55 protein-coding genes and 2 pseudogenes (1 of these 57 running past the window's edge) are annotated in these 57,671 nt (G+C 43.9%); 30 read left to right on the top strand and 27 right to left on the bottom strand.

The genetic code is table 11. The annotated features are described in order from the left end of the window. Positions 1 to 63 carry the beginning of a LysE family translocator gene (locus AB6D07_RS04965; protein WP_017102592.1) on the bottom strand. It extends 588 nt beyond the left edge of the window, so the window shows 63 of its 651 coding nt (coding positions 1–63); its start codon is at positions 61 to 63; the stop codon falls past the left edge of the window. A 370-nt stretch (positions 64 to 433) separates the two neighbouring features. Here AB6D07_RS04965 and AB6D07_RS04960 point away from each other — a divergent pair, with 370 nt between their 5' ends. Both AB6D07_RS04960 and AB6D07_RS04955 read left to right on the top strand, forming a co-directional pair. After that, a complete protein-coding gene (locus tag AB6D07_RS04960) occupies positions 434 to 1,465 on the top strand; it encodes a PotD/PotF family extracellular solute-binding protein (protein WP_017099357.1) in 1,032 nt (343 codons plus the stop codon). 3 nt (positions 1,466 to 1,468) lie between these two features. Continuing rightward, the gene (locus tag AB6D07_RS04955) at positions 1,469 to 3,901 is read left to right on the top strand and encodes a bifunctional diguanylate cyclase/phosphodiesterase (protein WP_017102590.1); all 2,433 of its coding nucleotides are present in this window, start codon (positions 1,469 to 1,471) and stop codon (positions 3,899 to 3,901) included. Between the two features lie 53 nt (positions 3,902 to 3,954). Here the strand turns inward: AB6D07_RS04955 and AB6D07_RS04950 are convergent, their stop codons facing one another. Together AB6D07_RS04950 and AB6D07_RS04945 are read right to left on the bottom strand one after the other, a co-directional pair. Further along, positions 3,955 to 4,980 (bottom strand): diguanylate cyclase domain-containing protein, encoded by a 1,026-nt coding sequence (locus AB6D07_RS04950; protein WP_017102589.1) that lies wholly within the window; start codon positions 4,978 to 4,980, stop codon positions 3,955 to 3,957. 9 nt (positions 4,981 to 4,989) lie between these two features. Beyond that, the gene (locus AB6D07_RS04945; RefSeq protein WP_012600765.1) at positions 4,990 to 5,457 is read right to left on the bottom strand and encodes a hypothetical protein; all 468 of its coding nucleotides are present in this window, start codon (positions 5,455 to 5,457) and stop codon (positions 4,990 to 4,992) included. Positions 5,458 to 5,824: 367 nt separating this feature from the next. On the opposite strand from AB6D07_RS04945, the gene AB6D07_RS04940 reads away from it, so the two are divergent. From AB6D07_RS04940 to AB6D07_RS04915, 6 genes are all read left to right on the top strand, one after another. Further along, entirely contained in the window at positions 5,825 to 6,220 is a 396-nt protein-coding gene (locus tag AB6D07_RS04940; protein ID WP_012600766.1) for a cytochrome c, read from the top strand. A 15-nt stretch (positions 6,221 to 6,235) separates the two neighbouring features. Next, positions 6,236 to 7,660 (top strand): cytochrome-c oxidase, cbb3-type subunit I, encoded by a 1,425-nt coding sequence (ccoN, locus tag AB6D07_RS04935; RefSeq protein WP_017102588.1) that lies wholly within the window; start codon positions 6,236 to 6,238, stop codon positions 7,658 to 7,660. Beyond that, complete coding sequence (locus AB6D07_RS04930; protein WP_009844942.1) at positions 7,661 to 8,275, top strand: cbb3-type cytochrome c oxidase subunit II; 615 nt, start codon at positions 7,661 to 7,663, stop codon at positions 8,273 to 8,275. Beyond that, positions 8,272 to 10,428, top strand: coding sequence for a cytochrome c (locus AB6D07_RS04925; protein WP_017102587.1), 2,157 nt, complete (start codon positions 8,272 to 8,274; stop codon positions 10,426 to 10,428). Before AB6D07_RS04930 ends, AB6D07_RS04925 begins: the two co-directional genes overlap by 4 nt. Before the next feature lie 262 nt (positions 10,429 to 10,690). Further along, positions 10,691 to 10,918, top strand: a complete 228-nt coding sequence (locus tag AB6D07_RS04920; protein WP_004730426.1) for a PAS factor family protein — start codon at positions 10,691 to 10,693, stop codon at positions 10,916 to 10,918. A 282-nt stretch (positions 10,919 to 11,200) separates the two neighbouring features. Next, positions 11,201 to 11,383 (top strand): hypothetical protein, encoded by a 183-nt coding sequence (locus AB6D07_RS04915; RefSeq protein ID WP_017102586.1) that lies wholly within the window; start codon positions 11,201 to 11,203, stop codon positions 11,381 to 11,383. Positions 11,384 to 11,565: 182 nt separating this feature from the next. Here the strand turns inward: AB6D07_RS04915 and AB6D07_RS04910 are convergent, their stop codons facing one another. The 7 genes from AB6D07_RS04910 to AB6D07_RS04880 all read right to left on the bottom strand — a co-directional run bounded on the left by AB6D07_RS04910 (position 11,566) and on the right by AB6D07_RS04880 (position 21,162). Continuing rightward, positions 11,566 to 12,858 carry an alpha/beta fold hydrolase gene (locus AB6D07_RS04910; RefSeq protein ID WP_017102585.1) on the bottom strand — a complete coding sequence of 431 codons (1,293 nt, stop codon included), beginning with the start codon at positions 12,856 to 12,858 and terminating at the stop codon, positions 11,566 to 11,568. Positions 12,859 to 13,234: 376 nt separating this feature from the next. After that, the gene (locus AB6D07_RS04905; RefSeq protein ID WP_017098971.1) at positions 13,235 to 13,972 is read right to left on the bottom strand and encodes a DUF3726 domain-containing protein; all 738 of its coding nucleotides are present in this window, start codon (positions 13,970 to 13,972) and stop codon (positions 13,235 to 13,237) included. Then, positions 13,969 to 15,783 (bottom strand): hypothetical protein, encoded by a 1,815-nt coding sequence (locus AB6D07_RS04900; RefSeq protein WP_032500600.1) that lies wholly within the window; start codon positions 15,781 to 15,783, stop codon positions 13,969 to 13,971. Before AB6D07_RS04900 ends, AB6D07_RS04905 begins: the two co-directional genes overlap by 4 nt. 271 nt (positions 15,784 to 16,054) lie before the next feature. Further along, positions 16,055 to 17,662 carry a BCCT family transporter gene (locus AB6D07_RS04895; RefSeq protein WP_017098973.1) on the bottom strand — a complete coding sequence of 536 codons (1,608 nt, stop codon included), beginning with the start codon at positions 17,660 to 17,662 and terminating at the stop codon, positions 16,055 to 16,057. 231 nt (positions 17,663 to 17,893) lie between these two features. Continuing rightward, positions 17,894 to 18,889: a membrane dipeptidase gene (locus AB6D07_RS04890; protein WP_029222845.1), complete on the bottom strand. Its 996-nt coding sequence runs from the start codon at positions 18,887 to 18,889 to the stop codon at positions 17,894 to 17,896. A gap of 208 nt (positions 18,890 to 19,097) precedes the next feature. After that, entirely contained in the window at positions 19,098 to 20,558 is a 1,461-nt protein-coding gene (locus tag AB6D07_RS04885; protein ID WP_004730413.1) for an aldehyde dehydrogenase family protein, read from the bottom strand. A 205-nt stretch (positions 20,559 to 20,763) separates the two neighbouring features. Then, positions 20,764 to 21,162 carry a RidA family protein gene (locus tag AB6D07_RS04880; RefSeq protein WP_004730412.1) on the bottom strand — a complete coding sequence of 133 codons (399 nt, stop codon included), beginning with the start codon at positions 21,160 to 21,162 and terminating at the stop codon, positions 20,764 to 20,766. Positions 21,163 to 21,319: 157 nt separating this feature from the next. Between AB6D07_RS04880 and AB6D07_RS04875 the strand changes: the two genes are divergently transcribed. From AB6D07_RS04875 to AB6D07_RS04830, 10 genes are all read left to right on the top strand, one after another. After that, the gene (locus tag AB6D07_RS04875) at positions 21,320 to 22,201 is read left to right on the top strand and encodes a LysR family transcriptional regulator (protein WP_017102583.1); all 882 of its coding nucleotides are present in this window, start codon (positions 21,320 to 21,322) and stop codon (positions 22,199 to 22,201) included. A gap of 811 nt (positions 22,202 to 23,012) precedes the next feature. Continuing rightward, the gene (locus AB6D07_RS04870; RefSeq protein ID WP_017098977.1) at positions 23,013 to 23,414 is read left to right on the top strand and encodes a hypothetical protein; all 402 of its coding nucleotides are present in this window, start codon (positions 23,013 to 23,015) and stop codon (positions 23,412 to 23,414) included. Between the two features lies 1 nt (position 23,415). Further along, positions 23,416 to 24,186 carry a F0F1 ATP synthase subunit A gene (gene atpB, locus AB6D07_RS04865; RefSeq protein ID WP_017102582.1) on the top strand — a complete coding sequence of 257 codons (771 nt, stop codon included), beginning with the start codon at positions 23,416 to 23,418 and terminating at the stop codon, positions 24,184 to 24,186. Positions 24,187 to 24,231: 45 nt separating this feature from the next. After that, positions 24,232 to 24,468, top strand: a complete 237-nt coding sequence (atpE, locus tag AB6D07_RS04860) for a F0F1 ATP synthase subunit C (protein WP_004730405.1) — start codon at positions 24,232 to 24,234, stop codon at positions 24,466 to 24,468. Between the two features lie 54 nt (positions 24,469 to 24,522). Beyond that, on the top strand, positions 24,523 to 24,993 hold the full coding sequence (locus AB6D07_RS04855; protein WP_004730401.1) for a F0F1 ATP synthase subunit B: 471 nt from the start codon (positions 24,523 to 24,525) through the stop codon (positions 24,991 to 24,993). An 11-nt stretch (positions 24,994 to 25,004) separates the two neighbouring features. Further along, complete coding sequence (locus tag AB6D07_RS04850) at positions 25,005 to 25,556, top strand: F0F1 ATP synthase subunit delta (RefSeq protein ID WP_017102581.1); 552 nt, start codon at positions 25,005 to 25,007, stop codon at positions 25,554 to 25,556. Between the two features lie 9 nt (positions 25,557 to 25,565). After that, on the top strand, positions 25,566 to 27,107 hold the full coding sequence (atpA, locus tag AB6D07_RS04845) for a F0F1 ATP synthase subunit alpha (protein WP_012600780.1): 1,542 nt from the start codon (positions 25,566 to 25,568) through the stop codon (positions 27,105 to 27,107). A 47-nt stretch (positions 27,108 to 27,154) separates the two neighbouring features. Further along, entirely contained in the window at positions 27,155 to 28,024 is an 870-nt protein-coding gene (gene atpG / locus AB6D07_RS04840) for a F0F1 ATP synthase subunit gamma (protein ID WP_009844931.1), read from the top strand. A gap of 44 nt (positions 28,025 to 28,068) precedes the next feature. Next, positions 28,069 to 29,454, top strand: coding sequence for a F0F1 ATP synthase subunit beta (gene atpD / locus AB6D07_RS04835; protein WP_017102580.1), 1,386 nt, complete (start codon positions 28,069 to 28,071; stop codon positions 29,452 to 29,454). A gap of 14 nt (positions 29,455 to 29,468) precedes the next feature. Then, a complete protein-coding gene (locus tag AB6D07_RS04830; RefSeq protein WP_017102579.1) occupies positions 29,469 to 29,912 on the top strand; it encodes a F0F1 ATP synthase subunit epsilon in 444 nt (147 codons plus the stop codon). A 179-nt stretch (positions 29,913 to 30,091) separates the two neighbouring features. On the opposite strand, the gene AB6D07_RS04825 is transcribed toward AB6D07_RS04830, so the two are convergent. Then, the gene (locus AB6D07_RS04825; RefSeq protein WP_017102578.1) at positions 30,092 to 31,054 is read right to left on the bottom strand and encodes a nitrilase family protein; all 963 of its coding nucleotides are present in this window, start codon (positions 31,052 to 31,054) and stop codon (positions 30,092 to 30,094) included. 105 nt (positions 31,055 to 31,159) lie between these two features. Here AB6D07_RS04825 and AB6D07_RS04820 point away from each other — a divergent pair, with 105 nt between their 5' ends. Further along, positions 31,160 to 32,041, top strand: coding sequence for a LysR family transcriptional regulator (locus tag AB6D07_RS04820; protein ID WP_017102577.1), 882 nt, complete (start codon positions 31,160 to 31,162; stop codon positions 32,039 to 32,041). 137 nt (positions 32,042 to 32,178) lie between these two features. Here the strand turns inward: AB6D07_RS04820 and AB6D07_RS04815 are convergent, their stop codons facing one another. The 5 genes from AB6D07_RS04815 to AB6D07_RS04795 all read right to left on the bottom strand — a co-directional run bounded on the left by AB6D07_RS04815 (position 32,179) and on the right by AB6D07_RS04795 (position 38,553). Beyond that, complete coding sequence (locus AB6D07_RS04815; protein WP_017102576.1) at positions 32,179 to 32,724, bottom strand: RNA-binding S4 domain-containing protein; 546 nt, start codon at positions 32,722 to 32,724, stop codon at positions 32,179 to 32,181. A gap of 116 nt (positions 32,725 to 32,840) precedes the next feature. Further along, positions 32,841 to 34,493: a microcin C ABC transporter ATP-binding protein YejF gene (gene yejF / locus AB6D07_RS04810; protein WP_017102575.1), complete on the bottom strand. Its 1,653-nt coding sequence runs from the start codon at positions 34,491 to 34,493 to the stop codon at positions 32,841 to 32,843. A gap of 9 nt (positions 34,494 to 34,502) precedes the next feature. Continuing rightward, the gene (locus tag AB6D07_RS04805) at positions 34,503 to 35,525 is read right to left on the bottom strand and encodes an ABC transporter permease (RefSeq protein ID WP_004730360.1); all 1,023 of its coding nucleotides are present in this window, start codon (positions 35,523 to 35,525) and stop codon (positions 34,503 to 34,505) included. A gap of 31 nt (positions 35,526 to 35,556) precedes the next feature. Beyond that, on the bottom strand, positions 35,557 to 36,645 hold the full coding sequence (locus AB6D07_RS04800; RefSeq protein ID WP_017102574.1) for a microcin C ABC transporter permease YejB: 1,089 nt from the start codon (positions 36,643 to 36,645) through the stop codon (positions 35,557 to 35,559). A gap of 12 nt (positions 36,646 to 36,657) precedes the next feature. Beyond that, a complete protein-coding gene (locus AB6D07_RS04795; RefSeq protein WP_017102573.1) occupies positions 36,658 to 38,553 on the bottom strand; it encodes an extracellular solute-binding protein in 1,896 nt (631 codons plus the stop codon). Between the two features lie 392 nt (positions 38,554 to 38,945). Here AB6D07_RS04795 and AB6D07_RS04790 point away from each other — a divergent pair, with 392 nt between their 5' ends. Beyond that, positions 38,946 to 39,989, top strand: coding sequence for an endonuclease/exonuclease/phosphatase family protein (locus tag AB6D07_RS04790; RefSeq protein ID WP_017102572.1), 1,044 nt, complete (start codon positions 38,946 to 38,948; stop codon positions 39,987 to 39,989). 150 nt (positions 39,990 to 40,139) lie between these two features. Here the strand turns inward: AB6D07_RS04790 and AB6D07_RS04785 are convergent, their stop codons facing one another. Further along, positions 40,140 to 40,775: a porin family protein gene (locus AB6D07_RS04785; RefSeq protein ID WP_017102571.1), complete on the bottom strand. Its 636-nt coding sequence runs from the start codon at positions 40,773 to 40,775 to the stop codon at positions 40,140 to 40,142. A 392-nt stretch (positions 40,776 to 41,167) separates the two neighbouring features. On the opposite strand from AB6D07_RS04785, the gene AB6D07_RS04780 reads away from it, so the two are divergent. From AB6D07_RS04780 to AB6D07_RS04750, 7 genes are all read left to right on the top strand, one after another. Beyond that, entirely contained in the window at positions 41,168 to 41,482 is a 315-nt protein-coding gene (locus AB6D07_RS04780; protein WP_009844908.1) for a winged helix-turn-helix domain-containing protein, read from the top strand. Positions 41,483 to 41,761: 279 nt separating this feature from the next. Further along, entirely contained in the window at positions 41,762 to 42,181 is a 420-nt protein-coding gene (rbsD, locus tag AB6D07_RS04775) for a D-ribose pyranase (RefSeq protein WP_029222844.1), read from the top strand. Between the two features lie 97 nt (positions 42,182 to 42,278). After that, positions 42,279 to 43,784: a ribose ABC transporter ATP-binding protein RbsA gene (gene rbsA / locus AB6D07_RS04770; protein WP_017102569.1), complete on the top strand. Its 1,506-nt coding sequence runs from the start codon at positions 42,279 to 42,281 to the stop codon at positions 43,782 to 43,784. Beyond that, on the top strand, positions 43,781 to 44,773 hold the full coding sequence (gene rbsC, locus AB6D07_RS04765; RefSeq protein WP_009844905.1) for a ribose ABC transporter permease: 993 nt from the start codon (positions 43,781 to 43,783) through the stop codon (positions 44,771 to 44,773). Before rbsA ends, rbsC begins: the two co-directional genes overlap by 4 nt. 174 nt (positions 44,774 to 44,947) lie before the next feature. Further along, a complete protein-coding gene (gene rbsB, locus AB6D07_RS04760) occupies positions 44,948 to 45,826 on the top strand; it encodes a ribose ABC transporter substrate-binding protein RbsB (protein ID WP_012600805.1) in 879 nt (292 codons plus the stop codon). 229 nt (positions 45,827 to 46,055) lie between these two features. Further along, the gene (rbsK, locus tag AB6D07_RS04755; protein ID WP_017102568.1) at positions 46,056 to 46,982 is read left to right on the top strand and encodes a ribokinase; all 927 of its coding nucleotides are present in this window, start codon (positions 46,056 to 46,058) and stop codon (positions 46,980 to 46,982) included. Between the two features lie 152 nt (positions 46,983 to 47,134). Continuing rightward, complete coding sequence (locus AB6D07_RS04750) at positions 47,135 to 48,136, top strand: substrate-binding domain-containing protein (RefSeq protein ID WP_012600807.1); 1,002 nt, start codon at positions 47,135 to 47,137, stop codon at positions 48,134 to 48,136. Between the two features lie 85 nt (positions 48,137 to 48,221). On the opposite strand, the gene AB6D07_RS04745 is transcribed toward AB6D07_RS04750, so the two are convergent. From AB6D07_RS04745 to AB6D07_RS04735, 3 genes are all read right to left on the bottom strand, one after another. Further along, on the bottom strand, positions 48,222 to 49,013 hold the full coding sequence (locus AB6D07_RS04745; RefSeq protein ID WP_029222843.1) for a carbon-nitrogen hydrolase family protein: 792 nt from the start codon (positions 49,011 to 49,013) through the stop codon (positions 48,222 to 48,224). A 122-nt stretch (positions 49,014 to 49,135) separates the two neighbouring features. Then, positions 49,136 to 49,567 carry a lysozyme inhibitor LprI family protein gene (locus tag AB6D07_RS04740; protein ID WP_009844901.1) on the bottom strand — a complete coding sequence of 144 codons (432 nt, stop codon included), beginning with the start codon at positions 49,565 to 49,567 and terminating at the stop codon, positions 49,136 to 49,138. A gap of 39 nt (positions 49,568 to 49,606) precedes the next feature. Next, positions 49,607 to 50,269 (bottom strand): hypothetical protein, encoded by a 663-nt coding sequence (locus tag AB6D07_RS04735; RefSeq protein WP_081324624.1) that lies wholly within the window; start codon positions 50,267 to 50,269, stop codon positions 49,607 to 49,609. A 297-nt stretch (positions 50,270 to 50,566) separates the two neighbouring features. Here AB6D07_RS04735 and AB6D07_RS04730 point away from each other — a divergent pair, with 297 nt between their 5' ends. Then, a complete protein-coding gene (locus AB6D07_RS04730; RefSeq protein ID WP_029222841.1) occupies positions 50,567 to 52,144 on the top strand; it encodes a cyclic diguanylate phosphodiesterase in 1,578 nt (525 codons plus the stop codon). 70 nt (positions 52,145 to 52,214) lie between these two features. Here AB6D07_RS04730 and AB6D07_RS04725 read toward each other — a convergent pair whose 3' ends face one another. Both AB6D07_RS04725 and AB6D07_RS04720 read right to left on the bottom strand, forming a co-directional pair. Further along, positions 52,215 to 53,090 (bottom strand): prohibitin family protein, encoded by an 876-nt coding sequence (locus tag AB6D07_RS04725; RefSeq protein WP_049779392.1) that lies wholly within the window; start codon positions 53,088 to 53,090, stop codon positions 52,215 to 52,217. 160 nt (positions 53,091 to 53,250) lie between these two features. Beyond that, the gene (locus AB6D07_RS04720) at positions 53,251 to 53,628 is read right to left on the bottom strand and encodes a hypothetical protein (RefSeq protein ID WP_012600811.1); all 378 of its coding nucleotides are present in this window, start codon (positions 53,626 to 53,628) and stop codon (positions 53,251 to 53,253) included. A gap of 242 nt (positions 53,629 to 53,870) precedes the next feature. Between AB6D07_RS04720 and AB6D07_RS04715 the strand changes: the two are divergent. Beyond that, a pseudogene (locus AB6D07_RS04715) lies at positions 53,871 to 54,023 on the top strand (IS110 family transposase); the annotation flags it as partial. 22 nt (positions 54,024 to 54,045) lie between these two features. On the opposite strand, the gene AB6D07_RS04710 reads toward AB6D07_RS04715, so the two are convergent. The 3 genes from AB6D07_RS04710 to AB6D07_RS04700 form a co-directional block, all read right to left on the bottom strand. Beyond that, complete coding sequence (locus tag AB6D07_RS04710; protein ID WP_017102565.1) at positions 54,046 to 54,666, bottom strand: hypothetical protein; 621 nt, start codon at positions 54,664 to 54,666, stop codon at positions 54,046 to 54,048. A gap of 118 nt (positions 54,667 to 54,784) precedes the next feature. Beyond that, positions 54,785 to 55,687, bottom strand: coding sequence for a hypothetical protein (locus AB6D07_RS04705; protein WP_017102564.1), 903 nt, complete (start codon positions 55,685 to 55,687; stop codon positions 54,785 to 54,787). A 145-nt stretch (positions 55,688 to 55,832) separates the two neighbouring features. Beyond that, positions 55,833 to 56,537, bottom strand: coding sequence for a hypothetical protein (locus tag AB6D07_RS04700; RefSeq protein ID WP_017102563.1), 705 nt, complete (start codon positions 56,535 to 56,537; stop codon positions 55,833 to 55,835). Between the two features lie 331 nt (positions 56,538 to 56,868). Between AB6D07_RS04700 and AB6D07_RS04695 the strand changes: the two genes are divergently transcribed. Further along, positions 56,869 to 57,018: a hypothetical protein gene (locus AB6D07_RS04695; protein WP_157936395.1), complete on the top strand. Its 150-nt coding sequence runs from the start codon at positions 56,869 to 56,871 to the stop codon at positions 57,016 to 57,018. 38 nt (positions 57,019 to 57,056) lie between these two features. Here AB6D07_RS04695 and AB6D07_RS04690 read toward each other — a convergent pair. Together AB6D07_RS04690 and AB6D07_RS04685 are read right to left on the bottom strand one after the other, a co-directional pair. After that, positions 57,057 to 57,488, bottom strand: a pseudogene (locus AB6D07_RS04690) (transposase); the annotation flags it as partial. Further along, a partial coding sequence (locus AB6D07_RS04685) for a hypothetical protein (RefSeq protein WP_372140706.1) occupies positions 57,488 to 57,671 on the bottom strand: 184 nt, incomplete at its 5' end. The gene AB6D07_RS04685 and the pseudogene AB6D07_RS04690, both read right to left, overlap by 1 nt.

The following is a 57,671-nucleotide window of genomic DNA, read 5'->3' as shown; positions in this document are numbered from 1 at the left end:
CAATAGCGCCAAAAAGTGAGCAATCGCCACGGTAACAAAAATCCCAACTAAACCTGCATCCATAAACCAACCTCCTGTCGTTCAATTAATGCCCTACTATTGCATAACTAACGAAAAAATGCTCAAGTGGATGAATATATATTTACTAATAACCTAATAATCAAACAAATCCCGTGTTTTCGTCGTGCCAAATCGGAAGTAGATGAGTCATTCGTGCACTTCTTCAGGCGTTCGTCGGTCAAAGGTTGATATCCCCTTGATTTAACATAATGATTTTGTGCTCAAAGCTTACTTTTAGTTCCAATTAGGTCATAGGATTTTCACACCTAGATGCATTGCGTTAGGTTGAACTGAAATTAGAGACCTAAATTTGAGCTATGTCGCAAAATTTGGGCTACGATTTAGTTAAGCAAAGTAGGAAAGGAATCCGTCAGTGAAAGCATTTTATGTTTCTGTTCTTGCGTCATCATCCTTTTTAACTGGCACAGCGTTTAGCCAACAAAATGATATTTATCTCTACAATTGGGATGAATTTCTATCCAATAGCGTCGTGACCCAACTAAGTGACACGTACGGCATTTCTTTGAAACAACAGTTTTTTTCTGATGAGTCGATCAGAGATGAAGTGCTATTGAGCGAACGTCGTGGCGCATTTGAGCTAGTCATTATAGAAAGTGTAAAGCTCAATGCGTTAGCCAAGCAGAACCTGTTTCATAATCTCAGTGAGTTACAACAATCCATTGCTGGTAACATAGATTCACGGTGGGTTGATGGATGTGGCGAGTATGGCATTCCCTACGCTTGGGGGACTGCGGGAATCTTATATCGCAGTGACAAAGTAAACACTCCCACCTCTTGGAACGCTATTCTCGAACCAGACACGAACAGCAGTGGCCGTATAAGTATGTATTACGAACCTACGGATTTGGTGAGTACTGCACTGTTAGCAAATCAATTTGATCCATTCACCAATAATGAGCAAGAACTTCGCGTTGCCTATAAAACCCTGCAAGCTCAAAAGCCACACCTAGAAAGCAACGAATACGTCATCGACTATATTCGCCAACCCGAACGTCTTGCTAACATCGACCTTGCCTACGGTTATTCTGGTGACAGTTATGTACTCAATGATTTGGAGCCTGATGCCTCTTGGTCCTACGCTGTGCCTCAAGAAGGCACAACGTTATGGTTAGAGTGCATTGCTGCGATTAATAACGGAGAGTTGTCTGCACAAGCAACAACGATTCTATCATTCTTGTCGCAACCCGAGATCGCCGCTCAAAACGCAATGGATTCATGGTTTGCAACTCCAAGCTCAAAAGCAAAAGCCTTAACAACACAAGAGTACCAAAATGATCCGGAGCTTTTCCCTAGCAAAGAGGTTTTAGAACGCAGCTATCTGTATCAGCAACTCGAACCCAATAGCATTCAAATTCGTAACCGCATTGTCGACAGTTTGAGATAATTAATGCCAGTATTAAAGAAGCTCTACTTTGTGCTCATTCCTACTTTATTGTTCGTATTTGCAATAGGCGGAATGGTTACTTACAACTTAGCCTCCAACCATGCGAAACACATGTACTTAGACGAGGTGCAATCCGACGTAAACACAGCGCTAGTTGTCGCTGAGTACGAGCAACTTGGTTTATCTTTGCTTGTAAAAGATATTGGTTCATCGCTACAGTTCTTGCGATATATTCAAAACCCTAGTGACTACACAACCTTGTCCCTGCTGGAAAAAAGAGTGCTTCGCGTCTTAAACCAAAGTCACGTTAACCAGTTTGGTCAACGTAACATCTATATCGTTGACCCTAAGTTCCAGTTAACGCTATCTACGTTACGAGCAGACCCTTTCGAAGGGTTAAAAATCCCCGATAACATCTATGAAAAAATCTTCGATATCTATACCTCGTTAATCAATAAAAACGAGCTGTCTCATAAAGGCTTCTCATATATCTCTGTGAGTGGTGAACTTAGATACGCTTACGTTATTGCAATCGACCCTTACTTGCTCCCACAAGACAAACGCGCAAACGACAGCTTAAATCGATACATACTGATTGCAGATGGTCCATTAAAACAACTATCCAACTTACTAATAAAATACAACGATGATGACAATATGCAGCTTCTGATTGAGCCATCATCGAATACTGCACACATAGAGAATACGCAGTTTGTTATCAAATCGTTTGAACAAACCAAAGACAGAATCAAAGTTGAGATGAACAGCCGTCACTTCCTCGCTCAAGTTAATATTCGCGAAAAAAAATTCAATCAGGAAAAATCTATCATTGCTAAGCAGACCTTACTTGGCAGTTTGACGACACTATTCATTATTATGCTCATCGTACACATGGTGGTGCGCTACCAATTAGTACGTCCACTCAGAGAGCTGCTACACGAGATATCGATTGGCGGACTTAAACTGAGGTATTTCAAGCGTTCATCCGGGCACAGTGAAATTGATGGTTTGAAGAACGCTTACATTGATTCACTCACGGAATTAAAGTTCGAAGCTGAATTTGATCAATTAACTAAATTAGCCAACCGACGCTCGTTCATCCGACACCTCGATGTGCGTCTAAAAAGCTCGATAAGCCCTCATTGCTATCTGGTTTGCTGGGACATTATCGATTTCCGTAAAATCAATGACTTATATGGTGCAAAAGTAGGTGACAATGTACTCGTTAGTCTGGCCAAAACACTAAGAGAAACCCTGCAGAATCAACAATCCTCTTTCGGCTTCAGTTGCAGCGACTATTCAGTTGCAAGGCTAGGAGGAAACCAATTCATTGCCATATTGGAAATGGGTGAGCACCAATCAATAAACGAAGAAATTGAGAACATTAACAACACCCTAACAGGCACGACTTTCCTCGATTACTATGGTTTCAGGCTTTCAATTGCAACAGGTGTACTACCCGTCGATACCCCTAAGTTCGAGGAGATATGGCACCGATGCATCGATGAGATGCTGATTAATGCCAAAGCGCACAGTGATGGAGAAAGCCGAATCGTTTACGGCGAAGAACTACTTCATTCACTAGAAAGACATGACGTTATCGAAAAAAGGCTATTGGAGTGTTGTGAAAGCGACAACTTTGAACTTCGCTTTATGCCTATTTTCAATGCTAAGACACTTCAGATTGACGGAGCAGAATGTCTGATTCGCTGCCCTGCTCTATTTGATATAAAGGCTGGCCCGGATGAGTTTATTCCGGTCGCCGAAAGAAGTAACTTGATATCCAAACTCGACATGTGGGTCATTAGTACCGCAATAAAAAGCTATAAAGAGCTCTCTGAAATTCACAAGTACACAGGTAGCTTATCAATAAATATATCAGCAATGGAACTTTACAATCGTAACTTTGCCGACAATATTCGAAAGGTAATCGAGCGTTATCAAGTACCACCAGCCAACATCATTATAGAAATTACCGAAACCAGTTACGTTAAAAGCAGTAAACTTACAGTGCAGACTATCGAAAGTATCAGGAGCTTAGGTTTAAAAGTGTCTCTTGACGATTTCGGTACAGGCTATACAGCTTTTAACCAACTTCTTCACTACCCTGTCGATGAGCTTAAAATTGATAAAAGCTTTATCGATAATATCGTCGACGACAAAGCTGACCGAAAGATGGTCGAATCCATGGTTAACTTAGGGCACTCTTGTGACACCTTCGTTGTTGGTGAAGGTGTCGAGTCTCTCGAACAATATCATCACCTTAAAAAAGCCAACTGCGACCTAATACAGGGGTATTTTTTCAGCCAACCACTCACTTACATTGAGTTCATTGAATTTGTTCGTGACCACAATCCGCAGACTATTCTGGATCAGCAAGCCCTTTTAGAACCAAGCTCTAACGAAAGGATTGTGGCACTCAATCAGAAACAGTAGTCGTATTCCGAAAGCATGACTACTTAATAACCACGACCAAACCTTGTAGAGGCTTAGCCTTGCATCGAGGTCAACAGTTCCATCATGTCTTTAGAGCTTATGTTCTTCTTGTGCCTCACTACGGCGTCAATCATTAACTCTAAGTTACCTGCAGGGATGTAATCACTAAGCACATCGTTAAACTTGTCCTGAATTTCGTCACTCGCGTACAAATGATCAGGAATGAAGAATAAGAACTGGCTTCCACTGCTTCGGAATGAAATGGTGCTTTCAGGGATCTTGGTGGTCAAAGACTTAGCAGCCGAGCTCACCACAAGGTCCCCATATTCAAGGCCATATTTTTGATTAATCTCGGTAAGATTTCTGATTCGGACAAAATAGAGATCAAAGTTTTTGTCCTTCGAGTAGCTATTCTTAACAAATTTCATCAACGAAATTCGATTGCGAAATCCTGTAATAAAATCCGTAGAGTAGAGCTTTCTTTTAATAGAAAAATCCATATGAAAAATAATCCCAGTCAATAACAAGATGCCAACAAGAAAAACGCTACTGATCCGATGAACGGTAACCAAGTTATCAACCATTGAGGTGTTTTCTTCAATCACAGGGCTTTGTAATCGAAACTTGTCATTAATAAAATCGACGAGTGTGTGGTAGCAAATATCGACTTTTTTCTGCAGAGATTCCTTGGGCAACAACCCTTGGCTCACCAGTTTAATTGAGGATTCCAAGCTCTTAAATTTATCAAATTCCGCACTAAAATAAGGTTTAAAGTTTGCTGACTTGATGAAATTGGAGGACTCAGTACTGTTAATTAATATGTCAAAACGGCTCCACGTAATATCGTACGCTAACCATAACTCATCATAATCAATAGTTTCAGAACGGCTTACCATCAAGAAATTGGCGTATTCTTTCACCAATTGAAAAACGAACCACGTTGCCTCATTTTGTCGGGTGGAAAAACTCTTATTGATATCGTTAATGCGGGTCACACTGTAGATATTAATGGTGAGTACCACTGCCGCTAAAGATAACACGACGACTTTAATTGCAGTCAATGACAACAGCTTTTTCATACTAAGTCCTTACAAATGAATATCGCGTATCTGCCAGATCATCTTGGCATGGAAGTCAGTGTTATCAATGTCTGGAGTCGAAGAAAGTGGATATATCAACCAGTACGGACCTTTTTCTCTGACTGACATAAATTGGCCATTCTGTTTAATCGCAATGATCGGCTGGTAGTCGTCAAAGTCTTCTTTGGGCACCGCTATTTTATAGTCGTTTAGTGCAACAAAAGTTACCTGCGAGGCCATGGGTAAATCCATAGTTTCAAGCACCGTTTGTAAGGCCACACCACTATAAACCAATTCACCATCCAGCCAAGGTAATGACGTGGTGATTTCTTTTTGAGGAAGCAATAACAGCTGTTCTCGACTGAATTGATGCTTTTGCCCTAAGTGATCGAATATTGTCAGTTCCGATGCTGCAAAAATAGAAAATGAACACAGTGAAAGTATAAACAGAAGTGCAGCTCTCATTTTAAACTCCATTTTAAAAGGTCACTAATTTGAGTCTAGTTCATATTGGTCATTTGACTTGCTGAGACATTGCCTATTTTCTCAATGATGCAGTTCGAATCTTTCTCAAATAATGTTTCATTCCTGTAACCAAGTGCGAACAACACCTTCCCCTTATCTCAATAAGACTTTAATTAGCGTTCATACAAGTAATCCCCGCTTTTTAAAGGCAATGAGTAATCCAATCTTGCCACTGAATACGTACTGACTAACAAAATTGACAATAAATATGAGTCACTAAGTAGCGAGAACGCTTATGCATGCATAACCTTTACACCAAGGTGATTGTTTTCTGAGGGTCATCAAGCACTCGCTCTTTTCTTCAATAAGGGAATACGTAATGAGATTAAATAAGCAAAAGTTTAACCCCATAACCGCACTTTCCATTCTGCTAATGACGGCTGTCATGAATCCAGTTTACGCAGAATCCAACGACGAGCAGTTCGAGTTAGGAAAACAAAAAGCCAAGGTGTGTATGACTTGTCATGGCGTTGATGGTATCTCAACTCAAGATCCCTACCCAAACCTTCGAGGCCAAAAAATAGGGTATCTCATTTCCTCACTGAAAGATTATCAGACAAGGGAAAGAACCAGTGGTTTGGCGATTCTCATGCAGCAACAAGCTGACACACTTTCAGATCAAGACATCCGAGATATCTCCTACTTCTATTCAATGCTCGGCAAGGATTCAAGTTCAGTTAGCGACTCAAAAACAGACAGCAATTCAAAACTGTAGGCAAGGAGCCTTGTTATGGAACAAGTGACAACGCAGTACAGCATCAAGGTCGTGAGATACTTTATCATCGCCTCTTTAATCTGGGCGATTGTGGGTATGATCATCGGCGTGATCCTCGCCGCTCAATTGTATTGGCCTGTGCTCAATTTCGATTCTCAATATTTCCAATTTGGTCGTCTTCGCCCTCTGCATACCTCAGGCGTTATTTATGGGTTTGTGGTGAACATTTTAATGGGGACTTCACTCTATATTGCCCAACGAACTGGCCATTGCGAGCTGTTCAATAAAAGCCTGTCGTGGATGGTCTTTTGGGGGTGGCAACTTATTCTACTGTTCGCAGTCATCTCCTTGCCTGGGGGCCACACTAGCTCAAAAGAGTATGCGGAGCTTGAGTGGCCAATCGATTTAATGATTGTACTGGTGTGGGTGCTCTATGCAGTGTTGTTCTTTGGCACCCTAGCCAAGCGTAAGGTGAGCCACATCTTTGTGGCTAACTGGTTTTTCGCTGCTTTCATTATCGTTGTTGCCATGATTTTCATTGTGAACAATCTTGCGATGCCGGTCTCGGCCATGAAGTCCTACTCCGTATTCGCAGGTGCTCAAGATGCGATTGTTCAATGGTGGTGGGGACATAATGCCGTTGGTTTCTTACTGACCGCAGGTGTGATTGGTATGAACTACTATTTCATACCTAAAGCGGCGGACCGACCTATCTACTCATACCGTTTGTCTGTGATCCATTTCTGGGGCTTGGTCGGCTTTTACACATGGGCCGGAACGCACCACTTAGTCTACTCTTCCGTTCCCATCTGGATTCAGAACATCGGAATCGTGATGTCATTGATCCTGTGGCTCCCTTCTTGGGCCGGTGCGTTTAATAGCGCAATGACCCTTCTACAAAACAAAGAAAAGCTGAAGTCCGACTACATTCTTTTATTCTTTTTCTCAGCGGTTCTTTACTACTGCTTGGCAACATTCGAAGGCCCGCTACTTGCTATTCGCTGGTTCAACATGGTGGCACACAACACCGAATGGATAATCGGCCACGTACATTCCGCAGCACTCGGATGGGTGGGAATGTCAGGGATAGCGGTTTTTTACTATTTCATTCCGCGCTTATGGGGCCAAACCGATCTTTGGTCACGACGACTGATTAAGTGGCACTTCTGGCTTGCTCATGCTGGCGTCGCCATTTATGCGATTGCGCTTTGGGTTGCGGGTATCGGTGAAGGTTATATGTGGCTCGCTCAAAATGAAAATGGCGAACTGATATATAGCTTTGTAGAGGCTATGGACTTTAAAGCACCTTGGTTGTTCTTACGATTCTTTGGTGGTGCACTGTTTGTTCTGGGTTTATTCCTAATGGCATTTAACTTATTTAAAACCGTTCGTATGCCAGTAGTACATAACGCTAAACACGCCGTTAATGAGGGAGCTTGAATGATGAGTAAAGACTTTACACATTCAATCGTCATTTTAATTTTGACCACCGTTGTCGTCGCTTCCTTCTCTCTGTTGGTTTGGGTAGTGCCTAGCATTGTCCGTGGAGACGATATTGCCAAAGGCAGCTTAGCGATGCCACTCACACCGATAGAGTTAGCAGGCCGAGACATATACATCAGTGAAGGCTGCCATGTGTGTCACACCCAAATGGTTCGTCCTCTAGAGCCTGAAGTGAAACGTAATGGTCGCCCAAACAAAGAAGCAGACGACATCTACGAATTTCCTAACTTGTGGGGTTCTAAGCGTACAGGTCCGGACCTCACTAACTTAGGAAGAAAGTATTCTGACCAGTGGCATGCTATTCACTTAATTGATCCTCGAAAAGTCGTACCGACATCGATCATGCCCGCCTACCCTTGGTTATTTGAACAGACTCTGTCTGGCGACGACATAAGCGACAAAATGGAAACCCTCCGCATACTTGGCGTTCCTTATACTGACCAAGAAATAGGTGACGCCCGATTACAAGTAAGAGGGAAAACCAAAGGTGAAGCTCTGATCCGCTATCTACAAAGCCTTGGTAAAGATACGTCACAGGAGGTATCACAATGAGTGCATTTTGGAATCTATGGGCGGTAATTTTAACCTTAATCTTTTTCGTTCTTATGGTGTCTGTTGTCGTTAAATATTGGCGTAGCAATCACCAAGCCGATCAAGACCACACCCTTGGTACTTTTGATGGCATTGAAGAAAAAGATGCGCCACCGCCAAAACTACTCTTTGTCAGCTATGCTATTGCCTTTCTATTGTCTGCTGGCTATTTGGTGCTCTACCCCGGGCTTGGTGAATGGGAAGGGTTAGTCGATTGGAAGCAAAGTGACGACAAACTCAGCTCACCCAGCACAACGTTAAACGAGCAATTCTCTCAAACAACGGAAAACACCCTCGAAGGATTGTCTGGCATACCCGAAATAGTAAACAGCGGACAAATCTTGTTCCAAACTCACTGCGCGGCTTGTCACCGCGACAACGCTCAAGGTCAGAAACACTTCCCTAACCTTATTGACCAAGAATGGCTATATGGTGGTAGTGATGAAGCGATCATTCATTCGATCGCCAAAGGGCGAAATGGCGCGATGCCGGGTTGGAGCGAGATAATGCGCCCCGATGAAGTGGCTAAGGTTTCTTACTACTTAGCTTCGCTCAATCAACGCCATACCGATGTTCCAGAAGTAAAAGTTAAAGTCGGCAAAGAGCTGTTTGCAAAATATTGTTCATCTTGTCACGCCGATGGTTCTATCGCGAATCCGGCGATCGGCGTCCCTGATCTTTCCGACGATATTTGGCTGCATGGCGGCAGTATTGAAGAGATTCAGCACACTATCAACAAAGGCTTGAACAACCTGATGCCTGCGTTTGATAAACAGCTTACGGAAAACGAGATACTCGCACTGGGTGCTTACATTCGACACGCGGGCTCAGAGCAACAGCAAAGACTCGCGAATCTAGAAGCTCAGTCTGTTGAACGTGGTGAATATCTCGCTTATGCCGGTGACTGCGTTGCGTGTCATAGTGCCGAAGGTGGCGAACCTTTTGCTGGTGGGCTGCCTTTTGTGACCCCTTTTGGTACCGTTTATTCAACCAATATTACGCCACACACAACGGAAGGTATTGGGACTTACGACTTTGAGGACTTCCGAGCTGCATTAGTCGCCGGCAAGGGTAAGAACGGTTATCTATACCCTGCTATGCCGTACACCTCTTATCAATACCTCACCGACCAAGACATGGTCGACTTGTGGGAATACATGCAGTCAATCACCGCGGTGCCTCGTCGCAATGACGACAACAGCATGATGTTCCCATCGAACATTCGCTTAGGTTTGCTTGGCTGGAACATCGTCTTTATGGATACCGACCCGATCGACTACCAAGTGCCTGAAGAGCTTAAAACGGAAGTCGAAAACGTCGAGAAATGGCAGCAAGGGAAATACTGGGTGGCTGGCCTTGGCCACTGTTCTGAGTGCCACACGCCACGAAACATTGCCCAAGCGCTGATACCAGAACGTATTTTCCAAGGTAACTTGATTGACGGTTGGAATGCGCCCGATATCACGGCCAATGAGCTGTACATCGATGGTTGGGATGAAGCGACACTCACCGATTTCTTACACACGGGTCACTCAGACAAAGGGACTGCTTTTGCGGGCATGGCAGACGTAGTGAAAAACAGCCTAAGCTTGATGACGCGTGAAGATATCGAGTCGATGTCCTACTACCTACTCAGCGGTGACATCAACAACACCATTAGCAGTGACGCCGTTCCGTTGCAGCCCAAAGGGTTTGACGAAGACTCTTACGCGACTGACATTTACACCACGTATCGCCAGACATGTGGAGCCTGTCATGGTGACGATGGTAAGGGACGTGACCCTATCGCCCCTACTCTGTTGAATAACGGCATCATCATGCACAGCGATCCATTCAACACCATCGCAGTAACTGTGCGTGGCCTACAACCCACCTATCTCGACAAAGACAGAAACTTCATGCCAATGGCAAGCTTTGAAGATGTGCTGTCGGATCAAAGATTGGCTGAGTTGATCACCTTCGTGCGATTGCACCTTGGAGATAGAGAGGAACCAGTAACGGCAGAGCACGTTCGAGAGGTAAGAGAAACTCTTGAAGCTGCAGGTTACGCTGGAGGGTTACACACCACACCTGAAATGTACGAAAGTCGAGATAAGAACATTAACATTCGCTAGGTTCTGTACGTATTCAATTTACTCGGTAAGCAGCAACAATACGTTACTTCTATCACGGCTTAATCAATTAAAAGGAGACCAGCGTGTCTCCTTTTCTTTGTTATCAAGCCGACACTCTAAACGATTGAGACCACAACACAATTATAACTAACTGATTACACAATTAAGCAGAGCTGCACACAATGCGATCAATCTCGCAGAACAAATACAGTACCAGGTGCATAATACGCAAAATTTTATAAAGGTGCAGCAGAGGACAGATATGGATACAACTACACTCATCTACGATACATTGGAAGGTCTGTCGAGCGCAAAGCCACAGCAACACGCTCAAATCCGCCAAAATCTATATAACCAATTAGATTTATCATTTGAGAAGCAGTTGGCTTTGTATTCATCAGTTCTTGGTCCAGCAAGTGCTGGTAGATTGACCGATTTGGATAGCGCAGTGATGTCTGCACGCAAGATTGTTGGCTTAGAAAACAGCTAAGTAATCTTCAACCGCTCTCAACTTTAACGCTGCCACTGTGCAGCGTTTTTTATGGATGCCATTTACGATAAGTACCGTTGGTTACGATGAATGCAGTTAGGTACGATAAATGCAGTTAGGTACGATAAATACTGTTAGTTAAGATCAGTTCAATAAGGTCTGTTTTTCAAGTTACACGCATTCTCATTTGGTTAATCTTATGTTCCATTTTTAACAGGTGTGCAACCTCAACAATGGCGCTAATGTTAGTAGCACGTTAACCACACATCGGATTGAAGAATCATGAGAGTACTTATTGAATATACACAAACAGGCAAATACCGTGATCATGCGTGGGAAGCACTAACTATTCGTTCCAAGGGCGAAGTTCAAGCTGTGACTCCCTCTTATGCGGCTCAACTTATCGAACAAAACCGCGCCAGCTTATCGACCACCGAAAATCAAGATATCGTCATCCAACCTTAATGGCTTCAAGGGCTACCCCTCCTAGTTCCTTAAATCGAATAGTTCGATGACATAAAAAAAACGCTGCACGGATGCAGCGTTTCCTTGTTTCTAGCGTAGATAGCCTCTAACGTACATAATTTTCGTAGATAGCTTCTAACATAGATAGCTTCTAACGTAGATAACCTACGCAGAGAGTTTGATTATTTTGGCAGGTTCTCTAACGCATCAACCATCGTCATTAACTTATCGACAATTCGTTCACCATCCATTCTCAAACCATTGTGCTCATACTCGTTGGTAATCCACGCTTTTGAGTTTGGAATGTTCTCCAGCGTTTCGCGGCTGTAATCCAGCTCAACGTACATGTCATCCGCGTAAACCGCACACGCCATTGGAACCGTATTCTTACTCAGCTGTTCTGCGTTGTACAAGGTGCCCCAGTCCGACTTCTCGGCCAACATGTTTGCCGCTTCGCGTAATGGCTTCAACGTTTCTAGTTGGTCGAACATCCATGGGTACACCATTTCTCCGGTAAACCAGAACTCGCAACCCGATTGGTAGTTAAAGTGTGGGTACTGCTCGCGTACTCGGTGTGCAGACCAGTTAGACGCTGCACCTTGGCAGTAAATCGATTCATGCAAAATAGCGTAGATTGGGTTCGTTAGGTAGCCCTGCTCTTGCTGCATTTGATTTAAGAAGCTGTAGCTCAACTGCTTTTGACCATTCACTTCAACAAACGCACTTTCCAGTGTGAAGTACATAGGAAGGTTCGCTTCGCCGCCACCAAGATTAATGCCAATAAGCTGGAACTGTTCAACGGTAAACACCTGACCGTTTGGCAGTCTCACATCATTGTTAAGCAGGTAATCAGAGATCTCACGACACATAGCTTGTGCTAGTGGGAACTGAGCAAAAAAGGCTCTGTTTTTGTCTTCTACACGCTTGTAAGTCGCACGATAAACATCGTCAGCTTCGCGCTCAATAGACGGAATGCCGCCCGTCACATAACAGCGCTGCAAGCTCTGTGGAAACAGTGACAAATAGCTCAGTGTACAGAAGCCACCGAAGCTTTGACCAATCGTCGACCATTGTTTAACACCGAATTGCTCACGAATCGCTTCGGCGTCACGAACAATGTTATCCGCTCTGAAATGCGTTAAATATTCGACTTGTTGTTCTGGAGACAGATGGGCCAATGTTTCATGGCTGATCACCGTGCTATTGCCAGTACCACGTTGGTCAAGAAGCAGAACACGATAGTTTTGTAATGCACGCTTTAGCCAACCTGATTGACCGCTCACTCGTGGAGATGGAAAGCCTGGGCCGCCCTGAAAGTAGATAAGCCACGGCAGCTCTTGCGCATCTTTAGCGAGATCAACCAGCTCACGTGCGAAGACTTGGATCTGTTGTCCATCTTTGGCTTGGTAATCGAGTGGCAACTCAAAAGAGTGCTGACGATACAGGGTGGTTCCATCAATAAAGTTAGCTTGCACGCTTCATTCCTTTTATCTGATTCTAATGTCATCGGTACGAATAAAAATGGCGCCCGTTGGCACCTAGAATTAGCAAGATACGCATAGTGGCTTGTAAAAGAAACCGTTTGTTTAACATGAATGTGAAGGTGCTTCGTTTAATTGTTCAATTACCTCTCAACGGGTAACAACGTGTGTCAAAACAGTCAATTTAGAATAGGTAAATCCAGCGAGAGATCAAAAGAGTGAAGCAAAAAAAGAGGGACAAATAAAAAGAGCTTAACGAGGTGAGGATACGTTAAGCTCTTTGGTTTTATCTGTTTTGATAAACTAACTAGCTTACTCGCTGATAATCTATCGAACCTGTTAGTTCTAATGAACCTATTAAATCTAGCGACTACGAAGCCGTCAGTTCACCTGCACCTTGAGTCGAACGTTCGCTGCTCTGAACTAAAATTGCGGTAGCAGTCTCTTTCAGTGCTGCCCACTCCCCATCATCAACCTCAATGCCATCGTTCCACGCTTTCTCTTGAGTTTTAAAAAGCGCTTCTGATTCAATGTGTGTTTGGTAGCCATCTGACAAACGTTCGATATCGAAATCCTGGACGGAAAGTTCGATGGTCATATTGTGGATATGTTCGTACGATACCAGTGGCAAATCTGATAAAAACAGTTCCGGAGCAACGCAACCACGATTAAGAACATACAAAGTGCTCTTAGGGTTAGAACCGTTATCCCAACGTGCCATGCACGCAATACCTTTCGCAGCTAACTTTACAAGCTCGCTGTACGCCAACCAACGGTTGTGGCAATTATTTAACTCAATTTTCAGCGTCTTTTTACCGACCATTTTTTCAATGGCGTAATCGATAACCACAGGAAGGTGACACGCTAAGCTCGCCTTGTGCAGGTCGACTTCAACAGTGTTATCGCTGCGCACTTGAATGTCTACAGGGCAATCGTCTTCTAACCCCATAAAGTTGCTCGCATTATTAAAATGACGAACACCATCCAAGCCAACCATCTGTAAATCTGCCACCATGTTCGCTATCACATCGGCTTCACCACATGTACGACGCATACCCAAAAAGGCTTTATTAACGGCCGCTACCAGTTCATTGTGAGAAACGATCATAACGATTTACCTCCATGTTGAGCGTTGATATGTGTAGGAACTTGATTTGAGTCAGCGAGCTCCGCTTCACTTGGTGCTTCACTTGGTAAGACTGGGAACACCCATTCGTCCTGATGAATTTCATCAAGCAGTGGCGCACCTTGGAAAAACGTCACTCGTACCCAACGATCTGAGCGAGGATCAAATTTAGTCGCACCAAACATTGCTAGCTTACAACGCAGTAAGTGCATTGGTGGCGAATCTTGATGCAGCACATTCATTTGAATGTCGCCCATCGCTTTGTTACCTAGCGTCCACACACGGCGCGCAATTGCACGGTGTTGCGGCTGTTTAACAAGGAATTCGGCCAATGAAAGCTCAGGCGCAAATTGCAATAAAGCATGGTACAAACGATAAGCTTGACGGCCAATATCCAACGGCAGTTCACGCTCTTCACCCAACTCTTCGCCTCGAACTCCGAGCCTTGGCTCTTCTTTGTCTTGAGAGCGATACCAGAACCAGTAGTTGTTTTCTGCTTTAGTAAAGTCGGTCGTGATCGCCCAACGGTACTTTTCTTCTAGTACAACCAGAAGGTCTTGAATCTTTTTGCCGCTAGGAAGCGACAGTGTTTCGCTGCAATTCATTTGCTCTTGATGGGCGTCCACTAATTCTGGGTACAATTCCATCAAACATGAGATAAGGATTTCTTGGGCTTCCATACTCATTTGCTTAGATTGCTCGACTAACTGCGACCATGTATCGCACAGGCTGACAGAAGCTTCTAATGATTGTTCTGTGTGCTTCAAATCATCAACAGCAGCTTTGTTCAGCTCTTGTTGTGTTTCATTGATAGTAACGACTTGTTCTAAATGACAAATCGCTTTTTTAACTAAGGTACGTAGTGGCCCGATCAACGCCGTATTAGTCTCACTGGACAACACGCCCGCCAATGCATGTTCACGGGTCGTCATCCACTGATCGACAATACTAGGGTGGTTAATAAGGTATGGCGCCATGCCTAAACCAGTTGCATTACCAACACCAAGGTAACGTTGTAATCCTCGATGCAAGGTAATCGCTTGTTCACCGCCTTGTTGCTCTGCTAGGTAATGAACCCAGTCTAAGCTGAACTCACGCAGCATATACACCGCACACATTTGAGCGCTAAACGACTGATTGAAATCTTCATTTTTCTCTAAGATTTTAAAATCAGCGATGCCAAATTTGCCATTACCATAAACGGCAGTGGTTCGCAGGATGTAGCCTACTTCAGCCAGTTCTTTGGGCGTTGGTTGAACACCTTTAGCCAGGTGACTAACGATATGTTCAAACACACGTACACTTTTGTTTGCACGCGCTAAAACAAGCACATTGTTAGGATTACGGCCGGCTTCTTGAAGCGGTACATTCGCACGAAGTCTTTCAAGTAGGGTGACATCAACATCACCAAGAACAAGTGCAAACGTTACGTCCCACTTTTCAGCAATTACACGGTCATTTCGTTCGTCATCTGCAATCTCATCGCAGAAAACAACCAGATGATAAACATGGTTTGGCGTCGCAAGCTTATAGATAACATGACCAAAACCTTGAGCGTCTAATTGCCACTCATGTTTCGTCACTTTCCATTCTTGCTGGGCCATTTTACGAATCAGAGTTCTAACGAAGCTGATACGTGTTTGGTGCATTGCACCTAGCCTTTCCGGTGCCATGACGACAGTCGCGTCACGTAGTGCTGATTCAGTGTAGGTAGAACGATGTGCATCCATTTTGCTCACCACCTTATAGTTATAGGATTTTGCTAGCCATTCAGAACCGATCGTTGCCATCATTTGAAGCATTCGTTTTTACAGTGTGTTGGTTAGCTTTCACGTTATTTGGGGTAAGTGAACTCACCCCTTATTATTTGTCCTGACTAGATCGATTGACCTAAATACGTGCCGCCCGGTGTATCTTCACCAGTACGGGTTTCCTCTTCCTTTCGGAATCTTGTGTCAGCCTTCTTTCAAAGGCTGACACCTTGTTTCTCTTTCATTTTTAGAGAGCGTTTTCTCTGCAGGCTCTTTTCTTTACAGACCCTGCTCTTTTATAAACTCGGCTCTTCTACAAACCCTGTTCTTTTGCCATCTTGATTGCGATTTGAGGCGCATTCCAGAGCGATGGCAGTAAGATTATGGACACTGGTACCGCTGTGATTACGATGAACGATTGCAGCGCTGAAATGCCGCCAGAACCTAGGGAAATCAGAATCAATGCCGTTACCCCCATCATCACACCCCAGAAAGTACGAATAATTGCGTTAGGCTCAGTCTCACCACTGACTACCACACTGATGGTGTAAGTCATCGAATCACCGGTCGTTACGATGAAGATCGTGGTTAAGATCAAGAACAGAATAGAGATAAGCATTGGCATAGGTAGCTGCTGAGTTACCGCCAGTAGCGCGCCTGGTAAGTTGAAGCCTTCGAACGCTTTACTTACGCTGCCTGGATCTGCAATTTCGAACGCAAGACCAGAGCCACCAACAATCGTGAACCAGAAGCAAGTTACAAACGGTGCGATAAGGCTAATGGTTGATACCAATTGGCGAATACTACGACCGCGTGAAATACGAGCGATGAAGATTGCCATCATTGGGCCGTAACCTAAGAACCAACCCCAGAAAAACACTGTCCACCAGCTTAACCAACCTTCATCACCACGGTATGTTGCCATTGGGATGAAGTTATCTATCATGCTGCCTACACCTTGAATGTAGCCATTGAAGATGAAGTTCGTTGGACCGAAGATAAGGATGTAAATCATCAATGCCATTGCTAAAATTACGTTGTAACGACTTAGCATTTGCATTCCGCGGTTGAGACCACTTAATGCCGACAATGTGTAAAGCACGATAGCGAACAAGATAATGATTAGCTGAGTTGTGAAGCCATCTGGAATACCAAACAGTTCATTCAGAGCGTAGCTGACTTGCAAGCCCAAGAAGCCAATCGGACCGATAGTACCCGCCGCTACAGCGACAATACAACATGCATCAATCAGTGCGCCGGTATGGCCTTTCAGTGCTCTTTCGCCCAAAACTGGGTAAAGCAAAATACGAGGTTTAAGAGGCAAGCCTTTGTCGTAGTGAAGGTGCATAACCACGATAGACGTTAAGCTGCCCACAATAGCCCATGCTAGGAAACCCCAGTGCATGAATGATTGTGATAAAGCATTCACTGCGCCTTGCTGTGCGTTTTCTTGTGCACCATACAACGGTGGTGGGTTAACGTAGTGTGCGATAGGCTCTGCTGCCGCCCAAAATACACCACCGCCCGCAAGTAGCGTACAGAAGATGATTGCCATCCAACGGAAGCCATCCATTTCAGGTTTCGCGATGCCGCCTAGGATAACCTTGCCTGTTCGCCCTGCCGCCAGGCCAAGACCAATAAGAAAAGTCAGAAGAAGAAGCATTTGCCAATAAGGGCCGAACACTTTTACCGACCAAGCAAAGCCTGTATTTACTAAGCTTGATAGCAGCTCGCCATCAAATAAAGCAAGCGCCACGAACAGAGCGATAAAACCGCCGCTGTACCATAATGCTGGGTTGGTAAGTCCTAATTTGTCTGAAGTCGATTCAGACTGGTTTGTGTTACTCGTTTTGTTGCTTGCTGTGTGTGCTTGACCCGCATTTACGTTTGAAGATTTCACGCTATTGGTTAAATCAGACATACTCTGACTCCAGAGGTTTCTTTGCAGCTGTCATTTTAATGATGACTACAAGAGGTGTATTTAACACCTGCCCTATTGTTTTTTGTGTTGGGCAGGCTAATCCATGTTTGGGTTACCGCGTTGCGAAATAGACCGTTGTTCCTTTTGAATAGTTAAATTGGTAACAACAGCACTTCTAAATGAAGGTTAATTAGAAGGCTGCTAATTCGATGATTACTAGTGAGAAAGCACTTAACCCTTACTTTGAGGCTCTAGGCCATCTTTCAAGAAGTTAAACCAGTTTTCTCCCAAGACTTGCCCAGCTTCAGACTCGCTGAAACCATGACGCATCAATCCGTTATAAATATTTTCCATACCCGCACTACCACAGAACCAAGGCAACGCATCTGGCCAACCTGAGTTGTTCGCAGAGCCTTCACCGTAGTCCATTGCTTTAGACCAACGACCATTTCTCATCCATTCAAGAACGGCTTGAGGTTGGTTTAAGCATAGGTCACTACCAATACCTAGGTGTTCAACGCCAACCATGTCAGCGGTAGTCGCAACCATTTGGCAGAAATCTTCCAACGTACATTGGCTGCCATTTGGTAGGTGGAATGGGTATAAGCTGAATCCGATTAAGCCACCGCGTGCGGTTAGGGCTTTAATCACATCATTTGATTTGTTTCGTAGTGCATCATGAGCAAACGTTGGGTTCGCGTGGCTGATACAAATAGGACGAGAAGACAGGTCAATCGCTTCAAGTGTTGAGCGTTCAGCGCTGTGTGACATATCGATGATCATGCCAACTCGGTTCATCTCTTCGATCGCTTGCTTACCAAAGCGAGTAATACCTGTGTCGTTCTTCTCGTAGCAACCCGTCGCCAATAAACTCTGGTTGTTGTACGTCAGTTGCATGATCAAAAGACCTTGCTGACGCATTACTTCGATAAGACCAATCTCATCGTCGATTGGAGAACAGTTTTGAGCACCTAGAAAAATGCCGACTTTGCCTGTCGCTTTTGCAGTTTCCACATCAGCCATTGAATGAATCGGCATGATAATGTCTGCGTTCTGCTCGAATCTTAAGTTCCATTCTGCAAAGCGAGATAAGGTTTCACGAGCTGTCTCGTGGTAAACCGCGGTAGCGTGAACTGCTGTAATGCCGCTCGCCTTTAGTGTTTGGAAATATTCTCTGTTCCAATTGCAGTATTGCAATCCATCTATAACAATCCGTTGCTGGTACATAACCACTCCTATTGAAAGCTCAGTGTTCTAGCTCGGTTTTGAAAACACGCTCAAATAACATGTTTTCAAAAATGGGTTAAATCACTTGTCTAATTCGTTTGCTGCTTTGGTTGGGATGTTGGCCTGACTCGGTGAATCAGGCCAATTCGATAGCTGGATAGCTAGAGACTTAATATCTTCAGCTATCCAATTCTTATATAGAAGTTGATTAGTAAGGACGCTGGTAAGCTGTCTTCACTACTGTGTAGAACTCTTTCGCGTACTGACCTTGCTCACGAGGACCGAAGCTAGACTCTTTACGACCACCAAACGGTACGTGGTAATCGGTGCCTGCTGTTGGTAGGTTCACCATCACACAACCTGTTTGCGCTTGTTGCTTGAACATTGCGCTAGTACGTAGGCTTTGAGTAATGATGCCGCCCGTTAGACCAAAGCGAGTATCGTTTGTTGTCGCGATAGCTTCTTCTAGGTCAGCTACACGAATCACGCTTGCCATTGGTGCAAACACTTCTTCTTGGTTCACTTCCCAATCGTTCTTAGTATTCAAGAACAGCGTTGGAGACATGTAGAAGCCTTCATGTTTCATGCTTAAGCGTTCACCACCAAATGCTAGCTCACCGCCGCTTTGACGTGCTTTCTCAACCCAACCTAGGTTTGCTTCAAGTTGGTTACCGTCAACAACAGGGCCCATGAACACACCGTCTTCTAGTGCGTGACCCACTTTAAGCTCGCTCATACGTTTGATCAGTGCTTCAACGTATTGGTCGTGAATGCCATCCATAACCACTAGACGAGAAGATGCTGTACATTTTTGACCCGCGCCAGAGAACGAACCTGCGATAGTCGCATCAACAGCTGTTTGGATATCCGCATCATCAGCAACCACAAGTGCGTTCTTACTGCCCATTTCTAGTTGGCAACGAACGAAGTTTGGCGCTGTAGCCGCCGCAACCTTACGACCTGTATCAACAGAACCGGTAAAGCTCACACCATTCACTTCTTTAGAGTTGATCAGTGCATCACCTACTTTTGAACCACTACCTAGAACAAGGTTAAACGTGCCTGCTGGCATGCCTTGACGGTGGATAATCTCAGTTAGCGCAACCGCACTTGCTGGTGTTAGGTTTGCTGGTTTCCAGATAACGCTGTTACCGAAAGCAAGCGCTGGAGCGATTTTCCAAGCAGCAGTCGCGGTCGGGAAGTTCCAAGGAGAGATGATGCCGATAACACCCACCGCTTCACGAGTCACTTCTACAGAAACGCCTGGGCGTACTGATTCTGCGTTGTCGCCAATTTGACGAAGCACTTCAGCCGCAAAGTACTGGAAGAACTGGCCTGCACGGTAAATTTCGCCACGACCTTCAGCAAAAGGCTTACCTTCTTCACGAGAAAGCAACGTACCTAGCTCATCACAACGTGCAATCAGCTCATCACCGATTGCTTGAAGTACTGCTTGCTTACGTTCAATAGGCGTTTTTTCCCACTCTGGTTGAGCGTGCTTCGCCGCTGAAATCGCCTGTTGAACTTGGTCAGCACTTGCTTGTGCGAAGTTACCGATGTTTTCAGAAATATCTGATGGGTTAATGTTCGCAACGGTACTTACACCCGCTTGCCATTCGCCGCCAATGTAAAGTGCGTTTTCTGCTTGAACATTCTGTAATTGAGTCATCATTCTGTCCTTGTAACGGTTAGGTTGCGTTTGAGCCTGGCAACCATCTGATTAATGAATAAAACGTTAATTTATATAAGAAATAACGTTTAAATCTTGTATCTAAAACTGAACCAAGACGCTTGTATCAATAAAGATCTTTACAGACTAATTTCTTTACAAACAAATAACTTTAATCCGCAAATTGCCTCAGTTCACAGTATCTTTATTCAGGTTGAGAGGCTGATGCGTAAACCACGAACTCAACCAACATTTCTTCTCTTGCTAACCCTGCAACGACGACCGCAGCACGGTTTGGATAAGGTGCATTGAAGTATTCTCCGTATACGCTGTTTACCGTTTTTAGATATTCACGGTCTGTCACGTAAATCAGAACTTGCAGCACTGAATCCATAGATTCGCCTGCACACTCCAATGTATGAACAAGGTTGTTAAAAGTCTGACGCGTTTGCGCTTCGATACCGCCTTCTACTACTGCGCCTGTTTCATCAATTGGAATCTGCGCTGTGTATAGAGTGCCGTTATTAACGATTGCCCACTCTAGTGGTGCTTTTGAAGCGAAAAGCTCGGTTTTTACTGGGTGTTTTTTAGTTTGTGCGTTCACGATTCCATCCAACTTTGTAACAACTATGTTTCAAGATGGTTAAATACTGCACCTTGACGACTGATAAATCTAACGGTAAATTTTGTGCAATTGATAAATAAAATCTATCACCTTGCGAAAAGTAAGGTATAGCAAGGGCTAGAGAAGGATCAGTGCCATGAGTATTAAGCTACAACAGTTAAAACATTTTGTTTTAGTGGTCGAAGAAGGCGGATTTCGAGCAGCATCTCACCGCGCAAATCGCTCACAAGCGGCACTTTCTACGTCGATAAAAGAGCTAGAAAAAATACTTGGTCAGCCACTGTTTGAAACAGGCAACAAATCAACCCTGACACCTTTCGGGGAAATATGCCTGCCAAAAATCATTCAATTCCTGAATGTTTACAAAGCATTAGACAATGACCTACGCGCAGCCGCGGCAGGACAACAAGGAAGAGTTCGAATAGCAAATGTCCCATCAGTAGCGGCAAAATTAATCCCTAGTGTTTTAGGGGCTTTTTGTGAACAGTACCCGAATGTTGAGGTAAGCTTAATTGATGATAATGCGGCGGGTGTAGAAGCAAGATTACTGTCTGGAGAGGTAGACGTTGCCCTCGGAAATAGCTCCCATTTAGAAGAAGAGAGCATCGACTTCACGCCTTTACTTTCCGATCCTATTGGTGTGGTCTGCCTCAAAGACAACCCTATCGCCTCTCAACGAGAGGGAATAGAATGGCAAACTTTGTTAAAACAACCCTTCATTCGCAACGGGACTTGTACCCTACTTGACCCAACACCTGCACGAATGCTCAGCGAACAGGCTCTGTATTCAGTAGAGAACATCACTTCGTTGTTTTCGGTGTTAGAACTCGGGATAGGCGTGACCACGCTACCTAAGTTGGCTTTCCCGACCAATGAAACCCGCTTGGTGTGGATTCCGTTGATTGACCCACCTTTACAGCGTCAAATCGGTATTTTCAGATTGTCTGATCGTACGATCTCGCCACAAGCGCAGGCTTTTCATGACTTATGTATTCAATATTTAAGTTATGAGGACTAATAGAGGGGCATGATTGAGTTTGTTTGCTTAAAAAGCGGTTGTTAGAGCAACACATCAAGAAATTCCAGCTCGAATCTCCAGACTTTGGCCTTTCTATCTTGGGCTTAGTGCCCTAACCTTCAGATTTTTGCCCTATCTTCAGCCCCTTACATCCATGTGAGGAGCTGAATTTCTTCCGTCATATTCATCTTAAAGGCCTATTTGTCCGTTTCGAATCGCCAGAAAGACGTTAAGAATGAAGTCGTGACAAACTATTTTGAAAAATAATCACTTCCAGATAGAGAACGCTGTATAGATAAATAACTCAATGCACGAAGGCTTTCATCGCTAACTAAACTTGCTTTATCCACTTGTAGAATCACACTCAACAATCAACTTATAAATGACGCTAAGTGTTTGAATATACGTAATTGATAAGATCGTAACTTGCCCAATTGGTATCTAAATTTTTTGCACAAAAACGCTCCTTTTCACTAAAAATAAAGCATTTAAAATTTTCATGAATAAAGTTATTCAACTATTACTTTCATAAATGAAAAACATTCATTTCAAAAATGGAATTATTGATGTCGCTTTTTGTCGTTTTGATCACATAATTTTAGGCGTAGTTTATATTTTGTCGAAACGATAGCGAATTAGTTTTTATCGTTTAATTTCGTCAGGAGATATAAAGCCAGAAAGATTATTTCTTTGTTAACAAGTAAAGGTTTATTAACAAGTCAAATTGCTATTAACAAGTAAGTGCTAGTAACAAAAACATATTCAAACTGTGTTTTATATTGACTTACACTGTTAAATATAGGGTTTTATTATGAGGCTTAATGGGATAAGTAGCGACATCCTTGTTGCTGCTAAAAGAGTTATTCTCTGCCAAATAGTATTAGCCGTCGGTGTAGTTTTATATGAAGTGTTTTTTGGTAATAAAGTAGATATGGAGTCTTCAGCTTTGGGTGTCGTAATCGCGATGTTACCACCGCTGTTTGGTTTTATATATGCAAGCCTAAAGGTGCACAAGAATCCTAATTATAGTTTACGTGACTTAATGCAAATGAGTCGTGTCGTGAAAATAACCTATACGTTCTTAATGTTTATCTTGGCATTCCAGTTTTTTAAATTGGATAACCCAGTAATATTATACGCGTACATTTTCACAATGATTGGGTACTTCTTAACACCATTTATTACTGCCTCTACAAGATCGGAGTACGTGTAGTATGGATCAAGTCACTACCGCTCACGAATACATAGAGCATCACTTAACCTTCTTAACTACAGGTGATGGTTTCTGGGCGTTCAACATTGACTCAATGTTGGTATCTTGGATCACGGGTTTACTGTTTATTGGAGCTTTTCGATATGTAGTGACCAAGGGCACTAGCGGTGTTCCAGGTCGTTTTCAATGTTTTATCGAGCTTATCTTTGATTTCGTTAACAACCTAGTCAAAGAGATTTTTCAAGCGGAGGATAAATTAATAGGGCCACTGGCATTAACCACTTTTGTTTGGGTGTTGTTAATGAATGCAGTCGACCTATTACCAATTGATTTAATACCAGGGTTAACTCGTGTAATGGGTTTAGAACACTTTAGAGATCTACCGACAGCGGATGTAAATATCCCAATGTCGATGGCACTCGGTGTGTTTATTCTACTGTTAACTTATACGTTAAAAAATAAAGGTTTGAAAGGCTTTATCAAAGAGCTCACTACTCAGCCATTTGATAACCCTCTTTTATATCCTGTTAACTTCGTTCTTGAATTAATAACATTAATTTCAAAGCCAATATCACTAGGCTTACGATTATTCGGAAATATGTATGCAGGCGAGATGATATTCATCCTTATCGCACTAATGCCTTGGTGGATGCAATGGGCACTCAGTGTTCCATGGGCCTTATTCCACATATTAATCGTATTCTTGCAAGCATTTATATTTATGGTACTGACCGTTGTTTATTTAGCAATGGCAACAGAAGAACACCATTAATTAATAACTAAAAATTAACTAACAAATTATTTATCGGAGATACAAATGGATATCGTAAGCGCAGTTTTATATGTAGCAGGTGCATTACTGATCGGTTTAGGTGCAGCGGGTGCAGCATCTGGTATTGGTAACTTAGCAGGTAAATACCTTGAAGGTGTTGCTCGTCAACCAGACCTTACTCCAATGCTTCGTACTCAATTCTTCATCATGATGGGCCTTGTAGATGCTGTACCGATGATCGGTGTTGGTATCGGTCTATACATCATCTTTGCCGTTGCTTAATGAAAAGCTTTGAAAAGATCGATTTGTAAATAATCAAGATTTAGTGAGGAAGGTATGAATTTAAATGCCAGCATGTTTGGTCAAGCAATCTCATTCGTGATTTTTGTTTGGCTATGCATGAAATATGTATGGCCCCCTCTCACCGCGATGTTAGACGAGCGCCAAAAAGAAATCGCTGATGGTTTACGCCACTCAGAGAATGCAGCGAAAGAGCTAGAACTAGCAAAATCAAATGGCGCACAACTCGTCGCAGATGCGAAAAAAAATGTGACCGAACTGATTGAGCAAGGCAAAAAACGCCGCAACGAAATCATCACCTTAGCTCACCAAGAAGGTGAGCAAGAAAAAGCGCGCATCTTAGAGCAAGGTAGAGCTGAGCTAGAAGGCGAACGTCAAAAGTTACGCCGTGAACTTCAGGCGGATATGGCAGACGCTGTTATTCAAAGTGCACAGAAATTGATCAGCAAAAACCTAGATTCTGAAACGAACCGAGCGTTAGTTGATCAAATGATAAGCGAACTCTAAACGGAGGCAATATGTCAGATTACACCAATATTGCTCATCCCTACGCTAAAGCATCGTTCGACTTTGCTTTAGGTGAAAACAAGTTACAAGAGTGGCACTCAATGCTGTCCATTCTTGTGACGGTAGCGGAAGAAGAAACGATCGCTAGTCAGATTTCTTCAGCAGAAGGTGTTCATACACAGCAATCTGAAGAACTGGTCAATCTCATCATTCACGTTTGCCAAGGACTCGTTGATGACCACGTCATTAATCTCATTAAAGTCTTGGCTGAGAATGGCCGTCTTGCAGTGATCAGAGACTTGTTTAACTTGTTCAGCGACCTAAAGGACGAACATGAACGTGTAATCCCTGTCACTGTCACCAGTTCAGAATTGCTTACACAAGATCAAGTTACATCACTCACTGCTGCACTTGAGAAGAAATTAGAACGTCAGGTTGAAATGGAACAGGTTATTGATGGCTCGCTGGTTGGCGGGATCGTCATCAAGGCGGGCGAAACCGTCATCGATGGTTCTTTGAACACATCAATTAACCGATTAGCCCATCAACTTCACGCGAGATAGGTAACAATTATGCAATTAAATTCAAATGAAATCAGCGATCTAATCAAAGATCGCATCTCGAAATTTAATGTGAGCACCGAAGCTCGCAACGAAGGCACTATAGTCTCGGTTCGTGACGGCATCATTACCATTAACGGCCTTGCGGATGTCATGCAGGGTGAGATGATCGAGCTTCCAGGTGGCAAATACGCTCTTGCTCTTAACCTTGACACGCACTCAGTCGGTGCCGTGGTTATGGGTCCCTACACTGACCTCTCTGAAGGTATGAAAGTCAAAGGGACAGGTCGTATCTTGGAAGTACCAGTAGGTAACGGACTTCTTGGCCGTGTAGTGAACACACTAGGTGAGCCAATCGATGGCAAAGGCCCAGTGAGTTGTGACCGGCTCGACCCTGTAGAAGTAATTGCACCCGGCGTAATCGAGCGTAAGTCCGTCGATCAGCCAATTCAAACCGGTTATAAAGCCGTTGATACCATGGTGCCTATCGGTCGTGGTCAACGTGAACTGATCATCGGTGACCGTCAGACGGGTAAAACAGCGTTAGCTATCGATGCGATCATCAATCAGAAAGATTCTGGTATCAAATGTGTGTACGTGGCTATTGGCCAGAAAGCATCTACTATCGCAAACGTTGTTCGTAAACTCGAAGACCACGATGCGCTTAAAAATACCATCGTTGTTGTCGCATCAGCATCAGAATCAGCCGCGCTTCAATACCTCGCACCTTATGCGGGTTGCACCATGGGCGAATACTTCCGTGACCGTGGTGAAGATGCACTGATCATCTATGATGACCTATCAAAACAAGCCGTCGCTTACCGTCAAATCTCATTGCTACTTAAACGCCCACCGGGTCGTGAAGCCTTCCCTGGCGACGTATTCTACCTCCACTCACGCTTACTAGAACGTGCGGCAAGAGTAAATGCGGAATACGTTGAGAAGTTCACAAACGGTGAAGTGAAAGGCCAAACAGGTTCATTAACCGCGCTTCCGATCATTGAAACTCAAGCGGGTGACGTATCGGCGTTTGTACCAACCAACGTAATCTCAATTACTGATGGTCAGGTTTTCCTACAAACCCAACTATTCAACTCAGGTCTACGTCCTGCTGTTGACCCAGGTATCTCGGTATCTCGTGTGGGTGGTGCAGCACAGTGCAAGATCATCAAGAAACTATCTGGTGGTATTCGTACATCGTTAGCTCAATACCGTGAGTTAGCCGCATTTGCTCAGTTCTCTTCTGACCTAGACGACATGACGCGCAAGCAGCTTGATCATGGTGAGCGTGTAACCGAACTGATGAAGCAAAAGCAATACTCGCCTATGTCTGTCGCTGAGCAAGCAACGGTTATCTACGCAGCAGAAAAAGGCTATTTGGCTGATGTAGAGTTGCACAAAGTTGCGCGTTTTGAAGAAGAGTTAATTGCTTACGCAAAAGGTCAAAACCCAGAGTTGTTCGACACCATCAACGCTAATGGTGACTACAACGATGAAATTGATGGCGCTCTTGCAAAGCTTCTCGGTGACTTTGTAGCGTTGAAAGCTTGGTAAACGCTCCGGTTTGTTGGCTGGAAATCAAAGCAAATTAGGAGCAGATAATGGCAAATACTAAAGAAATTCGCACCAAGATAGGCAGTGTTAGTAACACTCAGAAAATAACCAGTGCAATGGAGATGGTTGCGGCAAGTAAGATGCGTAAGGTTCAAGACAATATGACGCTAACACGTCCATATGCGGAGAACATGCGCAAAGTTATCTCTCATGTCGCATCAGGGTCGCTGGAATACCAGCACCCCTACCTTCAACAGCGTGAACCAAAACGCGTTGCTTACATCATTATTTCGTCCGATCGAGGCTTATGTGGTGGCTTGAACTCGAATTTGTTCAAGAAAGTGTTAGAAGAAATGGAGCAATGGCGCACCAAGGGAGTCGAGGTAGAAACAACCTTAGTGGGATCTAAGGCTATCTCGTTCTTCCAACGCAGCGGCAATGTTATCGCGCAAACGTCAGGCCTTGGTGACGCGCCTAAATTAGAAGACATTTTAGGTACGGTTAACGCGATGCTAGGGCATTACGACGACGAAAAAATCGACAGCTTGTATCTCGTTTATAACCAGTTCATCAACACCATGGTTCAAGAACCAACGACCTTGCAGTTGCTGCCCCACCCTTCAGATTCTGAGGCCGATGGAGGCGCGAAAAAAGCTCGTCGTTGGGACTACATCTATGAACAAGCACCAAGAGACATCCTCTCTGAGCTGTTACATCGATACATTGAATCGCAAGTGTATCAAGGCATCGTAGAGAGCATTGCCTGTGAGCAAGCAGCCCGAATGGTGGCCATGAAAGCGGCGACCGATAACGCAGGCCAACTCATCGATGATTTGCAGTTGGTATACAACAAAGCGCGACAGGCTGCCATTACCCAAGAACTGAGTGAAATAGTCTCAGGAGCTCAAGCTGTCTAAGGGCAGGAAAGAGTGGGTTAAGAATAGAATTTGAGGATTTAGAGATGAGTGTTGGAAAAATAGTTAAAGTTATCGGCGCGGTGGTAGACGTCGAGTTCAGCGGCGGCAACAGCCCACGCGTTTATGATGCATTGAAAGTGACTAGCGACGAAGCAAGCTCTCTCGTATTGGAAGTTCAGCAACAACTGGGTGGCAGCATCGTTCGTTGTATTGCAATGGGTACGTCAGATGGCTTGCGCCGCGGCCTAACTGTTGAAAACACCGGTTCTCCAATCACCGTTCCTGTGGGCGAAGAAACCTTAGGCCGTATCATGAACGTTCTTGGCCAGCCTATCGATGAATGTGGTGAAATCGGTCAAAAAGAAAGCTACGAAATTCACCGTGAAGCACCCTCTTATGAAGAACAAGCAAACAGCACTGAACTTCTTGAGACCGGCGTTAAGGTTATTGACCTTATTTGTCCTTTCGCAAAGGGCGGTAAAATCGGTCTGTTCGGTGGTGCTGGCGTAGGTAAAACCGTCAACATGATGGAGCTCATCAACAACATCGCCAAAGCCCACTCAGGTCTCTCTGTATTTACCGGTGTTGGTGAACGTACTCGTGAGGGTAACGACTTCTACTACGAGATGAAAGAAGCCGGTGTACTAGACAAAGTAGCCATGGTTTATGGCCAAATGAACGAGCCACCGGGAAACCGTCTACGTGTTGCACTTACAGGCCTGACTATGGCTGAGCGCTTCCGTGATGAAGGTCGTGACGTACTGTTGTTCATTGATAACATCTACCGTTACACGCTTGCCGGGACTGAGGTGTCAGCACTGTTAGGTCGTATGCCTTCAGCAGTAGGTTACCAACCAACACTCGCTGAAGAGATGGGTGTGCTTCAAGAGCGTATCACCTCGACTAGACAAGGCTCTATCACGTCTATCCAAGCGGTATACGTGCCTGCGGATGACTTGACCGATCCATCACCAGCAACAACCTTTGCTCACTTAGATGCGACCGTTGTACTGTCTCGTAATATCGCGGCATTGGGCCTCTACCCTGCAATCGACCCATTGGATTCAACATCTCGCCAATTGGACCCGCTTGTGGTTGGTCAAGAGCACTACGACATTGCACAAAAAGTCCAAACAACGCTGCAACGCTACAAAGAGCTAAAAGACATCATCGCGATTCTTGGTATGGATGAGCTTTCAACTGAAGATAAACAGACGGTATCTCGCGCTCGTAAGATTGAACGTTTCTTAACTCAGCCTTATCACGTAGCCGAAGTGTTTACCGGTCAGAAAGGTGTATTTGTACCGCTAAGCGAAACACTAAGAGGCTTTAAAGGCCTGTTAGGCGGCGAATATGACGATATCCCAGAGCAGGCATTCTTGTACTGTGGTTCTATCGACGAAGTGCTTAACAAAGCAAAATCACTCTAAGAGGCAGGTGCACCATGGCTATCGGAATTACAGATAATACATTTCAACTTAATATTGTAAGTGCGGAAGGTACGCTGTTTTCAGGTCCAGCGTATGCCCTAGCCGTTTCTGGCGCTGACGGTGAGCTGGGGATCCGCCCCGGTCACTCTCCGCTTCTCAGTAAGATCAAACCGGGCGTAACCGTGTTTGTCACAGACCCTAAATCAGAGGGGCAAGTGCTTTATGTGTCTGGCGGAATGCTGGAAGTTCAGCCGGATGTGGTAACGGTGTTAGCCGATACTGCCTTGCACGGCCAAGATATTGACCGCGCTCGCGCAGAAGAAGCGAAATATGCCGCTCTAGAAAATATCAATAAGGGCAACATAGACATTAACTTTGCACAAGCTCAGCTAGAATTAGCGAAAGCCGTTGCTCAGTTGCGTGCATCAGAGCTAACCTCTTCTCACACAAGACACTGAGAATAGAACTTAGATGCTTAGTGCTTATGGCTTATGGCTTAGTGCTTGATGTGTAAATAGTCTACCCACTTAAACATGATTTAAGTGGGTAGACTACATCAGGAGCCCTCACTTCTCTTTCAACTTCCCCACCCTTTTAACCGCTACTAATACATCCTTTTTCTCCCGAACTTACAACATTACTTATCTGCAAAGCGCGCTTGGTGCGGGTCAAGCTCATGACCAAGAGGCTGCGTCAGTGAATGGTACAGCTCAGGCTTACGACCACGAATCCAACGTCTGCCGGTACACATCTCCAACTCTTGCGCTTTCAAATTCGCAATCACCATATCGTCATCAACGCTGTCCGTCTCGGTGATGATTTCCCCATAAGGGCTTAAGATCATCGCATTGCCTGTTCTCACTTCATCCATATCAACACCGACACCATTGCTGAACACCACAAACATACCGTTATCGTGTGCTCTTGCAGGCAACCAACGCATTAGCCATTCGCGCCCATTTTTACCCTGCATTTCAGCACGAATCGCCTCTGGGTTTTCATCTCGGTTAAACCATAAATCTGGGTCAATTCGCTTCATCGCATTGGGGCTACGTGACTGACAACCGCCCGTTTGGTGCGGCGCAATCAAGATATCGGCGCCTTTCAGCGCGGTGATTCGAACGTTCTCAACCAAGTTGTTATCCCAACAAATCAAGATACCAACTTTGCATCCATGCGGCGTATCGAACACCGTGTATTGGTCGCCGCTACTCATATGTGGGCTCACAAAGGTGTGCAGTTTGCGGTGCTTTTGTACCTCTCCATTTGGCATCACGAACACATAAGTGTTGTATAACTCGCCATCCACACCCTGCTCTATCAAGCCTGCGCCAACACTGATTCCAAACTGTGTTGCCAGTGCAATCAACTGTTGAGTGGATTCACCGTTCGGCACAGGTTCCGCTAGTGCTTCTATCTCGTCTCGCGACAAAGCAGACACATGCCAGTAGCCAGTGATGCACATCTCTGGGAAACTGATGATGTCCACGCCACTCTCCGCCGCTTGTCGAACATATTGCTCTATCACAGATAGGTTATACGCCTTGTCACCCGCATGGTGATTGAATTGAACCGACGCTACTTTGATGTCTTTCTTCATGATTCGTCCTCGATTTCGCTTAATCTGATTTGGTATGAACTCAGTATAAAAAATCGATTCAATTCCATATAATGAAAGATATTCTTAGTTCAATGAGCATTTGGAATGGAATTTGATTTACTTAAGGCATTTTGTCAGTTAGCTAAATCTGGCAATTATCGCTTGGCATCAGAGCAGCTCTACATCACTCAGTCAGCTCTTACTAAAAAAATTCAACGACTTGAATCCAACATTGGGGCGTCTCTGTTTTCTCGTGGTAGACATGGCGCAGAACTGACGCATGCGGGTAAAACATTACTGGCAGAAGCCCAACGTTTAGTTCATTCAATGCAGGCGTTTGAGCAGCTTTCAGGCTCTGTGGTGAACGGAACTCAGGGACATTTGAACATAGGCTTTGGCGTGTCCACTTATCATGAAGCGCCCAAGCTGATTGCGGCGTATAAACAGCAATATCCTGAGGTTCATGTCACCTTAAATGACACACCTTCTAAGCAGCAGACAGACGAGTTATTGAGCCATGAACTCGATATCAGCTTCAATCGAATACCCGACTCTTCCGATTTAGAAAATCTAACCCTATTCAATGATTCCCTTGTAATAGCGATACACAAAGATCTTCTCAAACAAGCGCAAGGCAAAGCTCAAGTTCTCTCTGAGTTATCGGAATGGCCTTATCTAAAGCTAGCCCAACACCGAGGTCCCGGATTAGACAGACAGATCCAACAATATTGTCTTGCCAATAAAATCGACCTATCAAAAACACAAGAAGCCGACGATATTCTTACCCTGCTGGCGTTAGTATCGGCCAATATCGGTTTCACCATTGTACCTAGCAGTGCGCAGTTCATTAGTAACACCGATGTGGAATTCATTGCGTTAGAAGGCGAACACGCGACTTGGCCTGTCGGGTTGATCTGGAATGGAGATAGTGAAAACCCACTCCGGGATAAGTTTGTCGAGTTTGTGGCTGATCAAAAAGGAAATTAAACCAGAAGCTAAATTTCACCAACAAAAAAGGCTCACTAAATAGTGAGCCTTTTGATATCTGCCTAACGAAAAACCTAGGTCTAACGTTGCGTGCGTTTTGAAAGAATAGTTTTAGAACAGCAGGTTAGAGTTATAACTTAGAAGAATTCAATCGAGTTACGACCGCTTTTATCGTCACGTGTTGGCTTTGGCGTATCCGCTTTCTTTTTCGGCTTTTTTTCTTTCTTCTCTTTTTTCTCTTTCTTTGGTTCAGCCGTTGCGCTTAGCATTTCTGCTTTGCTTTTCTTAGATTCCTTCTTCTCAGAATCCTTTTTAGACTGACCTTTCTTCGCCTTGTTCTCTTTTTTAGGCGCTTCTTTCTTTTTCGGCTTTTCTAATTCTTCTTGTACTGGCTGATCACACACCACTACATAGTATTCTTGGTTGAATTCAAAGAAGTCGCCATCGTACATTTTACGACGCTTACGGGTTTCTAGCTCACCATTTACCGCTACGTAGCCTTCAGAGATGATGTGCTTAGCTTCGCCGCCACCACTCACTAGGTTAGCAATTTTAAACACTTTGTAGAGCTCGATTGGCTGTGATGAAACATCAATACCAATTGCTTCAATTTCAATCTCTTCGCCTTCTTCGCCCAGCTCTTGGCCTTCGTAATCAGCGTCTTCGTAATGTTCTTGGTCCATGGTGACCTCTACCTAAATATGTACTTCTGAAATATTGGGCGCAGTGTAATCTTAAAACAAGTAAATGACCATGTTGAATTCACCGAGCACTCTTTTGTTCTCGTTACGCACCCACTTTATAGCGCACCACCAACATTCGAAAGGCTGACAAGCTGCTTGGTATATTCATGCTGCGGATTACCAAACAAAGTCTCAGTGTCGCCCTTCTCTATCACCTCGCCAGCTTTCATGACGATAGTGTAATGACACAAGGATTTCACAACATTCAGGTCATGGCTGATAAATAGATAAGTCAGACCATACTTTTCTTGAAGTGATTTCAACAGATCCAGCACCTGCGCTTGAACCGTTCTGTCGAGTGACGATGTGGGTTCGTCTAACAAGATAAACTCTGGCTTTAATATCAGAGCACGAGCAATCGCAATACGCTGCCTTTGTCCGCCAGAAAATTCATTTGGGTAACGGTGACGAGTTTCTGGGTCTAAGTCGACCTCTTTCATTACGTCACAGATGCGTTGGTCGAGTTCAGTGTCGTCCAATTGTTGATGTACTAACAAGCCTTCGCCAATCACTTGCGCGACCGACATTCTCGGATTTAGCGCAGAAAACGGGTCTTGAAAGACCACTTGCATACGGCTTCGAAACGGTAGCATCTGTTGACGGTTTAAGCCTTGAATTTGTTCGTCAGCGTAGGTAATTGACCCTTCACTATCCACCAGCTTAAGTATCGCCATACCAGTCGTCGATTTACCAGAACCACTTTCGCCAACTAAACCGATTGAGTGCCCTTTCTTCAAAGTGAACTCCATGTCGGTTACGGCTTTGACATGAGAAATGGTTCGCTTGAATAAACCGCCCGTGATCGGGAACCAAACACGAAGTTGATTTACATCGAGTAGCGGTTTGCTTTCGGGTGACACAGGAACGGGCAAGCCTTTAGGGTCAGAGTTGATAAGCTTTTGCGTATAAGGGTGAGCAGGCGCATTAAACAGGGTATGACAGTCGTTACTTTCAACCAAGCGACCATCTTTCATTACCGCTACTCTGTCGGCAATCTTACGAACGATACTTAAGTCATGAGTAATGAAAAGCATCGCCATACCCAATTCTTGTTGCAGGTCTTTCAACAAATCCAAAATCTGCGCTTGTACCGATACATCCAATGCGGTTGTCGGCTCATCAGCGATAAGTAGCTCAGGTTCGTTGATCAGCGCCATTGCGATCATCACACGTTGGCGCTCTCCACCAGATAACTCGTGCGGATAGGCTGAAATCTTTTGTTCTGGATAACGGATGCCCACCTTGGATAGCCACTCTATCGCCAAGGCTTGCGCTTTATTGGTTCGCATTCCTCGGTGAATAGAAAGAGTTTCAACCAGCTGCTTACCGACTCGATGAAGCGGATTAAGCGAAACCATAGGCTCTTGGAAGATCATGCCGATGCGACCACCACGAATCCCGCGCAGCTGTCTTTCAGAGCAACTCAGGATATCGGTGCCAGAGAAGTTAATCTTACCGTTTAAGTAGTGCGACGAACCTTTAGGCAAAAGTTTTAGAATCGAGTTAGCTGTAACCGATTTACCGGAGCCACTCTCGCCCACCAGCGCGAGTGTCTCACCTTTGTATATTTCTAAAGAGACGTCTTGCGTCACTTGTTCTATCGAACCTTTACGCCCGAAACCGACAGACAATTTATCAATGGTCAGAACTGGAGGTGCATTAGAAGCCTCTGCTGTTGACCCTGAAGTAGGAGCTGTATTTGAAGTCATAACCTATCCTTACTTCTGTTGATGTGGGTCGAAAGCATCACGCACCGCTTCACCAACGAAGACCAGTAACGTAAGCATCAGTGAAAGCACAACGAAGGCAGAGATGCCAAGCCAAGGCGCTTGTAAGTTAGCTTTACCTTGCGCCAACAACTCACCCAATGAAGGTGAACCCGCAGGCAAACCAAAGCCTAAGAAATCTAACGACGTTAATGTGGTGACCGAGCCTGAAAGGATAAACGGCATCATGGTTAACGATGCCACCATCGCGTTGGGTAGCATGTGACGAAGCATAATACGTTTGTCATCAACACCCATCGCTTGCGCGGCTCTTACATAATCAAAGTTTCGACAGCGTAAGAACTCGGCTCGCACAATCCCCACTAAACTCATCCAACTGAATAGCACCATAATTCCGAGCAACCACCAGAAGTTCGGCTCGATAAAACTCGATAGAATGATCAGCAAGAACAGGGTCGGCATACCAGACCAAACTTCAATGAAGCGCTGACCAAACAGATCCACCCAACCACCGTAGTAACCTTGTGTCGCCCCAACGACGACACCGACCACACTCGATACTATCGTCAGAATAAAACCAAACAGAACGGAAATACGGAACCCATAAATGATACGAGCTAATACATCTCGCCCTTTATCATCGGTTCCTAGCCAATTCACAGAATCGGGCTCCGATGGCACCGCGCCTGAAATATCGAAGTTTATTGTGTCGTAACTAAACGGAATGATTGGCCACACGATGTAACCGCTGTCTTCAATGAGTTCGATAACATACGGGTCTTTGTAGTCGGCTTCGGTTTCAAACTCGCCACCAAACTCTGTCTCGGCGTACTCATTGATAACAGGTACAAACCACTGATTATCATAAGACACCAAGAGTGGTTTATCGTTGGCAATGATCTCAGCGAACAGGCTCAATCCAAACAAGATGGTAAATATCCAAAGGGAGATAAAACCACGCTTGTTTGCTTTAAAACGTAACCAACGAGCTTCAGCTAAAGGGTTGTTAAACATTTATTATCAATACCTTGTTATTCGTTCGCCATTAACGCGCTTCAAAATCAATTCGAGGATCAACCCAGGTATACGTCAGGTCGGAGATAATGCTCAGCACCAAGCCAAGCAAGGTCATGATATAGAGAGAACTGAACACCACTGGGTAATCTCGCTGAATGGTCGACTCAAAGCCAAGCAGACCTATGCCTTCGAGTGAAAACATCACTTCAATCAACATAGAACCCGTGAAGAAAATACTAATAAATGCACTCGGGAAACCGGCAATAATGATCAACATGGCGTTACGGAAAACGTGCTTGTAGAGAATACTGTTCTCGTCCAAACCTTTCGCTCGCGCCGTCACCACATATTGCTTATTAATCTCATCTAGGAAGGAGTTTTTGGTCAGCATGCTGAGCGTGGCAAAGCCACCGATAACCATCGCAAAAATAGGCAATGCTAAATGCCAGAAATAATCGCCTATTTGCTGATACCAGTTGAGCTGGTCGAAGTTACTCGACACGAGTCCACGCAATGGGAACCAACTGAAGTAGTTACCACTCGCGAACAAAATAATCAGGATAATCGCAAACAAGAAGCCCGGGACGGCATAACCGACAATCACCACCGCACTCGACCAAATATCAAACCGAGAGCCGTGATGTATCGCCTTCATGATGCCCAAGGGTATCGAGATCACATAGATGATTAACGTACTCCATAACCCCAAGGAGATGGAAACAGGCAGCCGCTCGATGATGAGATCAATAACGTTGCCGCCCTTAAACAGGCTTTCACCGAAGTTAAAGGTCGCGTAATTTTTCAACATGTCGAAGTAGCGAACATGAATCGGCTTATCAAAACCAAACTGCTTTTTGATCTCTTCAACCACTTCAGGATCAAGCCCACGTGAGCCTTTATAGCCACTCGCAGACGCTTGGTCACTTTCGCTTAAATCAACTTCTTGTCCACCACCAGAAAAGCGCTCCATGATGCCAGAGTTATGCCCTTCTAATTGAGCAACGGCTTGTTCTACCGGACCTCCAGGGGCAATCTGGATGATGAAAAAGTTGATGGTGATGATCGCCCACAGCGTGGGGATCACCAACAATAAACGTCGAAATATATACGCGGCCATGCTAACTAACTCCTAGCGACGTTTTTCAGGAAGCAATGCCGCCTTCTCTTCTGAAATCCACCATGTATCGATACCTAAATCGTATTTAGGCAATACATCTGGACGCTCAAACTTGTCCCACATTGCTACGCGATATTCACCAACGTGCCATTGCGGGATGTTGTAGAAATTCCACTGCAATACTCGGTCCAGTGAACGACCGAGAGTAAGAAGCTTTTCAGGATGTTGTTGGTTACGCGCAATTTCTTCTGTTAACGCGTCAACCACTGGATCGATAACACCTGCAGTATTGTAAGTAGAATCAATGTAGTTAGAGTTCCAAACGCTCATTAAGTTCGGGCTAGGGTAAGGGTTTGCGGAAAATGACGACGACACCATGTCGAAATCACGATCACGCAAGCGCTTGATGTACTGAGTCGTATCGATGGTACGGATCTTCATCTCAATACCCATGCGCTTAAGGTTCTTTTGAACCGGCGTTGCGATACGTTCCGTGGTTGGGCTGTAAATCAGCAACTCAAATGACATCGGCTTGCCGGTCTTTTCGTTGGTCATCACTTTGTCTTTCAATACCCAACCCGCTTCTTTCAGCAGTTTGAAAGCGGTACGCATTTGGCTACGAATACGGCCGCTGCCATCGGTGACTGAAGGTTGGAATTCTTTGGTAAACACTCGCGCTGGAATCTGATCTTTGTACTGAGACAGCAATTCAACTTCAGCTGCGCTTGGTAAGCCTTTCGCTTCATAGTCGGTGTTCTGGAAATAACTACGAGTACGTTTGTACTGACCATAGAACATGTTCTTGTTCATCCACTCAAAGTCCATCGCATAGGTTAACGCTTCTCGAACTTTAGGATCTGAGAACACAGGAGATTGAATATTGAAGACAAAACCTTGAGTCGTTTCAGGCTTCTCATGGTTGATCTCTTCTTTAATGATGTAGCCTTTATCGAAGTTCGCGCCTGTGTAAGAGTTGGCCCAGAACTTAGCCGAGTTCTCGGTTCGAAGATCGAACTCCCCTGCTTTAAAAGCTTCCAACATTACCGTGTCGTCACGGTAGTAATCGTATTGCACTTGCTTGAAGTTATTACGGCCAACGTTGACTGGTAGGTCTGCTGCCCAGTAGTTTTCATCTAGGCCGTAGGTCACACTTTGCCCAGATTTATAGCTAATGATCTTATAGGGACCACTGCCTACTGGTGGCTCACTTAGAGGTTCAGACAGCTTTCTGTCTTTCCAGAAATGCTTCGGCAACACACGAGTGCTTTGCGCAAAGCTGAACAGTTTTTCGCGGTTTGGACTGTTCATTTCAATACGAACAACCAAATCAGAGACCGCTTTTACTGACTTAATCTCTTTATAATACACACGATACTGAGGCACACCTTCTTTTGAAAACTTGTCAAAAGTGAAGGCAACATCGTGCGCGGTAATAGGTTCGCCATCTTGGAATTTAGCATTTGGGTTGATGTCGATTTCCATCCAAGTGAAATCACTGGCGTAGCGAACCTTTGAGGCGATCAATGGATAATACGCATCGATCTCGTCGCTCGGAGAAAACATCAAGGTATCGTAAATCTCCCCCGTATAGCTGGCAGCAACGCCGCGGGAACCGAATCGATTAAAGCTATCGTAGGTACCTATGCTGCCATAAGTCACTTTGCCTACTTTTGGCGCATCAGGGTTAACGTAATCGAAGTGAGTGAAATCGGCTGGATATTTTGCTTCACCAAAACCAACCAATTGTGTGGTTTCAATAACGGTGACAGTAGGAGTTGATTCGGTATCAGAAGCGTGTGTGACGGAGGGATATAGAGCAATAAGCGGCAGCATGACTGCACATGACTTCAAATTAGACCTGAAAAACTGAGTGCGCTGCAAGGCTTTGCTTCGGAAATCTGTTCCCATTTGACTCTCCCTTCAAATGTTATGAATTCTATATTCAAGTTGATTAATCGGCTTTGAATGCATGCCGTTAAAACAAGTATAGGTTCAAATCTAACATCATGTAATAACTAATAAAACCATCAGCACTTCATCTCTGACGGTTTATTTACAATTAACTCGTCACCGCTCGAAGTTATTGGATGCAGTTGGCGCTGATTGCTTTGATTCCTTTAATTAGCTTGGTGGCGCTGGAAAGAACGGGGGAAGGAGATTGCTCTAGCGAGAATGACATAAGCCTCCACGGTTTAGATTCCCTTTGATTCGCTTTGAAAGTGAAATTTAGGTTCTAAATAATCAACAAACTATACTTTACTGGAGTATCCTTGCTGCTTAGGTCTAAATGGAATGACACTTTGAACAAACCAAACCACATAACATTTGCAACGTTCAACCTGCTGAACTATCTCGAACCGCCGAATGCGTATTATGATTTTGAGAACATCTACAGCTTCGAAGAATGGCAGAAGAAGCAACATTGGATGGCTGAAGCGATTCGTTCATTAGATTGTGATGTGATTGGCTTTCAAGAGATATTTAGCCCGAAGTCTTTAGAGCAATTGATGAACAAGCTAGGTTATCCATACTTTGCAGTGGTCGATAGCGCACACGTTGAAGATGATTATCTATACACCTCACCTGTCGTTGGTATCGCATCCCGCTACCCGATTGAAAACGTGCAGCCTGTTACGCCTGATTCAGAGCTACTTTCAGCCTTCAACCTTGGCGACAAATTCTCATTCAACCGAACACCTGTTCACGCCACCATTACGTTACCCCATTTAGGTTCAACCGACTGTTATGTTGTGCATTTCAAATCGCAACGTCCGACGGAACCAAGAATTGAATCTATCGATGTGGATAACGCTCAGCAAGGTGAAAAACCACAAAGTGACACGCTCACTCGCTTCCACCAAGAACAACTTGGCTCTTGGTTATCTAGCGTTCAGCGCGGCCTTGAAGCTCAGATGCTGCATCAATACATCACCAATCATCGTTACCAAACCGATCAGCCTGTTGTGTTAATGGGTGACTTTAATAAGCCTCTATTCAACGACGAGTTTAAAGGGCTATTAAGTTATTCAATAAACAGAGACGAAAACAGCAAGCATTGGCTTTCCCACTTCCGGTTAAAAGACAGCTGGGATATTTATCATCAATTGCATGAACAAGATTTGCTCGAACAACGCAAACCAACGCACTACTACGGTGCGTCTGGATCTGTACTGGACTACATTTTGATGTCCAATGAGTTCGATTGTCAGAACTCATCGAGCTTGATGGAGATCTCTCGCTACACAGTGCTCGACCATCACCTCATCAATCCCAGCTTTGAACACGACCAATTCAGTACTGACCATGCCATCGTTGCTGTCACCGCTCATATCCGTGAAGCCTAGCTATTCGATTACATCTTCAATCGAGAGTTACCTGAGTTGAACATGAAAAAAACCGCAGTCAAAAACTGCGGCCTTCCACTTTAGCCAAACGGGTTGAGCCAACCGACGCCCCATTTAGAAACCGATTTACCGTTTAGCAAAGTGTGAAACTTAGAATGTGTACATTGCGCCAAGATAGAATGAAGCCAATACGATATCTTTCTCTACCTTTTTTCGGTTCCAAGAGTTGCCCTCGTCAACTTCTACTGTAAATGCATCGGCTTCATAACCAAGTCTCAGGCTTAACTCAGAAAGCTTTTCTGGGGTGTACTCAACGCCAAAACCAACTCGTACACCTGCACCTGAATCATCGAAATCAGAACTTGAAGGACGTGAACCGTCTGCATACTTCATATCGAGATCGATTGAAGATAAGCCAATTGTACCAAATGGGTGAACGCCATTATCAAACGTATAACCAAGGTTTGCAGCAATCGAAAAGACTTGAGGAGTCCATGTAAAGCCAGCGTTGCTTCTTAAAGGATATTTAGCAACCACATCACCATAATCCGTGTACTGAAGCTCAAGTGATACAATACGGTTAAACTTATAGCCAGCAATGATACGGTAAGCATTGTCTTCTGCTTCAAACGTCACTGGCTCTTTAATTGATGAAAATAGTCCACCATCATCGACGCCAGAAGTACCAATGGCACCACCTAGATACAAACCACTGTCCGCTGCCATTACATTGTTTGCTGCAAATGCTGACATCATTGCGATGCTTAGAATTAATTTATTGCCCATTACTACTTGACCTTACTTAATGCAAATCAAGATTGTTACGCCTTCCTGTGCTGCACAATCTTGTTAGAGTTACCCGACACCCCGTCGAATTCGCGAACATGATAGGCTCACAGAAAACAAAAAAATAAATAAAAATGTAATCACTTTATAACCCCAGACAACAGAATTAGTTAAAACACCATAAGAGCCTGAATAAAAAAGAAATAAAAAAACACCTAACGTTTGTTTGAACAATCTATTCCCTTCCAAATCATCCGGTTTTTAGGTTTTTCCACCTCGCACTTACGCAAGCTTACTTTCAAGAGTGGCGTGATTTTGCATAATCCACACGCTTTAGTAGCTTGCGACTTAACTCAATCTCAACCATTCAGAATAAGACGAATAGAAACACGATGAACCACACAATAGAGCTCAACGGCTTAATCATTGATACTGACTCTCGAACGATTACTAATGAACAGGGGAATAAAATCACTTTACGCCCTCACCTACTTTCGGTGCTCTGTTTACTAACAGAAAATCTAGGGGATCCCGTTTCTAGGGAAGATATTATTGATATGTGCTGGGAAGGGGAACTCACCTCTCCTCACATACTTGCTAACGTCATCTATAATCTGCGTAATGTTTTTACGCGCTTAAGAACACCGGACATTCAGATAACCACAATCACCAAGTTTGGCTACATTTTGTCGGTTGACCCCACTTAATTAAATTTAAGCGACACTACATTGTGTCAAAACTGTATGAGCAACAAGCCGTAGCGCACTCTTTGTATCTCCATTGTGAACGTATTTATGCAATCAATGGCGTTGATTAAGATCACTAAAAAACGCCCCATCGAAACGTTTCGATGATCGTTATCACACTCTAGCAAAGTGAAGAGTGCAAATGATAAATCAGACACTATTATCACTATCGAAACGTTTCGATGGTTTTTCTTGAGTTGTTCTCAACCCATTAAACGTTATTTTTCGATAGGTCGTGATATGAAAAAAAGTACTCTAATTAATTCTGAACTCTCTTACTTAGTGGCGACTCTTGGCCACACAGATGAAATCACGATTTGTGACGCGGGCTTGCCGATTCCAGATCACGTAACTCGTATTGATCTTGCCTTAACTCATGGTGTTCCGAGCTTTCAGCAAACAGTAAAAACCATGCTGGATGAATCTCAGATAGAAGGCGTTGTGATTGCAGAAGAGTTTGCGAAAGTAAGCCCAGACCACCACGCTGCACTGATTGATTTAGTTAAGACAGAAGAAGCGCGTTGCGGCAAATCGCTTTCGATTACTTACATCACTCATGAAGAATTCAAAGAGCGAACACATGAAAGCCGCGCGGTTATCCGCACAGGCGAATGCACGCCATACGCAAATGTTATTTTCCAAGCTGGCGTAACGTTTTAGCTCAAGCTCAGCGTTTGAACCTAAGCGCAACGACAGCTCAGTGTCATCACTGAACCAAAACAATCAAATACAACTGGCCCCGAGTAAAGGAACCGACATGACTCAAGCCATTTTAGAACTTAGCTCAATTGAGAAAGCCTTCCCAGGTGTTAAAGCACTGGATAAGGCAAGCCTCAACGTTTACCCAGGACGCGTAATGGCGTTAATGGGGGAAAACGGTGCAGGTAAATCAACGTTGATGAAAGTGCTTACCGGCATTTACCACTTGGACGGCGGTACTATCGCATACCAAGGTAAACCAGCAGCATTTAAAGGACCACGTGATTCACAACAAGCCGGCATTAGCATCATTCACCAAGAGTTGAATCTAATTCCTGAGCTAACCATCGCCGAGAACATCTTCTTAGGTCGTGAAATCACAGGCTCCATGGGACGTATCTTGTGGAACGAAATGTACCAAGAAGCGGACAAGCTACTTAAACGCCTTAACGTAAAACACAGTTCAAAAACACCTTTAGGTCAGCTAAGCCTTGGTGAACAACAAATGGTAGAGATCGCGAAAGCCCTATCGTTTGAATCTAAGGTCATCATCATGGATGAGCCAACGGATGCACTAACCGATACCGAAACTGAGTCTCTATTTAAAGTAATTAACGAACTACGTGATGAAGGCTGTGGCATTGTTTACATCTCTCACCGTTTGAAAGAGATCTTTGAGATTTGTGATGACATCACCGTGCTTCGTGACGGTAAGTTCATTGGACAATGTGAAGTAAAAGACACCGACGAAGATGGCCTAATCGAGATGATGGTTGGCCGTAAACTGGACGAGCAATATCCACGTATCGGACAGAGCCACGGTGAAACCTGCCTTGAAGTGATTGGCCTGACTGGTTCTGGTGTTCATGACGTGAGCTTTACTCTAAAGCGCGGCGAGATTCTTGGTGTATCTGGCCTAATGGGTGCAGGTCGTACCGAACTGATGAAAGTGATTTACGGTGCCCTTCCAAGTGAACGCGGCGTCATCAACCTAGAAAACAAAACCATCAACCCGGTAAGCCCGAAAGATGGCTTGGCGAATGGCATTGCTTACATCTCTGAAGACCGTAAAGGCGATGGCTTAGTTCTAGGGCTTTCAGTGAAAGAGAATATGTCTTTATGTTCACTTGACCTACTGACAAAGAGCGGTCAAATCCAACATAAAGACGAAGTCATCGCCGTGGATGACTTCATCAAGCTCTTCAACATCAAAACCCCGACTCGCGAGCAAATCATTGGCAACCTTTCTGGTGGTAACCAACAGAAAGTGGCTATCGCTAAAGGCTTGATGACAAAACCAAAAGTATTGATTCTCGATGAGCCAACGCGTGGTGTCGATGTCGGTGCTAAGAAAGAGATTTACCAACTCATTAATAAATTTAAAGCCGACGGCATGAGCATTATTTTGGTCTCATCTGAAATGCCAGAAGTGTTAGGAATGAGTGACCGCATCATGGTGATGCATGAAGGCCGTGTAAGCGGTGAATTTGATGCTAAAGAAGCAAACCAAGAATTATTACTGGCGTGTGCGGTCGGTAAAAAGATCAACGAGGACGCAGCATGAGTACTAAAACCATGAGCAAAACAACTGAAACTGAAGCGCCAAAGAAAAAACCATTAATCAGCAAAGAGTGGCTGATTGATCAAAAGTCATTGATTGCTTTGATCTTCCTGATTGTTGTCGTTTCTTTCCTAAACCCAAACTTTTTTACTGTCGACAACATTCTGAATATCCTGCGTCAAACCTCAGTTAACGCGATTATCGCAGTCGGTATGACACTGGTTATTTTAACCGCGGGTATCGACTTGAGTGTCGGCTCTGTACTTGCGCTTTGTGGTGCATTCGCAGCCAGCATGATTGGCATGGAAATCCCTGTGATGATCGCAGTGCCAACCGCTCTAGTAGCTGGTGCAGCATTAGGTGCTATTAGTGGTGTGATTATCGCTAAGGGTAAAGTCCAAGCCTTCATCGCAACGCTTGTAACCATGACACTACTTCGCGGCGTAACCATGGTTTACACCGACGGTCGCCCTATCTCAACAGGCTTCACAGACACAGCAGACGCATTCGCTTGGTTCGGTACAGGCTACGCAATGGGCATCCCAGTTCCAGTATGGATCATGGTCGTGGTGTTCGCAGCAGTATGGTACCTATTAAACCACACACGCTTTGGTCGTTACGTTTACGCACTGGGTGGCAACGAATCAGCAACTCGCCTATCAGGCATCGACGTAGACAAAGTGAAAATCGGCGTTTACGCAATCTGTGGCCTGCTAGCTGCAGTGGCTGGCATCATCGTGGCCTCTCGCTTGTCATCTGCTCAACCTACCGCAGGTATGGGTTATGAGCTAGACGCCATCGCAGCCGTGGTTCTTGGCGGCACAAGCTTAGCGGGCGGTCGTGGTCGCATCATGGGTACATTGATTGGTGCACTGATAATCGGCTTCCTAAACAACGCCCTAAACCTATTAGACGTATCTTCTTACTACCAGATGATTGCAAAAGCAGTGGTTATTCTTCTGGCAGTATTGGTCGATAACAAAAACAAATAAGACTCTAGTTTGAGTCAATGCAACACCCTGCTTTATCTATAGAAAACCCATAGAAAAAGCACCTTTAATAAAAAGATCTATCAGTAACAAACCTATAAACATTAAATCTATAAATAATGTAACAACGAGCTAGGGTTATCCAACCTAGCTCACCCTACATAAAGGACTTACACCATGAAAAAATTAGCGACTCTTATTTCTGCTGCCCTTCTTTCTACAACAGTATCTGTGTCTGCACAGGCGCAAGATACAATGGCAATCGTTCTGTCTACACTGAATAACCCATTCTTTGTAACCATGAAAGATGGCGCAGAAGCGAAAGCAGAAGAGCTAGGCTACAAGCTTATCGTTCTTGATTCTCAAAACGATCCAAGCAAAGAGCTTTCGAACATTGAAGATCTAACCATTCGTGGTGTTAAGGCAATCCTGATTAACCCAACGGATTCAGACGCTGTGTCTAATGCGATTCGTATTGCTAACCGTTCAAACATCCCAGTACTGACACTAGACCGTGGTGCAAGCCGTGGTGACGTAGTGAGCCACATTGCTTCTGATAACGTAATTGGCGGTGAAATGGCGGGTCACTACATCATGGAAAAAGTGGGCGAGAAAGCGAAAGTAATCCAACTTGAAGGTATCGCGGGTACATCGGCTGCTCGTGAACGTGGCGAAGGCTTCATGAACGCAGTAAACGGCAGCGACCTTGAGCTTCTTGCAAGCCAACCTGCTGATTTCGACCGTACTAAAGGTCTGAACGTAATGGAAAACTTGCTTGCTGCTAACCCAGATGTACAAGCGGTATTCGCTCAAAACGATGAAATGGCACTAGGTGCTCTTCGCGCCGTTCAAGCTTCAGGTAAAGAAGTGATGATCGTTGGCTTTGATGGCACTGAAGACGGTATCGCTGCTGTTAACCGCGGCCTACTAGGCGCAACGGTTGCACAACAGCCTGACCTAATCGGTTCTTTAGGTATTGAAATAGCAGACAAAGTACTGAAAGGCGAGACAGTAGACGAGTACGTACCAGTAGCTCTAAAAATCATCGCTAAGTAAGCTTGTTTGTTACTAAGTAATTCAGTTTAACGCTGAAATCTAATTAAGCAGGGAGTCCCCTATCTCCCTGCTCATTAGCTCACTAACTTGCTGACTTGCTGACTCAAGAAAAAACAAAAAAACCGACAGTGCATCGCTGTTTCTCATAAGCCGTCTAACAAGGCGAGCAATTTACGTAATGAGAAAGACCCATGCATTTTCAAATACGATATATCATAAGGCTCGTATCATGACTCAACTGATTGTTTTAGGTAGCGTTAACGCTGACCACGTACTGCAAGTTCCTTCTTTCCCTCGTCCGGGTGAAACCTTGATTGGCGGTAACTATCAGGTCATCCCTGGCGGCAAAGGCGCAAACCAAGCGGTAGCTGCAGCGCGATTAAACGCAGATATCGGCTTTATCGCCTGTGTCGGTGACGACCCATTCGGCATCAATATTCGTCAAGATTTTGCTAAAGATGGCATCAACATCGATGGTGTTATCGTTGCAGACAACACGCCGACAGGCATCGCGATGATCCAAGTATCAGCAACAGGTGAAAACAGCATTTGTCTTTCTGCTGAAGCCAACAACAAGCTGACTTGCGACCAAATCGAACCTCACCTAGAGAAGATTCGCGGCGCTAAATACCTGCTGACTCAGCTTGAAACGCCAATTGAAGGCATTGAATACGCAGCAAAAGTAGCAAAAGAGAGTGGCACTCAAGTGATTCTAAACCCGGCACCTGCTCGTCCATTATCGGATTCATTGCTTGCTTGCGTTGATGTGATTACACCCAACGAAACCGAAGCAGAAGTTTTGACAGGCATTACCGTTACTGACAGCGCATCCGCTCATCAGGCAGCTTTAGCTTTGCACGCAAAAGGCATCGAGACTGTGATGATCACACTTGGCGCGAAGGGCGTTTGGGTAAGTAAAAACGACAAAGGTGAGCTCATTGCAGGGTTTCGCGTTGAAGCGACAGACACAACCGCTGCTGGTGATACCTTCAACGGCGCATTGGTGACAGGCTTGCTTGAAGACATGCCACTTGAGCGCGCGATTAAGTTTGCTCATGCCGCTGCTGCTATTTCCGTAACTCGTTTTGGTGCTCAAACGTCGATTCCGAACCGTTCTGAAACCGATGCGTTTTTATCAGAGCAATTATCTGCCTAACTTTAGACCCATTTGAAGGCTTAACTCCTGAGCTAAACCGTAGTTAACGGATGTGAGCCTTCAAATTCGGTAACAACAAATAACAAGCATAAGCCCCTGTATTCAGGCAGAATATCGCGCAACGTGGCAAGTTACTCCCACAAGGATTTTTTATGGCAACAATGAAAGACGTCGCTCGGCTAGCAAAGGTTTCTACTTCAACCGTCAGCCATGTGATCAACAAGTCACGTTTTGTCAGTGAAGAGATCGCTGAGCGTGTTAACAGTGCGGCTAAAGAGCTCAACTACGCGCCGTCTGCATTGGCTCGCAGCTTGAAAATGAAGCAAACCAAAACCTTAGGCATGCTGGTTACTACCTCTACAAACCCATTCTTTGGCGAAGTAGTAAAAGGTGTTGAACGTCGTTGTTATGAGAAAGGCTACAACCTTATCTTGTGTAACACCGAAGGCGACAGCGACCGTATGAAGTCATCTATCGATACCTTGTTGCAAAAGAGAGTCGATGGCTTGATGTTGATGTGTTCAACCCTTGAAGGGCAGCATATTGACGTATTTGAACGCTACCCAGAACTACCTGTTGTGGTCATGGACTGGGGCCCAATGCTGTTCGCGAGTGATAAGATCCAAGACAACTCGCACCAAGGTGGCTACATGGCGACCAAGCATTTGATAGACAACGGCCACTCTCAGATTGGTTGTATCACCGGCCCACTTCACCGCAATCAAGCCTCTTCTCGTTATCAAGGCTTCAAGCAAGCGATGGAAGAAGCAAAGCTAGAGATCAACCCTAAGTGGATTGTTGAATCCAACTTCGAATGCGACGGCGGTTTTGACTCTTACCAAACACTAAAAACCCGAGGCGTAATGCCGTCAGCAATCTTCGTGAGTAATGACATGATGGCAATGGGTGTGATTCACGCTGCCGCACAAGATGGCACGTCGATTCCAAACGATCTTTCGATCATTGGCTACGATGACATCCACTTGTCAAAATACATGACCCCAGCATTGAGCACTATCCACCAGCCAAAACACCGTTTAGGTAAAGCGGCGGTAGATACTCTCTTGAACCGACTCAAAACACCAGATGCGTATCCGCAAGTTGTTGAGTTAGAGCCAACGTTAGTTGAACGAAGCAGCGTCAAAGCGATTTAGGGCTCAGCCCTCCACAGACTAAATCACAAAGGGCAAGGTTATCTAACCTTGCCCTTTTCGATTCTATTGCGTTTTACTTGTCTTGTTAACGATTCAACGCAGACGCTATCTGTTGTATTTCATCTAACACATCAACACCATTGTATTGAGGCGCAATAGACAAGTCTTGAATATTAATCGTTTCAACAGACTGATGCTCACTGAGTTGAAGCATTAAGTCTCCCTTCGGTGAATAGGTTCTACTGCCGCCACAATATGTCGCGGTAAAGGCATCAACCACATCTTGCCCGACGCGATTACAGGTCACGATATGACCCCCTTCTTCTAACGCTCTTGCTTGTGCAATGGCAAAGCTATGATGACCACCAAAATTCGCAGGATGGAGAATAACGTCTACCGACTGATACGGTCTCATGATCTCCGGGAACCATATATCAAAGCAAATCGCGACACCGAACTTCAAGCCTTTGTATTCAAAAGTAAGAAGTTCATTTCCTCTAGAAAAGTACTCTTTGTCGAATTTCGTTTGACTGACTTTTCTGTATTTATGACGCAAACCTGAACCATCAACCACCACAACGCTATTGTAATACTGACCATTATCTTCCTCAGCGACACCCGCAACGATTAACGTCTGATGTTTCGTGGCAAGCGCAGTTAATGAATCAATGGTCGGGCTGTTATTGAAGTCTTCACACAGTTCATGAATTTCTGCGGCATCGTTAAAGATATATCCAGTAGAGAACAGTTCAGGCAGCAACGTGATATCACCCACTGCCGTCTCAGCTTCCAAAAGCTCAGAGACTCGCGAGATGTTCATTTGTTTATTTTTGTATTCAACTTCAAGCTGGACAAGAGTGACGCTGACACTATTCAAAATCGAATCCTTATTCGGTAACACTTCAAACTTGAGACTAAGAACGACAGGGTAAGATAATCCCCCATCGCTTGCTGACTCGAGCGCCAATGGTTGAAGCAAGCGCACACTCTCATAAGCACTCAGTTCATATACTTCATCAGCTTGGGCTCTGGCAAAACTGGTGGTGTGCTGTCCATATAGGTTAAGAAGTTTTCCCACACCTCATGCGTTCTTTGTTTAGTCAGCTTAGTTTTGCAAGAAAGCGCCATAAGACCTCGAATTGAGCCATCACGCCATTGGGTATACACCGAGTCACAATGTGCCGTCATGTAAGCTTGCCAACTGTCTTGAGCCATCTTGATTGAGCTAACCAACTCCGCATCATAAGCATTGTGTTCAAAGCTCGCTTCAAGGTATTGATCAAGCTCCACTTGTGCAGTATCCAACTCAATCGACGCACAGTGATTGATCTCTATGGTATTCATTGCATTCTCGCAATCGACAACATCATCGGATGCTGATGCAAGCAAAGGTAAACACGTTAATAACACGACCGTTAAAGCCTTTTTCATTATTTATCCCCTCATTCAAAAGCACATATATGCGCCCTATTAATGCCAAGCATTACGAATCTTAACGACATAAGACGCCAATTGTTGATAACTGCGTTTAGGATTGTGTCCAAAAACCACAAGAGCATACAACCACAGAACAAGAAGCATGGAAAACAAACCTGACTGGAAACCATCTAGGTACAACTCAGGTAGCAAGTCGATTACCTTTTGATAGTTCGCAATTGAAATTGTTGTTTTACTGCTAATCAATTCATACGTTACATTTATTGGGCTGACTATGGCCCAAACTAAAAACCATGACACGCCTGCGACAGGCACTAAACTCAGTAGCGGCTTAAGTTGCTTAACCGGGAAAATGAAATACAAAAGCATAATCAAATACAGAGCGGCTAAAAATAAGCTCCATGCGTGAACACTGACTTCAAAAATCCGATAACGCTCATCGACATACATGATTAACACTACCGCCCCCAATACACCAAGCGATAATAATTTTCCCACATACCTCGTTCTAGAAAACCTAATCAATACATAACCAATCACAAGAAGAAAGCACGAAAGCCAAGCTAACACTTCTGGTTTGGTCTCAAAAAGACGAGGTGTTGCGGAATTAGACAAGATAAAGATCGCGTAAGTAGGAGCAATCAACAAGTAGGCGATCAAAACACGCACCAACATCCAAATCATATTTTTTATCATTACGCTCAAATCCACTCACTCGCATTATTTCAAAAATTACAGTTTTCAATTTGATGATAAAAAACCGGCAACAATCCGCTTCATCAAAAAACGCAAAAGTACTGAACAAAAAAACGACACTCTTAACCTTGGAAGCATATCTAACATACTGATTTCTATAGTGCGACCATGCGTTACGCTATTTATATCAATAACTCAGACTTTTGTTCACACTATTTATGCATAAGCTTGCGTTATTATCGTTAAATTTATAAATTAAGTTGCATGCACACACCAATCGGTCACGCTTCTCTTAATATGGATATCAAGTACCAGCATTTTGCCAAAACTTCGTTCTTCTTTGCCATTTCTTTCTTTTTTTTCATGGCATTGCTCATTCCTTTAACACCGTCTCATTACCAAACGTTAACCGAAGACACATCAAGGTTAGTAGAAACGAGGTTAGAAGGGATTCAATCAAGGTTCGACCGTTTTTTATCTGAAATTACCCCAGATCAGCCTTGCGACACGATTGTTAGACAACTTCGACAAAACGTTTTTGAAGCTGATTGGGTGAAAGAAGCCGCGGTGTTCGACAAAGAGAACCGATTTTACTGTTCAACCACTGATGGTGAGGTTTCATTTCGCCTATACAACACCATCAGGCAGCGGCTCAATGACGCCCCAAATTTAACCACCTTATCGTATTCAAACTCAGCGATTACTAAGGTGCAATCCATCATGCTGATATTCTCGACTAAGGAAGGCTCGGGAGTGAGCCTGATGATTCCTCCGCACTTCATCTTTGAGCTTGTAGAAGCTAATTTGAGTAGCCATGGCATTAACTCTAAAGTTGAGGTGATCAAAAGAGACATTCACCCTACCGACCTCGGCTCATACAACGCGACGGTACGGATACAGTCAGACATCTACCCATTCACCGTCACCTCATATATTGGTTATCGGTATTATATTAACTTCATGCTGAGTCACTTATGGTTTGGCTTTCTTATGGCGGGAATTACGACCATTATTCGCCTTTCCCTCAAGCATAAAAAACAGAGCCAACGTAGCTTAGAATATTCGCTATCCAGTGCTCTGAAAAACAAACACCTACATGTTCACATGCAACCGATCGTTAATCAAAGCACCAATAAAATCGTAGGCTGTGAGTCATTATTGAGATGGAACGATCCAATTGAAGGTAACGTCTCCCCTGCTATCTTCATTCCATTGGCTGAAAGTTTAGGCTTGATTGAGAAGCTGACCTATTTCGTGCTGCATGAAGTGTTAACGACATTGAAAAGTAATCAAGAGGTGTTTGCATCAAAGTACATCAGCGTCAACATCAGCCGAAACGTTGTATCCAACAGTAACTTCACGAATAAAGTGATTAGCATCTTTAAAAGACACCCTGAGATTCTCAAGCAAGTGGTTTTCGAGGTGACAGAGGATGGTGAGTGTTCTGATGCCGATATGGTCAAAATTAAGGACAACTTGCAAAAGCTATCTGATCTTGGTGTAAGAATTGCCATAGATGACTTTGGTACTGGCTACGCAGGATTAGACTTTGTAAGGCAATTTCCGTTCAGTATTCTCAAGATTGATCGCGTGTTCGTGAAAAACATATCCGACGAATCCAGTTTTGGTATCCCACTATTAGAATCCATGCTTCAGCTATCACGCACCTTAGGCATGCAAGTCATAGTTGAAGGCGTTGAGTACGAGTCACAACTGAAGATCTTGTCGAAACTAGGCGTCGACTACATTCAAGGCTTCTACTTCTATAAACCTATGCCAATAAGTCTCGCCATTAGCTTGATCAAACAGCAAGATTTTGAATCAGATAACGTTGAGGAACAATGTACCTCAACGCTGAAGTGTGATTTGGTATAGATTGGTATAAAGCACAAACCCAACACCGACATGAAGTCTGTGTTGGGAACAACTTTTAGTTTCCTTAATCCTACTTAGCTCTCATGTCCAAAATAGGCATATTTTCACCACCCAACATTGTTGCTGGCAGCTTTCCGTCCCAGTTTTGAGCTTCGGTCAGTTTAATGATTAATGGGTTGTCCCCAAGAGCTTTGGCCTTTGCATTAATCGCTTCTGCTTCAGCAAAACCTTTTAATTTAATCGCCTTCGCTTCAGCTATAGCGATAAGCTCAATACCATCAGCTTCGGCTTTTGCCGTATTTACGGCTCTTTGAGCTTCTAAGTTTTGTCTAGCCAGTTTATGTTTCTCGGCAGCTGCTAAGTTTTTCTCAGTCTGCTTCGTTTCGATTGAGGTAAGGTATTTTTTGGGTAGGGCTATATTTTCAATCTGTATATTATCTACGCTTACTGGAAACGCGGCCATTTCTTCAATTAAATTGGATTCAATCGCCTGAATAGCACTCGCTCTATCTTGAATTAACTGCTCTGCATCATACTTAGGAATAACATCCTTGGTTGCCGACCTAAATCTAGGGTCAAGAATACGAGCTTCAAATTGCGGAAGACCGCCATACTGTCTAAAAAGATCTAACGCTGCAGATTTATCTACCGTCCAGTTAACGGATACGACGACAGTAACTGGCATCTGCTCCTTTGTACTAGAGGCCATTTTCTCTTCATTCTTGCGTGTTCGAACTTCAATTTCTTCAACGCTGTCGATAAACGGTACTTTGAAGTGTAAGCCTGGGCTTACCTGTGTTTTAGCTTCACTAAAGCGCTTAACAATACCAATGTGCCCCTCATTAACAGTATAAACTGAACTAAAGAGAACAAAAGCAACGGTAATTCCGGCACCTAGCTTTTTAATAGGTAAGTTAAATTTCTTCATTTCTACAGCTTGTTTCATGTTTTACCAACCAACTTATTATATGTGTAAATAATCAATATCAATCCTAACGCCCGTAAGAAAGTGAGCCCCACAGAACTAACCAAGTACACGGTACTCTTACTGTAACCACCGAGCGTAACCGCCGAGCGTAACGCATCATATTAATCCTTATTTTTTATTACTTGCCTGTTTTATATTCCATCACGAGCCTTACTATTCCATCGAGTTCCTCGCGTTCGTTTGACGAATATAACCCAGACTCTACAACACCAACGTCATCGTTATTGAAAACACCGACACGTAACTCATACTTTTTGGTTAAAAGATATCCAACGATACCAATTATGGAAAACACACCAATACCAACAAGTGGACGAAAAAGGAAAATAGGTAAACTAAACACAACCGCAATAAAGAACGACCTTGTGATTTTACTTTTGATGTCATGCTCTTTAACGTAGATATTTTCTAACGTATTAAGCCTAAGAGGCTTTGGGCTCTTCCTTGTTACAATCGAGTCAGACTCGAGCCAAATATTCTTTTTGCCACTTCCCATTGTTGCTCCTCCATAAAGCCAACCAACTTAAAATACGATAAACCTATCTTTAACAACACCTTACCAATCAAAACTTGCAAGGTAAATGATTGATGCGATTAATTCCCATTATCACATTCGATATCGATTCATAATTTGATGGTGACTTTAACCTAGCCGAAAGGCATCGCAAATAAAGAGAATGGCATTTTAGGAATCAGAGGATATGTGACGACAAAAGAAACAGGAAATTGGCTAAATGTAACCCCGTATTCAAAGCGACTTATGCTCGACTTTTAGCTGTCGGAAAGCCTAAGAAAGTCGTAATAATCGCGTGTGTTCGAAAGATGGTTGTGACCCTAAACTCTATGCCGAGAGATGGCGCCATGTGGGATGAAAATACAGCAAAAAACTAATCATTGACGCCATAGTCGTTTGTTATGTTTCGGCGTCCAACTTCGATAGCCATACTGCACAACATAAAAGACTAAAGGCTTTTAAGCTGTTGATTTCAGAACCATAGTCAACGTGATTTGCATCACCATGCATTATCCCGTTTCTATTTGGCCCCTTAACTTTTAGTTTCTCTGAACATTGTGATTTATCAGCACCAATTTGGTTTTTAACATACGTACTAGCTAAAAAGGCGTCAAAAAAACTACCTTCTTCTAAGTTTTGAGTCTGACTTATGTTTTCATAAGAGCGATGTTTATTATTAAAAATACTACGTTTAAAAACTTCATTAAAAACACCTTCAGCTTGAGCCAAAAATATGGGAATAGAACCATAAAATTCACCAGACTCATGAAGTCGGAAACCAGCCTTGAGAACACAACTTCGCATAGGTGCATTATCTAAGCAATATTCCATGTTCTGTAAAAGGTATTTCTTTCCCCTTTCAACATGGAACTCGTTTACCTGATTATTTGCCGTTAGCTGCCATAACTTTACGTTAACTGGAGCGCAAGGGGTTGGATACCATCCCCATTTAGCAAGTTCAATCGCTACTTCTGCTCGTTTTTTCGCAGACTTAACGAAAAATTCAGAATCGATGATCAACGATTTTTCTCCTTAGAAACATAACGCCAGCAATAAGGTGCGCCACGACCAACTTACAAAGCGCACCGAACTCCATACCAAAGCCGCCGAGTGTAACGCGTCACCCTTGATTGCCTTGTTATAACGTTTTACGAGCGTAGGTGCTTCGTATTAGCTCATCTCCTGGATACAACAATGTCAGCAAATGGAAGATAGCTTTTTCCACATCACGCACGTAATCTACTGCTTCTTGGCCATCAATTGCTGGACTATCATGCCTATGAACCAGCATGTTACGAATTTCTGAGCCTTTAGCTAATTGCTTTTTATATGGCGACACTTCTCCTAAATAATTTTCTAGAATTTTGCCATAAAGCTTTGTAAGTGGAGGTGAAGGCATATTCAATAATAATGCTTCAAGTTGAGGGTTTGCTCTTGATAAAACCTCTTTAATTGCTAACTCAGCAGCAATTGTTGCATCAATCCATTGATGATGAGGTGACCCCTCATGTTTAGCTCTATGCAAATGACGCATCGCCAACAGAGGAACTATCTCTGATTCAATCGAAGCTTCAATTTTCTGAATACTATCCTCTCTTAAAGGACAGACATTACCTCCAGATACAACCACTCCTATTGATATAGGTAATTCACGGAACTCATCACCTTTAAGCATCCAACGTTCAGAATGTATAGATATTAACTGTTCTTGAAGGTCATCATGGCCTAAATGATATTTTATCAACTGTAAAATATCCTTTGTGTACTGCAACGCCATACTAAAATAAACACCAATAGTATTCCGGCATTGTTCAGAAAGATTATCTCCCTCGAAACGATTAAGAGATAACAACTCCTGAATATAGCATTCAGACAAAGTTGCGCCTTTTACTTTACATATTACATCGTCACGAGAATATGAGACCTCCACTTCTATAGATATTTCACCGACCTTTTTATTAAACGTGAAATTTTTATCTGCTTCTGTGTAACTATTTTTTCTTAATAGGAGATACTTACACTCAATGTCGATTTCTTTCATCTTTTCTCCAACGTTATAACGCCAATTTAAGGTGTGAACAACGCTAACACCTTAGCTAAACCAGTGTGCCATAAACACTAAACTTACTTGAAGTAAGGGCGCCAAGCGTTGTGAATCACTCTTAAATTTCTTGTTATGTGAATTTTCAAAGTTTAAGGTAAGCACTTCCGATTCCCCTACTCTTTGCGTTGGTAAAAAGCTTATCGTGGTCATCGATATGCAAGTTTGCTACAGCATCATAGCTGACTTGCTCTTTAACTTTGAGAGGTGTTAAAACAACCTTGTAGTCATAGCTGTTTTGCCCAGATTCCACTTGATATTTTTGACCATTTGAGACCAAGGTGGCTATTATTCTATTTGCAGCATTTAGCTGAATTTTGCCTCGGTACCGGTCATCCGAATGGCGATATATTTTTATAGCTATTTTTTGTTCAATTTTTGCATCCAACAGTTCTATCGCCTCGACTATTTTCTCTTGCTTTGCTTTAACCAAAGCAAGTTTCTCTGATTCACGACTTAATAGGTTTTGAATGCGTGTCTTATTACCACTCACTGTCTCTTTTAGCTGTGTGTCCAGTTCAGACAACTGTGAGTTAAGTACATACTCTTCCGATTTTAGTGAAACTAATAGTTCTGAATTGATAACGTGATTCGAGTTGAATGAATCTTTTGTGGTAGTTACATACCGTCCCTGTTTTAAGTCATCATTAAGATGACCAGCGCTCTTAATCTGCTCTATTACTGTAGGAGTAACAAAATTAGCTATTAATACATCTTTTAAGAGAAACGTGGCGATTGCAATAATGGCAGCAGTCCCTACGCTTACTTTAATTTCCGTCGATATACTCATTATTTATCACCATTTACACAACGCTTAAGTATTTATCCGTTGTCGTAGCACAATGGATAAATACCTGTTGGACTTGGCCGCTTCTATCTATGGAGTTTGCTTTTTAGGACTGACTTACGTTCCACTCTTATCATTAAGACTGGTACCCCATCAGCCGTCCATTTTCCACTTCTAGCCACCAATTTATCTACTGCGACTATACCCGTTGCATAATCTTTTTAAAAGCGAACAATGCCCCTCTCTCGCCATAACACAACGATAATTTTATTCATTACAATCAGACAACTAGGTCAGTCGGTGCTCTGAAACGACTATCCTAGGTCTAATATTGATGCACACGAGTACCATGCTGTTGCTATGGCAGTTCGGACAACAAGGTTTCTCTTTCAGCACTTCCGATTTCTCTACGGGTCGCTTTCGTAAGCTTTGCCTAATTTCCGCTATCGCTTTTACCCGTACAGCATTAGCTAAAAAGCCATAGTAGCGTATTCGCATTAGCCCTTTAGGCAACACATGTAAAAGTAAGCGTCGAAGTAACTCGCCCGCATTACAACACATTCTTTGCGTCCCATTGGTTCGATAGTCTTTGTAACTCATCGTGATACGGCCATCCACGTTATAACTTAATTGGTTGGGATTTAACCCGATACGATTACAATACCGAGATAGATAACCCACTACCTCTGTAGGCTCGTGGAGTACAGGTTTACTGTACACAACCCATCTCTTACTAGCGGCTTCCTCTAATAAATTACTGTGCGTTGCTATCAACTCGCTTACTCGACATAACATCTCTTTCTTAAAGCGAACGGATAGGGCTTTAACCGGAAGCAGGTAACTCTCTTTTCTTGTCGGTTGCCATTGCCGATCTTTTGTAAGCACCCCACTCGGTAGTAGGCAATGAATATGAGTATGTTGACTCAGATTTCTTCCCCAAGTGTGAAGAACCATTAATGCTCCAAGTTGACCGACAAGGTGATGCCGCTCATTAGCAAACGCGCATAATGTTGCCCACACTGAATGAAACAAGCATTGATAAACCACCTTAGGATGCGCTTTAACCAGAGCATTGAACTCGTGAGGTAAGGTAAAAACCATATGATGGTAGGCCACAGGTAAAATATCTTGGCTTCG

It is taken from the genome of Vibrio sp. 10N.239.312.C11, assembly GCF_041466065.1.
GTDB classification, from domain to species: Bacteria; Pseudomonadota; Gammaproteobacteria; order Enterobacterales; family Vibrionaceae; genus Vibrio; species Vibrio tasmaniensis_A.
The sequence above is the reverse complement of the archived record's forward strand: the minus strand, read 5'-3'. Positions and strand labels throughout refer to the sequence as shown.

Bases quoted from the DNA above. Each gene is read 5' to 3' on its own strand.
- AB6D07_RS04955 (WP_017102590.1), top strand. From the start codon at position 1,469: ATGCCAGTATTAAAGAAGCTCTACTTTGTGCTCATTCCTACTTTATTG.
- AB6D07_RS04950 (WP_017102589.1), bottom strand. From the start codon at position 4,980: ATGAAAAAGCTGTTGTCATTGACTGCAATTAAAGTCGTCGTGTTATCT.
- AB6D07_RS04945 (WP_012600765.1), bottom strand. From the start codon at position 5,457: ATGGAGTTTAAAATGAGAGCTGCACTTCTGTTTATACTTTCACTGTGT.
- AB6D07_RS04940 (WP_012600766.1), top strand. From the start codon at position 5,825: ATGAGATTAAATAAGCAAAAGTTTAACCCCATAACCGCACTTTCCATT.
- ccoN (WP_017102588.1), top strand. From the start codon at position 6,236: ATGGAACAAGTGACAACGCAGTACAGCATCAAGGTCGTGAGATACTTT.
- AB6D07_RS04930 (WP_009844942.1), top strand. From the start codon at position 7,661: ATGATGAGTAAAGACTTTACACATTCAATCGTCATTTTAATTTTGACC.
- AB6D07_RS04925 (WP_017102587.1), top strand. From the start codon at position 8,272: ATGAGTGCATTTTGGAATCTATGGGCGGTAATTTTAACCTTAATCTTT.
- AB6D07_RS04920 (WP_004730426.1), top strand. From the start codon at position 10,691: ATGGATACAACTACACTCATCTACGATACATTGGAAGGTCTGTCGAGC.
- AB6D07_RS04915 (WP_017102586.1), top strand. From the start codon at position 11,201: ATGAGAGTACTTATTGAATATACACAAACAGGCAAATACCGTGATCAT.
- AB6D07_RS04905 (WP_017098971.1), bottom strand. From the start codon at position 13,972: ATGATCGTTTCTCACAATGAACTGGTAGCGGCCGTTAATAAAGCCTTT.
- AB6D07_RS04900 (WP_032500600.1), bottom strand. From the start codon at position 15,783: ATGATGGCAACGATCGGTTCTGAATGGCTAGCAAAATCCTATAACTAT.
- AB6D07_RS04895 (WP_017098973.1), bottom strand. From the start codon at position 17,662: ATGTCTGATTTAACCAATAGCGTGAAATCTTCAAACGTAAATGCGGGT.
- AB6D07_RS04890 (WP_029222845.1), bottom strand. From the start codon at position 18,889: ATGTACCAGCAACGGATTGTTATAGATGGATTGCAATACTGCAATTGG.
- AB6D07_RS04885 (WP_004730413.1), bottom strand. From the start codon at position 20,558: ATGACTCAATTACAGAATGTTCAAGCAGAAAACGCACTTTACATTGGC.
- AB6D07_RS04875 (WP_017102583.1), top strand. From the start codon at position 21,320: ATGAGTATTAAGCTACAACAGTTAAAACATTTTGTTTTAGTGGTCGAA.
- AB6D07_RS04870 (WP_017098977.1), top strand. From the start codon at position 23,013: ATGAGGCTTAATGGGATAAGTAGCGACATCCTTGTTGCTGCTAAAAGA.
- atpB (WP_017102582.1), top strand. From the start codon at position 23,416: ATGGATCAAGTCACTACCGCTCACGAATACATAGAGCATCACTTAACC.
- atpE (WP_004730405.1), top strand. From the start codon at position 24,232: ATGGATATCGTAAGCGCAGTTTTATATGTAGCAGGTGCATTACTGATC.
- AB6D07_RS04855 (WP_004730401.1), top strand. From the start codon at position 24,523: ATGAATTTAAATGCCAGCATGTTTGGTCAAGCAATCTCATTCGTGATT.
- AB6D07_RS04850 (WP_017102581.1), top strand. From the start codon at position 25,005: ATGTCAGATTACACCAATATTGCTCATCCCTACGCTAAAGCATCGTTC.
- atpA (WP_012600780.1), top strand. From the start codon at position 25,566: ATGCAATTAAATTCAAATGAAATCAGCGATCTAATCAAAGATCGCATC.
- atpG (WP_009844931.1), top strand. From the start codon at position 27,155: ATGGCAAATACTAAAGAAATTCGCACCAAGATAGGCAGTGTTAGTAAC.
- atpD (WP_017102580.1), top strand. From the start codon at position 28,069: ATGAGTGTTGGAAAAATAGTTAAAGTTATCGGCGCGGTGGTAGACGTC.
- AB6D07_RS04830 (WP_017102579.1), top strand. From the start codon at position 29,469: ATGGCTATCGGAATTACAGATAATACATTTCAACTTAATATTGTAAGT.
- AB6D07_RS04825 (WP_017102578.1), bottom strand. From the start codon at position 31,054: ATGAAGAAAGACATCAAAGTAGCGTCGGTTCAATTCAATCACCATGCG.
- AB6D07_RS04820 (WP_017102577.1), top strand. From the start codon at position 31,160: ATGGAATTTGATTTACTTAAGGCATTTTGTCAGTTAGCTAAATCTGGC.
- AB6D07_RS04815 (WP_017102576.1), bottom strand. From the start codon at position 32,724: ATGGACCAAGAACATTACGAAGACGCTGATTACGAAGGCCAAGAGCTG.
- yejF (WP_017102575.1), bottom strand. From the start codon at position 34,493: ATGACTTCAAATACAGCTCCTACTTCAGGGTCAACAGCAGAGGCTTCT.
- AB6D07_RS04805 (WP_004730360.1), bottom strand. From the start codon at position 35,525: ATGTTTAACAACCCTTTAGCTGAAGCTCGTTGGTTACGTTTTAAAGCA.
- AB6D07_RS04800 (WP_017102574.1), bottom strand. From the start codon at position 36,645: ATGGCCGCGTATATATTTCGACGTTTATTGTTGGTGATCCCCACGCTG.
- AB6D07_RS04795 (WP_017102573.1), bottom strand. From the start codon at position 38,553: ATGGGAACAGATTTCCGAAGCAAAGCCTTGCAGCGCACTCAGTTTTTC.
- AB6D07_RS04785 (WP_017102571.1), bottom strand. From the start codon at position 40,775: ATGGGCAATAAATTAATTCTAAGCATCGCAATGATGTCAGCATTTGCA.
- AB6D07_RS04780 (WP_009844908.1), top strand. From the start codon at position 41,168: ATGAACCACACAATAGAGCTCAACGGCTTAATCATTGATACTGACTCT.
- rbsD (WP_029222844.1), top strand. From the start codon at position 41,762: ATGAAAAAAAGTACTCTAATTAATTCTGAACTCTCTTACTTAGTGGCG.
- rbsA (WP_017102569.1), top strand. From the start codon at position 42,279: ATGACTCAAGCCATTTTAGAACTTAGCTCAATTGAGAAAGCCTTCCCA.
- rbsC (WP_009844905.1), top strand. From the start codon at position 43,781: ATGAGTACTAAAACCATGAGCAAAACAACTGAAACTGAAGCGCCAAAG.
- rbsB (WP_012600805.1), top strand. From the start codon at position 44,948: ATGAAAAAATTAGCGACTCTTATTTCTGCTGCCCTTCTTTCTACAACA.
- rbsK (WP_017102568.1), top strand. From the start codon at position 46,056: ATGACTCAACTGATTGTTTTAGGTAGCGTTAACGCTGACCACGTACTG.
- AB6D07_RS04750 (WP_012600807.1), top strand. From the start codon at position 47,135: ATGGCAACAATGAAAGACGTCGCTCGGCTAGCAAAGGTTTCTACTTCA.
- AB6D07_RS04740 (WP_009844901.1), bottom strand. From the start codon at position 49,567: ATGAAAAAGGCTTTAACGGTCGTGTTATTAACGTGTTTACCTTTGCTT.
- AB6D07_RS04735 (WP_081324624.1), bottom strand. From the start codon at position 50,269: ATGATAAAAAATATGATTTGGATGTTGGTGCGTGTTTTGATCGCCTAC.
- AB6D07_RS04730 (WP_029222841.1), top strand. From the start codon at position 50,567: ATGGATATCAAGTACCAGCATTTTGCCAAAACTTCGTTCTTCTTTGCC.
- AB6D07_RS04725 (WP_049779392.1), bottom strand. From the start codon at position 53,090: ATGAAACAAGCTGTAGAAATGAAGAAATTTAACTTACCTATTAAAAAG.
- AB6D07_RS04720 (WP_012600811.1), bottom strand. From the start codon at position 53,628: ATGGGAAGTGGCAAAAAGAATATTTGGCTCGAGTCTGACTCGATTGTA.
- AB6D07_RS04705 (WP_017102564.1), bottom strand. From the start codon at position 55,687: ATGAAAGAAATCGACATTGAGTGTAAGTATCTCCTATTAAGAAAAAAT.
- AB6D07_RS04700 (WP_017102563.1), bottom strand. From the start codon at position 56,537: ATGAGTATATCGACGGAAATTAAAGTAAGCGTAGGGACTGCTGCCATT.
- AB6D07_RS04695 (WP_157936395.1), top strand. From the start codon at position 56,869: ATGCACACGAGTACCATGCTGTTGCTATGGCAGTTCGGACAACAAGGT.